Origin of the sequence: Nocardioides sp. URHA0032 (assembly GCF_000620645.1) — a bacterium.
In the GTDB taxonomy this organism is placed as follows: domain Bacteria; phylum Actinomycetota; class Actinomycetes; order Propionibacteriales; family Nocardioidaceae; genus Nocardioides.
On the sequence record NZ_KK211160.1, the window covers coordinates 227,598 to 284,683 of the forward strand.

Here is a 57,086-nt window from a genome sequence, read left to right on the forward strand (position 1 = left end):
GCGGTGTGCGAGGACATCGTGGACCACTACACGATGAAGGTCGCCCCGCTCGGGATGAAGGCCATGGTCGTCGCCTACGACCGCGAACTCGTCGTCGCCTACGAAGCCGAGATCAAGCGCATCCTCGCCGAGCGCGGACACGCCTACGGCGTCGAGGTCGTCATGTCCGTCGGGTCCGGCAAGAACGAGCCCTCTGAGTGGGGTCGGTACGCCCTGACCCGTGAGCAGGAAGCCGACGTGAAGCGCCGCTTCAACGACTTCCGCAACCCGCTCACCTTCGTGGTCGTCACCGCCAAGTTTCTCACCGGGTTCGACGCCCCCATCCTGTTCGCCCAGTACCTCGACCGGCCACTCCGGAAGGTCACCCTCTTCCAGGCGATCACCCGCCCGAACCGGAATTGGACCAATCCCGAGACCCGGCAGCGCAAGCGATATGGCCTCGTCGTCGACTACGTCGGCCTCGGCGAAGAGATCGGCAAGGCACTCACCCCGGCCGACCCCACCAAGGGCGGCAAGCGGCCCGTCGACGTCGACGAACTTGCCGACACCTTCGTCGAGAAGATCATCGAGACACTCGACAGGTTCCGCGGCATCGACCGGACCGCCACCGACTTCGAGACCCTCGCCGAAGCGCGCGACCGGCTGCCACCCGGTGACGAGCGCGACAAGTACGCCCGCGAGTTCACCGGCCTTGAAACCATGTGGGAGTTCCTGGACCCCCACCCGGTCCTCGCGGAGTACCAGGACGACTACAAGTGGCTCGCCAAGGTCTACGAAGCCGTCAAGCCCACCAAGGTCTCCAACGACATCCTCTGGGCACGCCTCGGAGCCAAGACCCTCGACCTTGTCCACGGACACATCAGCAACGTCACCATCCGAGGCACCGGACTCGAAGAGGTCGTCGTCGACCCCGAAGCCATCCAAGCCATCAAGCAACTCATCCTCGACGAACGCGCCAAGAACGGCGACGCAGACGGACAAGACGACGACGGCGAGCAGGACTCCATCACCGTCGCCGACGTCCTCGACACCATCGAAGCCCGCATCAAGCGACGCTTCGACAAGTCCGGCGCAGCCATCTACCAAACCCTCGCCGAACGCATCGACGCCCTCCGAGCCCAGGCGCTCCAAAAGGTCGGCGACTCCATCGAGTGGATCAAGAAGGCCCTCGAAGTCGCCAAGTTGACCGTCCAAGCCGAGAAGATTGAAGACGAAGGCAACCTCGCCGACGCCGAACGACTCCTCGACCCCAACATCGGAGCACTCACCCAGATCGTCGACGAGAACAAACCCGAGAACGCCCCCGTCGTCGTCGAAGACCTCGCACGCGACATCGACGCCATCGTCAAACAGGTCCGGTTCACCGGCTGGAACCAGAACAACCCTGACGGAGACAAACTCGTCCGCCGCAACATCCGCGACGTCCTCGGCTCCTACGGCCTCCCGCCCACCGGGCCGCTGTTCGACAACACCTACGCCTACGTCAGCGAGAACTACTGACGGCGACCGCCTTATGCGAGCGATGCCCGCTCGAACCGAATTGACCCTTGCAGGAAGCCTGCCCGAACTTGGAGAACGCCACAGTGACAACGGGGGACAACGCAGACGCGTCCGCTCGCGGACTAATCGGGTACGCCGTGCTGCGCGCCAATTTCAACTACGAAGCGCCCAGTTACGTCGACAACTTCGCACCCTACGTTCTCGACGCATTGGCTCGCCGCCATCCTCAAGCGATGACCGAGGCTCAGGTCGCCGAGGACGTTCGCAACAACTTCGGTTTTACCATCCCCGACCGCGTGGTCGGAACGCTTCTCAAGCGTGCGTCTAGGAAGAACCAGGTGCAGCGGTCGGACACCGGATATGTCCTCACAGCCTCCCACCTTGGCAAGGTCCCCGATGTCAGCGCCGAGGTAGCGAAGTTCGGGCGCCAGCAGCAAGAGGTCTCCTCGAAGTTCCTTGACTTCGTCAGCGGCTTCGCGCCGCAACATCTGCACCTCGTTCAAGACGAACCCGCGAGGCATCTCAGCCACTTCGTCGAGGCGCATGCGGCACCGCTGCTTTCCCATGCCCTACGTGGCAACCGTCGCAACATCGAGCACGACGACATGACCGGCCCGGACTTCTTGGTCAACGTGTTCATTCGCGAGATCGGCGACAAGGATGCCACCGCGTTCGGCTACGTCGTCGACCTGGTTAAGGGCGCAATCCTTGCAGCCGTGGTCGACTTGGGTACCGGGCAACTCAAGCGCAAACTTCGCGACCTTCATCTCGTCCTTGATACGCCAATTCTCCTCAAGGCCCTAGGGTTCCAAGGCGCAGAACACCAGCGGGCGACAACCCAAGCGATCGCCCTCGCCGCTACGCACGACGCACAAGCCGTCTGCTTTCCGCACACCATCAAGGAAGTGGACGGAGTGCTGGACTCCGTCGTGCCCGTGCTGCGAAGCCGAGGAGCACGAGCCGGAGCGCTCCGCGAGGTTGACGCCCACTTCCTCGACAAGGGCTCCATGCCTGCCGACATCGAGATCGAACGGGGCAACCTGAGGAATCGCATCCGAAGCCTCGGCATTCGCGAGGTCCAGCCGCCCGACAACCACTACACGTACGGGTTGGACGAAGGCGCGCTCGACGCATTGCTGGAGAAGCATGTGCACTACCGCAGCCCGGGCACCCGCAGATATGACGTCGACAGCCTCTCTGCCATTCACCGCCTGCGAAAGGGCAGTAGCGCTGGAGACTTCGAAAAGTGCGGCTTCGTCCTCATCACCGACAACGTCAACGTCATTCGAGCCGCCCGCCGCGTGGACGAGCGCCATGAGTGGCCCCTCGCGATGCACGATGCGGACATGGCCGCGCTCCTTTGGGTTCGCAGCCCCGCAGTCAACGAAGACCTGCCCCGGATGCAACTACTGGCTACCGTTTACTCGGGCATGCAGCCAGGCGGACACCTATGGGCGAAGTACCTCGACGAGATCGAACGCCTCCAGATCAGCGGCGAGGTCAGCGAAGACGACGCCCTGCTACTCCGAGCCCGTCCTGAGGCACGCTCCGCGCTGATGACCGAGACACTGGGCGAAGGCGTGGACATCGACCGCGAGTCCATCGCCGCCGTACTCGACCGCGTTCGCGACGACCTGCAACACCCAGTCAAGACGCAACTTGCCACTGCGGAACTCGCCCGCGAAGCCGCGCTGCATGCCGCGCAGGCAGCACAACAGTCGCAACAGAGCGAGAAGGAACAACGCGAAAGCGTCGAGCGCGAGGTGGAGGACCTGCGCCACCAAGTTGCGTCCATGCGACAGGCCCACGGTGCACAACATGAATCCATCCGGGAGCGCGCTGAGACGCATGCCCGACGGATGGTGAGCGTGCTCATCTACGGATTGGGCGCGGTTCTCGTAGCCGGGGCGGCAGTGCGAGTCGCGGCTCCTGAGTGGTCGAACAAGTTGCCGAACTGGCTTGCTCTGACGTTCCTCGCGTGCGGCCTCCTCGTGTTTGGGGTCGGAGCGTGGCGACACTTCGCAGGAGGAAGCCTTCGAGAATGGGCCAGGAAGGTCGAGAAGCCCCTCGCTCGTCGACTAGAGCGGCGCGCGCGCCGCCGGGCGGGCCTTCCCGACGCGGCTTCCTGACGGATCACCCGACTCGGCTGTCACCACAGAGACATGGTCGATGCGGTTCAGTCGCAAGACGTCTGTTCGTCTTGTTTGCTCATGTCTCGACGGTGCGCATCCGATAGATGCCCCGGAGGCGAACGGTTCGCCCTATGCACGGGGGAGTGATGGTGTTGAAGCGAGTCCTTGCCTTTGTTGCGGGAGCAGGCGCACTGGTTGGCCTGGCGATGCCCGTGGTCGTGACTGCTCCGGCAGACGCTTCTACCGGGGCTGAATCTGGCACGGCGGCGGTATCCGCCAGTGCCGCGAAGCCAGCGCTGACGGCGTCGGCGAAGGACGTTGAGGAGGGTGACCGGTACACCCTGACCGCGACCATCAAGTCAGCGTCGACCGCCACACAAGCCACATTGGAGAAGTGGCGTCCCTCCCTCTACGGCTGGGACGCGCCCGCGTGGGTCTCGGTCAAGACCGTCAACGTTGCCAAGCGGGGCAAGGTGCCGTTCAAGGTCGTCGCGACCGACGAAAACGCCGAACGCTATCGCGTGGCCGTGACCTACAAGAACACCACCAAACCTGCCGTCTCCAAGCCCGTGGCTGTGACGGTATGGCGCTGGATCCCGCTCTCCGAGTACGACCCGTACTACGAGACCGGCGGAGCCGTCTTCGGAACGACCACCATCAACGGGCACGCGTACTCCGGGTGGGGAGCCGCCTCCTACTCCCACACCGGGGCATGGGAGAGCCGGTTCACCCCCGGACGGCACTGCAAGTCCTTCCAGGCTGTCCTCGGGCTCGGTGACATCTCCGCCGACGACTCGTCCGGGTCCATCACGCTCACCGCCGACGATGAACCCATCTACACCTCGCCCGCCCTGACGCCGGGCATGAGCGTCCCGGTCACGCTCGACCTGGCGACGCCGTACCGGTTCGGCATCCAGTTGTTCGGCACCACGCCCGGCGGCACCACCGGACGGGACGAGGTCGAGGCTTGGCCTGTTCTCGGCGAGCCTGCGTTCCTGTGCACGGGCGTCTGACCTTCGCCGCTGCTTTCTTACTCTTTGTCACTTCTCGAACCCGAGACGACCCGCAACCTTCGCGTCCGGGGCGTGTTCCTTCGTCATTCCCGGAGGTGGCCCGAGCCAAATCCGTGCCCTTCCACGCTTCGCCGGAGCGCCTGTGCAGGAGCAGCCTCGGTGGTGTTCTGGGGTAGCCTCCCCGCCAGCGCAAACCGTAGGCTGCAGACGTGGTCGTCCTGATCATCGTCATCGCCGCCGCGGTTGTCTTCGGGCTCGCTGTCGGCTCGCGAATCTTCGCGGCGGAAACCACTCCGCGTGCCCCCGGTGCTCTGCTGGTCTTGCTTGGAGCGGTCGGGGCGATGGCTTGGTACGCATCCACCCATGTGTTCGGCTCCATAGACTGAGGGGACGCGCGAAGATTGCGTGGCGAAGCAGGACGAGGGCCGTTACCGAAGTTGTTCACCCTGCTCGGGCCGCGCCCGGGCACTGCGTCGCCTGACGCAATTCACCATCATCGTCGGGTGCACCTGCACACAGCGCACCCGACGACGATGCTGGTCGACAGCGTCCGGCCACACCGCCTCAGCGCGCATGCGAACCAAGCGCTGCGATCCGCACGAGGGCGCACAACCCAGCAGTCTTGAACCGCGACCCGGGTCGATGATGACGTTGCCGTCCGCGTCGGCTACGACCTGTCGAAGGCCCGATCGCCACGGGAGTTGGCCCTGTGGACCCGTTGGAGCCGCGAGCATCAAGGGCGACGAGTAGACCTCATGATGCGCGGGCTGCTGTGCGATCTCGGCACTGATCCGGTCGCCGCGATCCGCGACTGGCTCGACCAAGGCATCCGCAAGCCCCAGAGTTCACCGGGCCACCTCCGACGAAAGGCCGTCATCTTCAACGACCCGTCGCACCGACGCGGAGAGGTCATCTGGGACCCCGCCGCGAGCCAAACGTGAGGAAGGGCTGGACTGTGCGCCCAGCGCGTCGTCTAGCCCGGTTTCCGCGACTGTCGGACCCGACGTCTAACGTCCCGGGTCCGAGCCAGAAGCAGGGGTCGAGCGGCTCACCCGGGTAACCCACCTGAGCGAGAGGACCGACCCCGTTGACCATCACCGATCCCACCACCAACCCCACCAACCTCCCGAGCGTCGAGATGGTCGCCCGCGCCTGGCACGCGCTCAGCGACGAGACCCTCGACGCCATCCCGTTTGGTGGCGAGGGCTGCACGTGCCGCAAGCACGCCCCATACGCCTTGCGAGTTCTCGACCTGCTCTACGGACCCGGAGCCGCAGAGCCGGATGGTCTCGGCGCCGTCGTGATCAACCCCTTCAACGGAGGCGTCTGGGTACGCGCAGCGCACCCCTCGCTTCCGTGGTACGACTCCGCAACGGCCTCGCTACAGGACTGGTCGGACCCCACACGGGAGGACCACTTCACCTGGAACGAACTTCGCCAACTTCACGGCCCGTTGGCGGTGCAGAGCAGCGGCTGGACACCACCCGAACCGTCCGCGCCGGTCGTCGAGTCACCCACGAAAACCGGGGCTTCGCGTGATCCAGGCGAGCCGTTCGGGATCGGGGCTGTCGTTGTCGACGCCACCGATCAGACCTGGGTGCGCCTGCATGACGGCGCGCACCCTTGGCACACGGCCAACCCGGGCGCGCGGCAGGTCGCGAACTGGGAAGACCTCGTCGATCCGGTGCTCCGTAGCCACGGCTGGTACCAGTGGTGACCAGCAATCCAGACGAGCCGAACCGCATGTACGCGCTGCCGCTGGACCCCGACTCGTCGGTTCAGTACCGCACGGTCGACGACGAACCGGACCCGTCAGCGAACAGTGTCCGCATCCGGTACCTGTACGGGAGCATGTTGCTCCACCGCGAGCACGACCTCTTCGTTGCCCAGAGCGCCCAAGGTCGTCACGCGCAGGACCTCATCCGCACCCGGCTCCGAGCCGAACGGTTCAGCACCGACGACTCCGACGAGTGGGCTTTCCGGAACTGGCGCAAGTGGTGGTCGCTCAACGAGTTGGCGCAGCACTCCATCGACCAGCCCGACGAGTGGATGTGTGACCTAGTCGTGCAGGTCGCACTGGCGTACCGGGACACCGGCATCCCCAACGACGAAGCATTCGAATGGGTCATCCGCTCAGTGAGCCCCGACTACGCCCTCAGCATCCGCAACCACGGCTGGAACCCTCACGCATACGGAACCCTTTGCGCCCTCTGCATCCAGCGCGCAACACCGGACCGCAACGACGACAACGAGGCGGATAGGTGGATCGCATCTCCCATCGTCTGGTGGCGCGCCCTCCGCTACCTCCAAGCCGGATTCCGGCTCCCAGATGCCCTCGGCCAAGAACTGCGGCGCCGCGACGGCGAGGACGTCGACGCCGCCGTTGACGTTCTCATCGGACTCAGGCACTCGGACCAACCCTGACCTCGAATGAAAACGAAACCAAACAAAGCGGACGCGTCCAGAGGATCGAGTTGCACCGTCGGCAGCCCTTCGGTGCAAGTAAGGAGCCGAGACGACTGACAGGAAGTCGGGTTGGTGCGCCTGTTCACCGCGCACCAACCCGACCGTCGCGTGAGCCGACCCGCCTGTCACAACGGCTCGGACCCGCCAGCCCGGTGCGTCTGCCTACCGCGCACCGAACCCGGTGATGCTGGTCGACAGCATCCGGCCGCGAGCAGCACCGGCGCAAGGGTCGACGGTGACACCCCCACCGACGGGACGAGTACAGATCTGCCCCCGGAGCCACCTGGCGCAACTTGGTCAACGTTGTCGGTGCCCTAACCGATACTCCACAGCGTGACCGACGGACCTGCCCTCGCGAAGCGGGTTCCGCATGCCCCGGTGGCGGACCGACCAGCCTTGCTGGACCTATGGCATGCCGCTCGGAACATCGTCGATCCGGCCGACATCACCACCGGTTCCACGCGCAAGGTGTGGTGGCGCTGCCCGGACGGTCCGGATCACGAGTGGGAAGCCGCGCTCCAAAGTGTCGCCAACTCGGTCGCGGCGGGAAAGCGGGGCTGCCCGTACTGCCGGGGTCTTCGAGCGTCTGTCACGAACTCGGTCCGGTCGCTGATGCCCCTCTCCGCAGCGCAATGGCACCCGACCAAGAATGGGGACCTCACACCCGATGACCTTGCTGCCGGATCCAACAAGTTCGTGTGGTGGAAGTGTCCCGCCGGGGTGGACCACGAGTGGCAAGCCAAGCCGCAAGAACGACGGAAGCGGTCCGACGGCATCTGCCCGTTCTGCGTGAACCGTCGGGTTTCGGAGACCAACAGGTTCTCCCTGCACGCACCCGCCGAAATCGTGTCGCAGTGGGACTCAAGCCGGAACGGAGATCTGACGCCCGACCAAGTGGTACTCACGACCCAACGGTTGGTGTGGTGGAAGTGCGAGGAAGGTCCCGACCATGAGTGGGAGTCGCCCGTGCATTGGCGCACCACCCTCGGCTTCGGATGTCCGTTCTGCGCAGGACGGCGGGTTTCGGTCTCCAACAGCGTGCGCACCCTGATGCCCATTGCCGCCGCGATGTGGCACCCGTCCCGCAACGGCGACCTCGCTCCGGACGACGTGCTGGCCGGAACCTCTGACCTCGTTTGGTGGAAATGCGACCGAGGACCGGATCACGAATGGACCTGTGCACCCATCGTGCTCCGCAGAAGCCTGGGCACGAGAACCCGTGGGTGCCCGTTTTGTGCTGGACACCGCCCGTCGGTCACCAACCGCCTCCAGAATCACCCGAGGCTTGCCGCCGAGGTCCACCCGATCCGCAACGGCGACCTGGGACCAGCGGACATCCCAGCCGGATCAAGTAGGAAGATCTGGTGGCGCTGCCAGGCGAACCCCGCCCACGAGTGGCAAGCCACAGTCGTGAACCGGCTCCGAGGCCGCAACTGTCCGTTCTGCAAGATCAGCCTTCGTAGCGCTTGGGAGACCTGTCTGGCCTACGAACTCCAAACGATCTTTGACGCCATCGACCTGAGCGACGACAAGATCAACGATGAGGGGACACCCATCCACGTCGACATCCTTATCCCCGGCCCCCGCATTGCCCTAGAGGTGGACGGGCGGTACCACCACGCCGACCGTCATGACGCCGACCGGCGCAAGAGCCACCGCATCCGCAACACGGGTTGGAAACACCTTCGGGTCCGCGAGGAATCGCTCGGCGTCATCAACGACGAAGACGTCCTGGTCCCCGACGACCACGCCATCAAGCCCACCACGGACGCCTTGCTGTCCCGACTCCTGCACCTCGGGTGGGTTACCGACCAGACCGATGCCATCGACCGGTACCTCGCCGAGGCAAACCCACGACGGCTCGATGAGGCCATCGCTGATGTGACGAAGGAGCGCGACGGACGCAAGGTCCGGATCCCAGGCCGACCCAAGGGACCCAATCGGGACACCCGTTGGGAGACCGGGTACGCCCACCTTCTCACCTACGTCGAGAGGAAAGGGCACGCTCAACCGCCCTTCGACCACCGCGAAGGAGCCTACCTCCTCGGCTCCTGGGTCTCCGTCCAACGCAAGCGGTACCGCGACGGCATCCTTCAACCCGAACGCACCGACCGACTCGGATCACTCCCCGGCTGGTCATGGGACCCCGCCACCGACACCGTCGACCGCAATTTCGCTCTCTACGCCGCCTTCGTTAACCGAACCGGACACGCCTACATCGGCGTCAACCACAAGGAAGGCGGCGTCAACATCGGGTCATGGGTCCGCTGCGTTCAACGAGGCACCGTTCGACTCAACGCCGACCAACGCGCACGCTTTGAACGCCTCGCGGGATGGAACTGGAACCGCGACCGATGGGCCAAGACCCGTGCCCAAACGGAGACTGCGGACAGCACTCTCTTCTGACTCGACCTCCGAACCAAAGCAGCGCCGGTGTGCCGGTCGCGGCATGATGAGCGACATGGCAACGACAGCCACACGCTCGGCCCGGTCGAAGGTGCCTCTCACGAAACGGCACCTGTCCCGACTGTCGAAGATCGCTGCCGCCGACCACGAAGACCTTTACCAGCGGCGTCCCGCCTACCGGGGTCGACTACTCGCGGTGGTGCTTGCGCAGGGCGCTGCACTGCACTACTTGAACCGTCGCAACGGTGTGAAGGACCTGGACGTCTGGTCGTTCTTCGCGCTGCCACCCGACGAGGCTCGCTTCCCCGAAGACCGGCGCAAACGGCACGTCGACTTCGGACCCTCCGACTTAGGTCGCCAGCGCTACGACATGTCGAAGGCCCGTTCCGCCCAAGAGGCCACCACCTGGACAAAGTGGCACCGCGAGCACGAAGGTCGGCGCGTCGACCTCATGATGCGCGGGCTGCGCTGCGACCTCGACGACGACCCCGCCGAAGCGATCCGGGCATGGCTTGACCGAGGCATCCGCAAGCCGAACAGTTCACCGGGCTACCTACGACGCAAAGCCGTCATCCTCATCGACCCAGCAGACCGACGCGGCGAGGTCATCTGGAACCCCAGCGACCAAGCGGTGTAGAGCGAAAGCGCCCTGCCACCCGCCGATCGCACGGGGTTACCTTTCCCTCATGGTCGCTACCGGAGCCCGAGTGCGAGCCCTCGCCGCGCTGCTAACCGAAGCGGGCTGGACACAGGTCAGGCCGCCACGACTTCCTCGCCTCGCCGACCTCCCGGCCGCCCAACACGACCGCATCCGTAGCCTCTACGAGATCCTGGATGGCACCCCCGCCCAGTTCGACCGCATCCGGCCCGGCGGCTGGGACCTCGCCTTCATCACTCCCGAGGACCCCCACAGGCTTCTGCACGTCGAGTTGGACGAAGAACAGCACTTCAACCGCTACCGCGCCCGAATGCTCGACGCGACCGAGGAACTCGGTTTGCCGTGGACACCGGCCTACCAGTCATACAGCCGCGACCGCGAAGCGCGACTCCTGCCCGGGTGGGGCACCGGACAACGCTGGACCAACCCCTCCGCTGCCCGGTTCTTCGGTGAGGCCAGTCCGCCCGGAGACTTCACTGGCGTCGGTGCGCCCCGCTGGCGACAGCGAGCCTTCTACGACGCCGTCAAAGACACCCTCACCAGCCGCAGTCTCGCCCGCATCAGCGTCCATGACTCCCACGACGCCGACAACACCGTCGAGACCCTGCTTCGACGGCCCGAGCCGTCGGCCGCCCGCGCACTCCAATCGCTGATCACCAGCCGAGTGCACGACGCCTGACACGCCGGATGGGCAGAAGACACAAGCACGCGTGGAGCACCACATCCCCTACGACTGGACACAGTCGACCTGTTCACACAGAAGCCCGGCTGCGCAGCACGATTTGTCCAGTCCACCGCCACGTGTCGGTGCTGGCGCGTAGGTTTCCGTCGACATAGATCGAGACGACGGACGTCAGGGGAACTCGTGGCGAAGCGAGCGCGCAGCACCGGGGTCAAGCGGGAGAAGATCCCAGACTCCGTGCGAAACGCACTGTGGGCTAGGTGCGCCGGTCGCTGCACGCTGTGCAACCGCCGTCTGCTCGGCGACGCGCGCACCTACTTCCACAGTGCGCTCGCGGCCCAACTGGCGCACAACGTCGGAGCAACCGACGGGGAGGGTTCGCCGCGAGTGAGCGAGGACATCGTCGATCGTGAGGCGGAGGAGAACTTACTTCTCGTGTGCCACGACTGCCACAAGATCATCGACCACAAGGCACACATCCACCTGTACCCGCGTGAGAAGTTGCAGGCGCTCAAGCAGCAACACGAAGATCGGATCGAGAAGGTCACAGCACAGGGCGGTCTTACGCGGACCGCTGTCCTTCGCCTCGGCTCAAACATCCACAACGCCCTCGCCATCGCGTCGCGGCGCGACGTCGGTGAAGTTCTCATCGAGGACGACTGCCTCGCTCTCGTCGAGAGCCAATGGAGTGGCGACTTCACCTGCCGCGTCCACGGCGACGTCGGAGACAGTGCCTACTGGCTTGGAGCCGAGGACACCATCAACAAGACCATCAGGACGATCCACCAAGCCATCGACCAAGGCGACGTCGAACATCTCTCGGTCTTCGCGATCGCCCCTATCCCCGTACTGGTGTACGCCGGAAGCAAACTCGACGACAAGGTTCCCGTCCGCATCTACCAGCGCAGCCGCGACGCCGCGCAGGGATGGCGATGGAACCCCACGGCGCCCATCGTCGACTTCGAGCACACTGTGACCGCTGGCAGTGGCGACGACGTCGTGCTCACATGCGGCATCAGCGCCCCGATCGACCGGGCCAAACTGCCCAGCAACCTCCACGGGGCGACGATCGTCGACCTGCACCCCCGCGACGTCGCGCCCTCGCCCACGCTCATTGCGAACGAAGCATCCCTCAAGAACTTCGCCGACGCATGGCGCACCATGCTGGCAATCGCCGAGCAGACCGCGCCTCAGGCGAAGCGGTGGCACCTCGTCGCCGCCACACCGGTGTCCCTCTCAGTCGCGATGGGCCAGTCGTTCATGCGCGTCGCCCAACCACCAGTAACCGTCTACGAACGCGGCGAGACCGAATACTTCACGGCACTTGAGGTGAACGCATGACCCAGACGAGCGACTTCCGGAACTTCCTCACGAACAAGGTCAACCTCAACCAGACCCGCATCAACACCCTTAGTGCGAAGGTCGCGAGTCTTCAGACCTTCCTCACGAACGACGAGGTCTTCGGTGACCACGTCTCCGAACTCCTTCCGCAGGGATCGTTCGCACACGGCACCATCATCAAGCCTGTTGGTACGCGCGACTTCGACGCCGACGTCCTGATGCCGATGGACGATGTCCCCGGCTGGTCCGCAGCCGACTACGTCGAGAACCTCTACACGGCGTTCGGTCGGAGCAACTCCTACAAGACCATGCGGGGTCGTCACTCACGATGCGTCCGCATCGACTACTCGGGCGACTTCCACGTCGATGTCGTCCCCTTCGTCACCCGCAACGGCGCCACCTACATCACCAACCGCGTCAAGAACGAGTTCCAAGTCTCGGCACCCGACGAGTTCACCGCTTGGCTCGAAGGTCAGAACCGGATCACCGACGGGAATCTCGTCAAGGTCGTACGCCTACTCAAGTACCTGCGCGACCACAAGAGCACCTACAAGGTCCCCTCAGTCACCCTCACCGCTGCACTGGCACACCAGGTCAGTGACACTGCAACTGTCCTCGACCCCGATGCGTACAAGAACGTCGCCAACACCCTCCGCACACTCTCGTCCGCGCTGTCGGCTCAAGTCGACGGATACGAGACTGTTCCGCCTTACATCAAGGACCCCGGCACCGGACAGGACCTCACCGACCGGTGGAAGCCGGAGAACTACATAGCGTTCCGTGACCGGTTCAGGCGGCATGCAACCCTGATCGCGAACGCTTGCGACGCGCAAACCTACGCCGAAGCCCTCGCCATCTGGCGAGACCTGTTCGGCCCCGACTTCGGTGAATCCGTCACGCTCACCGCTGCTGTCGAAGCCCACTACGCGGCTGCTCCGCCCGCAACCGAGAAGTTCCTCGACAAGAACTTCGGCATCGAGGAGCGAATCAACCCCGCCTACACCGTCAAGGCGGTGGGCGAGGTTGTCCCCAAGAAGGGGTTCCGCAACAGGCCCCTGCCAGCAACGGGCGACCTGGTGGACAAGTACCGCGACATCATCGTCCGCATCAAGGACTGCAACGTCCCGGAGCCATACGACTTGTACTGGAAGGTCCGCAACCACGGCGAGGAAGCCGAACAAGCCAGCGCTCTGCGAGGCGACATCCACAAAGACGACGGGAGCAAGTCCCGCAAGGAGAGCACCCAGTACGTCGGGCGTCACTACGTGGAGGCGTACATCGTGAAGGACGGTGTCTGCGTCGCGAAGAGCCGCCAGCCGGTGATCGTGACCTCGCGCTCCGGTTCCTAGCGAGCGCTACCGGCCTGTCCAATACCAACTTCTGATCGTGGGCATGAAGCGCGTTCGCCAGTAGGCTCGATCGCATGGGCGAGTACAGCAGGTTCGTCCAAGTCCGGGACGAACCGAATCCGCTTTATGGCTCCGGCCTCAAGGGTGCCTTTGTGGGACCTCGCGTGTTCAGGTGGCGTGCCGTCAATATGTTCGGTGAGCAGCAAGTCGAGGACCACACGCCGTATGCCAGCGAAGACGAGGCCAGAGAAGCGGGCGAAGCCTTTCTCGCGAACTACTGGCGCAGCCAAGACAGCAAGTTGCCCCCGTCTGACTGGCGCTGAGTCGGCTCCCTCAAAACGAGGGCGTACTTCCGCATGTAGAGCGTGGTGCGGAGATGGGTGATGTTGACCTCGATGTCTGGCTCCCAGCCAGCGACCTCTCGGAGGTGGGAGCGCGCCGCCGCCTCGACCAGTGTGTCGAACCGCTGAGGCACTACAACTCGGCGATGCGGGCCAGGTTTCCTCCCGTTGACGTTCACCACCCGGGTGCGGCACGGGCAACCACTTGGCTCCGAGGGCGCGGTAGCACTGCCGAACCACTTTCTCGGCTTCTGCCGTCCCGTACTCGCGCTCCGGAGAGTCATCCATGGTCACGTGGTACACGGCTCGATGTTCTGCGCCGTCGTACGACCAACGCCATCGGAGCATTCCACGCGTCATCAGATGGTCGAGGGCATCACCAAGGTGCTCCTGGCGAGCGATGTGATACGGGGAGCGATCCATGAAGGAACCCTACAAACTGCCTGATGCGCCCCGCGCCAAGCGCGTCGAGCCCGCTCAGGTACGCACGAGGCGCAGCATCTAGGTAGAACGAGAGACCGGTCGATGTAGAAGGGGTTCACCGGCGTGCCAGCATCTCCGCCTGAGAACGAATAAAGTCGCCGCCCCGCCAGCGTGATGTCTCACGACATCGGAAACCCGGTGAACCGGCAGGTTCGCCGGGTTTCGTCATTGTCGGGTGGGTCGTTCGGGGGCTCCGGTGGATCACTTACGGCGTCGTGAGACGCGGCAGACTCCCAGCACGCGACGTCGTCGTTGTCGTGTCGCCGAGCGACAGGTACTGGGGGGCTTGCGCTGTCGACCGGCTCGCGGGTCGATGGCCCTGTGTCCGTGGCTTGCTGGCCGTGGGTGGTTTCGACCGACATGGCAGCTACGGGAACGGTGGGTGGGTGGTCGTCGCCGGTTCCCGGCTTGCGGGTCCGCCGTGTCCCTGGGCCTGTGGAAAGCGGCTCGGAATCGTGACCTGTTCGTTACCCAGGGCCCTGTGGAGCAAGGGGTTCTGGGCCTCTCGGTGTCGGTGGCCGGTGCTTGAGTAGCACCATGACAGCGATGGCCACACCCCGGCACCGAGTCTCGGTGGCCGTCGCCCACGCCCACGCCGAGATCGATGCGGTCGCGGACGCGTCGGTGTGGTCCATGGACCCCGCGGAGACCACCGCGACGCTCGTGGAGATCAGCAAGCTCAAGACGAAGGTCGCCGAGCTGGAGGCCCGGGTCGCCGAGCACGCCGACGACGAACAGGTCGACGCGTGGGCGCACCGGACCCGGCAGACCAAGCCCGCGGTGCTCGGCCAGGTCAGGCTCGGCCAAGCCCTGGTGACCCGGGGCCATGTCCGGGACGCGCTCGCGGCCGGTGACCTGGTGGTCGAGCAGGCCAAGGTCATCGTCACCGCGCTCGACCAGTTGCCCGGAGACCTCGACACGACTCTGGTGGACAAGGCCGAGCGGCACCTGGTGGCCGCCGGACGCGAGCACACCGCCCCGACCCTGCGGATCCTGGGCAAGCGGCTGATGGACGTGGTCGCCCCCGACCTGGCGGATGAGTACGAAGCGAAGCAGCTCGCCCGCGAAGAGGCCGACGCGCTACTGGCCACCACGTTCACGATGGTCGACGACGGCCACGGCAAGTGCCACGGCCGGTTCACCGTCCCGTCCGTCCACGGCGCCGCGCTGAAGAAGATGCTGCTCGCGATCGCCGCCCCCCAGCACCGCACCGCCACCGACGGGCCCGCCGCCGCCGGTGCCGTGCCCCGGCCCGGCCGGGAACGCCTGGGCCGCGCGTTCTGCGAGCTCCTCGAGCGCTACCCCGCCCACCAGCTCCCCCAGACCGGCGGAGTCTCCGCCACCATCGTGGTCACCATGACCCTCGAGGCCCTCGAAGGCCGCATCGAGCAGGCCGCACTCCTGGACACCGGAGAGAGGATCACCGCATCGACGGCCCGCCGGCTCGCGTGCGAGGCCGGGATCATCCCCGCCGTCCTCGGCGGCAACTCCGAGGTCCTCGACCTCGGCCGCACCCGCCGGTTCCACACCAAGGCCCAACGGACCGCGATCGCCCTCCGGGACAAGGGCTGCACCGAGCCCGGCTGCGATCGGCCCCCGGCGATGTGTCACGTCCATCACGACATCCCGTGGAGCCGCGGCGGACCCACCGACGTCGAGCACGGCAGGGTCCTCTGCCCGAAACACCACACCAGGTTCCACCGACGAACCTAGGCCGACCGGCCTACGAACCTCCACCACAGACCGGCCGATGGGCGCGGTCCCGCCTGCCAACACCCCAACGCCGTGAGCCGCGCGAAATGCGGCTGCTCCGGGCGAGTCGAGGCGGTGCGGAGTCCGCGGAAACACGGACTCGGACCCGACAGCCGGACGCGCGAGCCTCCGTCTCGGGGGGAGGCTCCAATGCCCAACTGCCGGGCCACCCCCATGGTGACCCGAACGCGGGACCGACAACCTCGCGCAGATGAGGGATCGTCCGCTCACACTCCGCTCGGATCTCGGCTGCTTGTTCCGGTGAACGGCCGGCCACCTCTGCCGCCGAACAGGGACACACCGAGAAACTGGCTCGATTCCCCGGTGGGATCGCGACCGCGGGGCTGATGCACTCGGACTCCGGACTCGTGGAGACCAGTTACTTGCGGACGACCATGGCGTCCGCGCCACGCGGCGCGCGTGCCGGCGTGGTCCCGCGCCCCTTGGCGATCGGGCCCGTCCCACGATGTCGCGGGGCGGGCCCGCCGCTTGACCCTCAGTCCAGACCGTTCGACGCTCTTCCGCGCCGGAAGCGGGGGATGTGGCGCGGAAGAGTTCCTCCAGCGTGGGCCTCCGCGGGGCGCCCCGCATCACCCGCACGAGGGAGGCCCGGGCGGTAGCCACCGGTCGGCTGGTGCATCCGGCCCGCGGGCCAGGTGACGATGGCCGGGCGAGCGGCTCCTACGGACCCCGGTTGGCGGTCCCTCGTTGTGGGTGCTGGCCGCAATGTGCGGCCCCCGTGCGCCGACGGACGCTGATGTCATGGCGCCCAGGGTCCGAGTCGTCGGCGACAGCAGTGGCCCGGGCGGGGTGCGGTCCGAGAGCCCGTGGGAGCGTCGGCGGCCGAGCGTTTCCGAGTCGCGCCTCCGTACGGCCCTCGGGCGCATGTGCTGCTGCGCCAGGATGTGGCGGGGGCCGTCCGTCACCAGTGATGCAGCAGCCAGGTCGGCGGCGGCGACCGCGCCTGCTGTCCCGCCCGGAGAGTTCTCACTCATCTCCTCGACGAAGCCTTCCGTCGCCGTGACTCGGCGGACCCTGGGCGCGCTGGCCGTCGTGCTCGTTGGCGCGTCAGCGTGCGGCTATCCCGCCGACGCCGACAAGGAGAACCGTGAACGGCGCGACAACGAGGACGAGCGTGACGAGAACGAGCGCGACGAGAACGGGCGAGACGAGATCGGGCGCGACGGGGACGGGCGCGATGAGCGCGAGCGCGATGAGGACGAGGGCGACGAGGACGAACGCGACGAGGACGAAGGCAGAGATGGTGAAGGCGAAGGTGGCGACGGGAGCGGGGGCGAAGACGACGGCGGTGGTGACGACGAAGGCGGCGAGGACGAGCCGGACGAGCCAGGCGGTTCAGGCGGGAAGTGCGCGGAGAACCCCGGCGAGTGTGAGCCCGGGAGCTGAGTCGGCGGCCGAAGTGGTTGCCTGACGGGACCGTGGGCGGTGCCCGGCTGTTCCCCAGCATTGACGTCGCGGACCGGTTGGGTGCGTGCCCATGCTGGTGGGACCTCGAGAGGTTGTGCGGTAGGAGGTCCACGATGCCGGATCGTCGGGTGCAGGCAACCGTGGGACTGCTGCTCGTGTCGGGGCTGGTCCTCGCCGGACCCGGTGCGCGGGCTGCGGTGGTCACCGGGACTCCCGGTGACGAGGTGCTGGTGGGCACCGCCGCGCACGACACGATCGACGCCAAGCCGGGTGAGGACCTGGTCTTCGCCGGCGCTGGTCCGGACGTCGTCAAGGGCGGCCGCGGCGCCGACGTCCTCCGGGGCGGGCTCGGCAGGGACACCGTGTTCGGCGACCTCGGTGCGGACCTCCTCAAGGGCCGGGCCGGCCGTGATGTCCTGGTCGGCGGCACCGGGGACGACCGTGCCTTCGGGGGGCCGGGAGGCGACCAGTTCGGCAGCCTGGCGCCGAACTTCGGGTTCCAGGGGAACGACGTCCTGGTGGGCGGACGCGGGATCGACGTCTTCCTCGAGGCCGGCGACGGCGACGACCTCCTCCGCGGCGGGCCGAACCGCCGCAACCCCGATGCGCTGTTCCCCGTCGAGACCTTGCGACCGGGCCCCGGAGCCGATCGCGTGTTCGGGGGACCCGGGCCGGACGAGGTCGTGCTCGAGGTCGACGGCAGCGCCGACACCATCCGCTGCGGCCCGGGCTCGGACGTGGTGACCTACCTGGGTGCCATCGACGACTCCGACACCCTCACCGGGTGCGAGCAGGTGCGGGCGCAGTAGCGGCGGTCGTCCCCACCCGGCTATCGGAGCGTCGGCCAGTCGATCAGCGTGCGGCCGCCGGGCGCGAACTGGATCGCGGTGGGGCCGCCCGGGAGCTTCGGCACCGGGATCAACCACCAGCCCGTCACGCACTGTCCCGGTGCGAGCACCTTCCGGAAGGGATAGGTCGGTGTCGGCAACGGGTGCGCGCCTGCCGGGCGGGCGGGGTAGACGCGGCCGTCCGTGCCCTTCGCCCGCCAGTCGTCCCAGCCGACCAGCTCGCGGTGGTGGCTTGATCGCCGTACGCAGGTGCGCACCTCCTCCGCCCAGAACTCCAGCCCGGGCTCGTCCGGGTGCAGCACCTGCCCATCGGCGTCGCGCACGTCCCGGCTCAGGAGCAGCTCCTTGACGACGAAGTCCCCGCCGCGGCGCGGCGGCAGGTTCTGGTCGGAGTACGGGCGGTGCTCCCGGTGCGCGTGCGGGAGGTCCGACCCGCCGGGCGCGGTGGTCGCGGATGACTCGCGGGCCGGACTGTGGGCACATCCGCCCAGGAGGATGCAGACCGTCGCGAACCACAGGAGGCCGCGCACGCGCGCCGGCATCGCCATGGGAGCTCCTCTCGACATGCGTGCGACGCGCGGTCGGGGGCGAAGGTTGCGACCGGGATGGACCGGCCGGTCCGGCGGTCAGGTTGCTGGCAGGTGCGGTCACGGACCTTGGTCGCATGGACTCTCGTACGTTCGCCGGCCCGAAGGTGCCCGCGGTCTTCCTCACCTTCTGGGTCATCAAGCTGCTCACCACGGGCATCGGGGAGACCGGGGCCGACTTCATGGGCACCCACAGCATCCCGGTCGCCGGCGTGGTCGGCGTCGGTGGCTTCTTCGCCGCGCTGTGGTGGCAGCTGCGTGCCTCGGCGTACCAGCCGGTGCGCTACTGGGTGACGGTGCTGATGGTGGCCGTCTTCGGCACGATGATCGCCGACGGGCCGCACGTGGCGCTCGGTACGCCGTACTGGTTCGACGCCATCGTCTACTTCGTGCTGCTGTGCGGGCTGCTGACGTGGTGGCTGCGCAGCGAGGGGACGCTGTCGGTGCACTCGATCGTGACCTCCCGCCGGGAGCGGTTCTACTGGGGGACGGTGCTGCTGACGTTCGGGCTGGGCACCGCGCTCGGTGACGCCGTCGCCATCAACGCAGGCCTCGGGTTCGGTTGGTCGATCGTGATCTTCGGTGTCGCGATCCTGATCCCGCTCGGGCTGTGGCGGGCGGGCCTTCCCGCGGTCGCGTGCTTCTGGGCGTCGTACGCGCTGACCCGTCCGCTCGGCGCGAGTGTCGCCGACTACCTCGCGGCCAAGCCCTCGAGCGGCGGGCTGGGCTGGGGGACCGGGCCGGTGACCGCGGTCGGCCTGGTGCTGTTCGCCGTCCTCGTCGCGTACGTCGCCGTCACGCACTCCGACGAGGAGGGTGCGCACGGCACGGCACCGGAGGAGGACCACGAGGCGGAGCCGGTGCTCGACTGAGCAGAATGGCCCCATGGTCAGCATCGAGTTCGAGGGCAAGCGCCCGGCCGTCCACCCCGACGCGTTCGTCGCGGCGACCGCGACCCTGATCGGCGACGTGACCGTCGAGAAGGGCGCGAGCATCTGGTACGGCGCGGTGCTGCGCGCCGACATCTGCACCATCGTGGTGCGCGAGGGCGCGAACGTGCAGGACAACTCGGTGCTGCACGCGGCTCCCGGCGAGACGCTGGTCGTCGGTCGCGACGCGACCGTCGGCCACGGCTGCGTGGTGCACTGCAAGGAGGTCGGCGAGCAGGCCCTGGTCGGCAACGGCTCGACGCTCCTCGACCACGCGGTGGTGGGCCCGCGCACCCTGGTCGCCGCCGGATCCGTCGTCACCCCCGGCACCGTGCTGCCGGGCGACGTGGTCGCAGCGGGCATCCCGTGCAAGCCGACCAAGCCGATCGAGGGCACGTCGTCGGAGTTCTGGGTCGAGCAGAACCCGCCGTACTACCAGGAGCTCGCGCAGCGCCACCGCGAAGGCGCCGTCCTGCTCGACAGCGAGGTCCGATGAGCGTCCGCGTCGAGGTCGACGGCGCCGTCACCACCGTCGTGCTCGACCGCCCCGAGGCCCGCAACGCCGTCGACGGCCCGACCGCGAAGGCGCTCGCCGACGCGTTCCGCGCCTTCGACGCCGACGAGGGCCAGGCCGTCGCGGTCCTGTACGGCGACGGCGGCACGTTCTGCGCCGGCGCGGACCTCAAGGCGATCGGCACCGAGCGCGGCAACCAGGTCACGGACTTCGACGAGGGCGGCGACGGCCCGATGGGGCCGACCCGGATGCGACTGTCCAAGCCGGTCGTCGCCGCCATCGAGGGGTACGCCGTCGCCGGCGGCCTCGAGCTCGCGCTGTGGTGCGACCTGCGGGTGGCCGCCGGCGATGCGGTGCTCGGCGTGTTCTGCCGGCGCTGGGGTGTGCCGCTCATCGACGGCGGCACGGTCCGGCTGCCGCGGCTGATCGGCGCCGGTCGCGCCCTGGACCTGGTCCTCACCGGCCGCCCGGTCGACGCCTGGGAGGCCGAGCGGATGGGCCTGGTCAACCGCGTCGTACCCGTCGGCACCGCGCGCGCCGAGGCCGAGGCGCTCGCCCACCAGCTGGCGGCGCTGCCGCAGGCCTGCCTGCGCGAGGACCGCCTGTCGCTGCTGGAGCAGGAGGGACTCACCGAGGACGAGGCGATGGCGAACGAGCTGCGGCACGGGCTCGTCTCGCTCGAGAACGGCGCGCTCGAGGGAGCCGCGCGGTTCGCGTCAGGCGACGGGCGTCACGGAGCCTGACGCGTCGGAGCCTCGTCCAGGCACACCGCCACCAGCCGCGCGGCACCGTGCGCGGTGAACACCCGCCAGCCGGTCTCGAACGGCACGAACCGCATCTGCCCGGACGCCGAGCGCACGATCGCGGAGACCGGCTGGGCGCCGCCGTCGAAGCCGGTGACCGAGCAGTGGTGCCGGTCGAGCAGGTGGTCGACGCGCGTGGGCTGGTCGTCGACCGCGTAGCCGGCGTACCCGTTGTCCGGCCTGTCCGCGACGGTCTGGGTAGCCCAGCCGGTCACGGCGATCGACCCGACGACGGTCACCTTGACCGCGAAGAGCGCGAGTCGGGCAGAGCGCGGGAGCCGGTGCGGCATGGGTCCTCCTGGGCCGGTGCTGCGCACGCGTCCCCCTCGGTCGGCGTGCGTCCCTCTCCGGGCGTTCCAACGAGCGGAGGTACGCCGAGGTGACGCCGCGGGTAGGCGAGGATGGGTGACATGCCGCACCCCAGCTCCTGGTTCGCCTCGCCCGACGACGCCGTCGCCCGCCTCGGGGAGCGTGGCTACCTCGCTGATCCGGCGACCGCCACGACGGCGTACCTCGCGGGTGCCCTCGAGAAGCCGCTGCTGGTCGAGGGGCCGGCCGGGGTGGGCAAGACCGAGCTCGCGAAGGCGGTCGCGCGCGCCACCGGCGCGGACCTGGTCCGGCTCCAGTGCTACGAGGGCCTCGACGAGGCCCGGGCGCTGTACGAGTGGAACTACAAGAAGCAGCTGCTGCGCATCCAGGCGACCGGTGAGCAGTCGTGGGAGGAGACCCACGACGACATCTTCACGGAGGAGTTCCTGCTGACCCGCCCGCTGCTGACCGCGATCCGGCGCGAGCAGCCGACCGTGCTCCTGGTCGACGAGGTCGACAAGACCGACGTCGAGGTCGAGGGACTGCTGCTCGAGGTGCTGTCCGACTTCCAGGTCACCATCCCCGAGCTCGGCACCGTCGCGGCGGTGCGCCGGCCCTACGTCGTGCTCACCTCGAACGCGACCCGCGAGCTGTCGGAGGCGGTGAAGCGGCGCTGCCTGTACCTGCATCTGGAGTACCCCGACGCCGCGCGCGAGCGGGAGATCGTCACCAGCCAGGTGCCCGACCTCGACCAGCGCGTCGCCGAGCAGCTGGTCGCGACCATCGGCCGGCTGCGCGACCTGGAGCTCAAGAAGGCGCCGTCGATCGCGGAGTCCGTCGACTGGGCGCGCACCCTGGTCGCCCTCGAGATCGGCGAGCTCGACGAGAAGGCGATCGCGGACACGCTCGGCGTCGTCCTCAAGCACGCCTCCGACCAGGACAAGGCCGTGCGGGAGCTCCGGCTGCGGTCATGAGGTGCTCATGAGCGGGCTCGTCGACCGCCACATCAGCTTCCTGGAGGCGCTCCGCGCCGCCGGGATGCCGGTGTCGCTCGCGGAGGACCTGGACGCGGTGGCCGCGCTGCGCGCCCTCGACTGGGACAGCCGCGAGGTGGTGCGGGCGGGGTACGCCGCCACGCTGGTCAAGAAGCAGTCCCAACGGCCCACCTTCGACGTGCTGTTCGACGTCTACTTCCCCCGCATGGTGGGCGACGGCGCGGCGGCGGCCGGTCGCGAGCCGGAGGTCGACAACGGTGGCGCGCTGGCCGACTTCCGGGACGAGCTCGCCGACGCGCTGACCGAGCTGGGCGGGGACGGGGACGAGCAGGCGCTGCTCGACCTGGCCGCCGAGATGGTGGCCCGCTTCGGTGCGATGCCGGGCCGGGGCCCGGGCCTGTCGTCCTGGTCGGCGTACACCGCGCTGCAGCGGGTCGCGCCGTCCGAGCTCGTGGACCGGATCGTCCAGGCCCTGCTGGCCGGCGGGCGCACCGACGACGAGGCCCGGCGTGAGGCGGGGCGCCGGATCGGCAGCTTCACCGGCATGGTCGAGGCCGACGCCCGGCGGCGGATCGCCGAGGAGAAGGGGCCCGAGCACGTGGCGAACGTCGCGGTCCGCCCGACGATCGACCGGCTCGACTTCACCTCCGCCCGCAGGGCCGACCTCGAGCAGATGCGGCGGGAGATCTACCCGCTCGCGCGGCGGCTCGCGACCCGGCTCACCCAGGAGCACCACGCGAGGCGGCGCGGCCCGCTGGACTTCCGGCGCACCGTCCGCGCGTCCGTCTCCACCGGTGGCGTCCCCCTGGTCACCCACCACCGCCCGAAGCGGCCGCACCGCACCGAGCTGGTCGTGCTCTGCGACGTCAGCGGGTCGGTGGCGAACTTCGCGCAGTTCACGCTGCTGCTCGTCTACGCGCTGCGCGACCAGTTCGACAAGGTCCGCGCCTTCACGTTCATCGACCACGTGCACGAGGTGACGCAGCACTTCCGGCCCGGCGCGGACCCGGCCGACGTGCTGGCGGACCTCGCGGCCAGCACCTCGCACGCCGCGCTGTGGGGCCGCACCAACTACGGCCGGGCGCTGACGAAGTTCGAGGAGTCGTACGCCGACGCGCTCGGCCCGAGGTCGTCGCTGCTGATCCTCGGCGACGCGCGCTCGAACTACGCCGACCTGCACCTCGACGTGCTGAAGCGGCTGGCCGGCTCGGCGCGGCATGCCTGGTGGCTCAACCCGGAACACCGCCGGCACTGGGACACCGGCGACTCCGCGGCGACGAGGTACGGCGAGGTCGTGCCGATGGTCGAGTGCCGCAACCTCACCCAGCTCGGTGAGTTCGTGCACGACATCCTCTGAGCCGGCCCGACGGACGAGCTCGCGACCGGGGAATGGAGATCAGGAGAGATATCCCAGCCCACGCAGGCGATCCAGCTCCTGACGGATCCCGGGATGCTGCGCCGAGTCGACCGCGCGACCGCCCGCCACGTAGTCCGCGCCGTCGAAGACGACCGTCAGCCGGTTCGCGGCGTCGGCGTTGACCAGCGCGCCGAGCTGGGCGACCGGGTCGGCGCGGTCCTCGAGCGAGAGCACCCGCACGCCGTCGGGCAGTCGCGGCACCAGCGCGGCCGGGGAGCCGGCGGTGATGACCTGGTCGACGACGTACGGCGCGGGCCGGGTCGCGACCTCGACCGCGGTGGCCCCGCCCTGGGCGCACCCGACCAGCAGCACGTGCGCATCGGCGGGCACCGCATCCCGGAGGGCGTCGTGGGCGTGGTCGGCGTACGCCGCGTGGTCGCCCGCGACGACCCGCTGCCGTCCCTCCCCGGCATACGGTCCGCGCAGGAAGGCGACGTACCGCTGCGGCGATACCTCGTGCACGGAGACGGGGGCGGGTGCGCGGGCCAGCGCGGCCATCAGGTCCTCCAGCCCGGAGAGCCGTGGGTCGCCGCCGGTGGTCGTGCGGTCGGGCGGGTCCTCTCCGAGCACCGGGGCGGCGACGTCGCGCAGCGCGGCGCCGAGGTCGGCGTGGAAGGGCTCGGCGCCGATCGCGCGCAGCCCGGCGCGGGCGGCGCCGGCGGTGGTCTCGCCCGTGGTGAGGAGGGACCGCAGCTGCAGCCCGTCGAGCAGTCCGCCGCCCCCGGCCGCGTGCTCGCGCAGGTCCGGGTTGTCGCCGATCAGCTCCTCGAGGTACGCCGCGACGCCGTCGCGGTCGAGCGCGTCCGTCTCGATGAGGCCAGCGGCGACGACCGCGCCGCCGAGGGCGACCTCGGGGGCGAGGTAGCCGATCGCGCGGCCGGCGATCGAGCCGAGGGTGCGGAACGCGGCGGCCTGGAGGTCGTCGATCCATTGGTAGGTGAGCACCGTCGCGCGCACCACGAGTGCGTCGGCGTCGAGCTCGACCGACCGCGCGAGCAGGCCGTGCCGGCCGGTGGTGGCGGCGCGCACGTCGTCGTCGAACCGCTCGAACGACGCCGGCGCCAGCTCGGCGGACTCCTCGATGGCGGGGTCGCGGAGCAGCTGTTCGCCGAGCCCGGCGCGGCTGCGCATCTCGGCGCCGGTGCCGTCGAACAGGTCGGCCAGGCGCATCAGCTGGTCGTACCTCTCGGCGATCCTCATGGGCGCACCTCCGCGAGCACCGGGGCGAGCTCCGTGGCGAGGTCGCCGGGCCGGACCCGGCGCACCTCGACGAGGTCCGCGCCGTGGGGTCGCAGCGCCCGCCAGCCGTCGGCCAGCAGCACCCACGAGAGCACGCCGATGACACTGGTCCGCTCGCCCGACACGTCGGCGACCAGCGCCCGGAGCCGGCCGCGCGGTTCGGTGGCGAGCGCGGTCAGCACCGGCACCGCCTCGAGGTCGACGCCGTGCTGCCCGGCCAGCACCGAGAGCAGGTCGGTGCGGTGGCTGCACACCGCCTCGGCGGCGGCGTCGAGGAGGTCGTACGGCAGGTCGAGGCGGTCGGGAGCGCCGGACTCGCCGGTCCGCAGGTCCTCGGGGACGACCGCGACGCGGGCCAGCTCGTCGGCCCAGGCACTGGTGGGGAACCACGCCAGCTCGAACACGATGCCGTCCGCGGTCGCGAGCGACGCGACGGCGTCCCCGCGCTGCCGGTGCCAGGCGCGGACCCGGCCCGGACCTGCCGTCACGTCGAGGTCGACGGCGACGGTCGGTGTGGCGAGCAGCCCGACGGCGCCGACCAGGCCCTCGTCGACGACCGTGTCGACGAGCAGCCCCCGGCGGGCCAGGGAGGCATGCGGGTCGTGGAGACCCTCGAGCGCGGCGGCCAGCTCTTCGGCGTCCGCGGCACCGGGCGTCGGCCCGAGCCGGCCGTCGAGCTCGGCGTCGGGCTCCTCCGCCGCGCGGACGAAGGGCAGCGGGGCGCCGCCGGCCTGCTCGGCCACGAACAGCAGCTCCGGGAGGGTCAGCGAGAGCCGGCGAGGGAGTGCGTCGAGGAGGCCGGTCGCCGCCGGAGGGGCGGCGCCGAGGTCGATGGTCGCCACGTCAGAGTCCCGGCAGGTCGAGGGCGAGCCAGTCCTTGTGACCGGGTGGCGGTGGTGAGAACGGGACGCCGTCCTCCGCGAGGTGCCGGGCCCGGTGCTCGGCATCGTCGATGGCGTCCTTGAGCCGCTCCACCTCGAGCAGGTGCGCCTCGAGGGACTCCGCCGCGGCGTCGTGCCGCGCGGCGACGTCATGGAGCCTGCTCGCGCGGTCGCGGATCCGGATCGCGAGCGCGTCCGCCGCGCGCCCGGTCCAGCCGACGGCCTCGGTCCGGGCGACCAGCCGGTCGGCCATCCTGCGGATCTCGATCCCCTGCTCGCGCAGCTGGGCGGCGCGCTTGCGCATCACGTCGGTCTCGCCGTACATCGATGAGGCACCTTCTTCCGAGATAGCCGGGTGCGTCGGTGACCGCATTCCCCGATTCGACCGGGTGAAACGCGTCTCAGGGCTGGCGGACGATCTGGAACACCTGGCTCGTGACGGTGCTCCGTGGGCCGTCGCCGGAGGCCAGGAATCCGGCGTCGTGCAGGCTCGCGAGCTGCTCCTGCACGGAGGGGTCGGAGGACGCGTCCGCCGCGGCGGCGCCGTTCAGGTAGTGCCAGTAGTCGTGGTTGCCGACGACGCCCGACGCCCCGCCGTGGTCGGCGAAGGACACGGTGGCCTGCTCGACGGACTCGTGGTTGGGCGCGCCGTCGGTCAGGGGCACGACATCGCCCCGGTGCTCGAGCGACAGCACGTGCGTGCCCGACGGGAACGACGGCACCTGCGCGGTCGGCGAGCCCGCGGTGACGACGTGGGTGACGTCGTAGTTGCTGCCGTGGCCGAGGATCGCGGCCGCCTCCATGCCGCCCATGGAGTGCCCGACGAGGAGCACCGGGTCGTGGGGGCCGATCCCGGCCTGTCCCATCGCGTCGAGGATGCCCTGCTGGTAGCTGTTGCCGTGCCCGGACATCAGCAGCAGGTCGGTGGGCAGGTCGCGGACGTCGTCGTCCTGGGTCCACGGCAGCGTCGTCATGTCGTCGGTCCCGGGCAGGTACACGATGTGCCGGACGCCGTCGGGTCCGTGGATCGTCTGGATCTCGATGGTGCCGTTGAGCGCCGAGTCCGACCCCTGCGAGAGCGCGGCGACGTGCTGGAGCTGGCCGACCAGTCCGGTCAGGTTCGCCGGCTGCTCGCCGGAGTACGGCACGTCCGCGTCGATCGGCCGGACTACGGCGTGCCCGTCGCCGCCGTACGTCAGGGCGAGCGGGCCGGCGCGGAGCTCGGGCTCGGTGAGGGCGAAGGCGCGCTCGGTCAGCGGCTGGAACCACGAGCGCACCTCGTCGTCGCAGACGTCGAACGTGGTGACCACCGCGCGGACCACGACCGCGTCGGCCTCCCAGCCGAACGACTCGACCAGCACGCCGTCGGGCCCGGTCGTCGCCGCGAGCACCGCCCGCTCGGCGCGCGCGAAGCTGACCGGCGAGATCGGGGCGGACGCGGCGAGGCCGGGGTCGAGCATGGTGCGGGCCCCGAGGCCGGCCCAGTCGCGCAGCTCGCTCCCGGCGGTGTCGAACCGGTCGGCGAGGCCGCGCATCGCGACGTAGGTCGCGGCCAGGCCGTGGGCACCGCCGGTCACCTGGGTGATGTGGGTGTCGCTCACAGCAGCTCCTTCAGCTTCCCGATGGTCCCCTCGACGGCGTCCACGGCGAGGTCCTCCAGCAGGTCGACCTCGCGGGCGTGCCGGTCGAGCGCGTCGGCGGCGTCCTCGTGCAGCCGGGCGGTGCGGTGGAGGGCGGAGACGCGGGTCGCCACGTGGACGCGCATGGTGTCCGCGGCGACGCCCTGCCAGGCGACGTCCCGCGCCGCGGCGCTGAGCCCGGTCGCGAGGTCGCGGATCTCGTCGGCCCGTTCGCGCAGCCGCCGGGCCAGGGCCCGGATGGTGGTCGTGTCTCCGTACATGCCCGGAAGCGTCACCGGGCGGGACTTGTGGAGAAACGTCAGGTGGCGGTGACTGTGGAGAGCCGGTCCAGGGCCTCCTCGATGCCGGCCCCCGGGCCGGCGAAGCTGAGCCGCACGAAGCGGCCGCCGTCGACGGTGTCGAAGTCGATCCCGGGCGCCATCGCGACGCCGGTCCGGGCCAGCACGTCGTGGCAGAACGCCATCGTGTCGTCGGTCAGGTGCCCGACGTCGGCGTACACGTAGAACGCGCCGTCCGCGGGTGCGAGCCGCGTGACGCCGAGCCGCGGCAGGCCGTCGAGCAGGAGGGCGCGATTCCCGGCGTACCGCCGTACGTGGCCGTCGAGCTCGTCGTACGACGCGTCGCTGAACGCCGCGAGGCTCGCCCACTGCGCCAGCACCGGCGGGCAGATCGTGAAGTTGCCGGTGAGCACGTCGGCCGCGCGGCGGAGCCGGTCCGGGACCAGCATCCAGCCGATCCTCCAGCCGGTCATCGAGAAGTACTTGGAGAAGCTCGAGAACACGACGGCCTCGCGGCTGGTCTCCCAGGCGCTGCGGGCCAGTTGGTCGCCGCCGTCCAGCGGGGCGTACTCGATGCCGTGGTAGATCTCGTCCGAGATCAGCTGGATGCGCTGCTCCTCGCAGTACGCCGCCAGCGCGGCGAGCTCGCTGGGGACCAGCATCGTGCCGGTGGGGTTCGCCGGGCTGGCGACCACGAGGCCCTTGATGCCCCCGGCGGACTCCTGGAGCGCGGCGACCTGCTCGACCGTCGGCTGGAACCGGGTCTCCGGACCCGTGGGGATCTCGACGACCTCGCAGCCGAGCGCGGCGAGCACGTTGCGGTAGCAGGGGTAGCCGGGGCGAGCCATCGCGACCCGGTCACCCACCTCGAACGCCGCGAGGAACGCCAGCAGGAAGCCGCCGCTGCTCCCGGTCGTCACGACCACCTCGTCCGGATGCACGTCGATGCCGTGCGCGCGCTTGTGGTGCCCGGCGATCGCCTCGCGCAGCTCCAGCACGCCCGCGGCCGGTGTGTAGCCGAGCGGGTCGCCGGAGTCGAGCAGCCGCTTGGCCTCCTCGCGCACCGGGGCCGGCGCGCCCGTGCTCGGCTGTCCGGCCAGCAGGTTGAGCAGGTCGCCGTGCGTGCGCTGCCGGGTGGTCGCCGCCGCCAGCAGGTCCATCACGTGGAACGGCGGCACGTTCGCCCGGCTGGCGACCTCGAACCGGTCGGTCATGGGGCGACTGTACGGCGGGGCGGGATACCCGGTGAGCCGGGTATCACCACGCTTATCGGGTGTTGCAATGCCCGTGAAGCGACGGGATACCCGGTTAGCCGGGTATCCCGGCAGCGTGCCGCCCGGCCCGCCGACCGAAGAACGACCCCTCACCGAGCTGGGTGCCGGAGCAGTAGCCCTTGCCGTCCTGGGCGATGTTGGACGCGCAGGCACCGGCGGCGTACAGGCCCGGGATGACCGAGCCGTCGGGGCGCTGGGCCTGGCCGTCGACGGACACCCGGATGCCGCCGAGGGTGAAGCCGGCGTACATCGCGTGCCCGAGCCGCAGGTCGAAGACCGCCCACGGACCGGTGTCCTGGGGGGCCAGCCACTCGGCAGCCTTGTGGAAGTCGAGGTCCTCTCCGGCGGCCGCCATCTTGTTGTAGCGCTCGAGCGTCGCGGCGACCGACCCGGCCGGCAGGTCGAGCGCCGACTCCAGCTCCGCGATCGTCTCGTAGCCGTCGATGAGCGGGACCAGGGGGAACTTCGGGTACTCGACGTGCTCGCTGTCGACGACGAGGTACGCCGTGTGGTCGGCCTGCTCCATCACGAACTGCGAGGTCCGCGAGTGGTAGCCGTCCTCGCCGCAGAAGCGCTCGCCGTCCTTGTTCACGATGACGCCGGTCATCAGCGACGACGGCGGGTAGAACGGCGCGGTGATGAACGGCTCCTCCATGTGCCGGAGCTCGGCGCCGGCGGAGGCGCCGAGGCGGATGCCGAGGCCGTCGTCGTACGTCGAGCCCAGCGTGAACGGCTTCTCGGCGAGGGACGGGGTGTACGACGCGACCATGTCGGGGTTCATCACGAAGCCGCCCGCGGCGACGACCACCGCGCCGGCGGCGATGACGCCCGTGTCCTCGAACGACCGCCAGGCGAGGCCGACGACGGTGTCGCCGTCCACCACGAGGTTGGTCGCGCCGGTCTCGTAGCGGACCTCGACCCCGGCCTCCTCGATCCGGGCGCGCAGCAGGTCCATCACCATCCTGGTGCCCTCGGTGTCGCCCGGCACCGGCACCTTGTGCCCGCGTGGCGCCGGCGTCGCCTGCTCCTTGAACGGCCAGACCTTCTCGTTGCCGGTGAACATCAGCCCCTCGGTGCCGGGCTGGATGACGGCCTTCTCCGGGTAGTAGGAGCGCTCGAACTCGAACCCGAGCGACTCGAGCCAGTCGAAGTGCTCGACCGAGCCGTCGCAGTACGCGCGGATCTTGTCGGGCTCGGGATCCTTGGAGGCCGCGACGAGGTACGCGTACATCTCGTCGGCGGAGTCCGCCCACCCGGTCGCCTGCTGCACGGCCGTCCCGCCGCCGAGGTAGAAGTGGCCACCGGACATCGCGGACGTGCCCCCGTGGACCGCGGCCTTCTCCAGCAGCAGCACCCGGGCGCCCGCTCGTGCGGCCTCCAGCGCCGCGCAAGCCCCGGCGATGCCGAAGCCGACCACGACGACGTCGTACCGCTCGGCGCCCTCGCCGCTGTCGGGGACCAGGACGGAGGCGGGGAGGACGTCGGGGATGGCGGTGCCGCTGCTCATGGGTCAAATCTAGAACAAGTTTCAGTTCTGCGGAACGTCGGCCCGCCCGGCCGCACCTATACACTCGGGCCCCGCCCCGACGATCGCCGAGGTGACCTGTGTCGTTCGACGTCCATCAGCTCGACACGTTCGTCCTGGTGGGCTCCGCGGTGACCCTGCTGGCGATCCTCGCGGTCCGGGTCTCCTCGCGGGCCGGCCTGCCGAGCCTGCTGATCTACCTGCTCATGGGTGTCGCGCTCGGTGAGTCCGGCGCTGGCATCCAGTTCGAGAACGCCGAGGTCGCGCACTCGCTCGGCTTCGCGGCGCTGGCGGTGATCCTCGCCGAGGGCGGCCTGACGACCAGCTGGCGCGAGATCCGCCCGGTCGCCCGGATGGGGCTCTCGCTCGCGACGATCGGGGTCGCGGTCTCGGTCGCGGTCGTGGCCGTGGGCGCCCACTACGTGCTCGGGCTGCCGTGGCAGCTCGCGGTGCTGCTCGGGGCCGTCACCTCACCCACCGACGCGGCCGCGGTGTTCTCGGTGCTGCGCGTGGTGCCGCTGCCGCGGCGGCTGACCGGCACGCTCGAGGCCGAGTCCGGCCTCAACGACGCGCCGACGGTCGTGCTCGTGACGCTCGTGTCGTCGGGCGCCGCGCAGGAGCACGGCGTGCTGGCGGTGCTCGGGATCGTCGGGTACGAGCTCGTCGTCGGCACGGGGTTCGGCCTGGCTGCCGGGTTCGGCGGCGCCTGGGTCATGCGCCGCGCGGCGCTGCCCTCCTCCGGCCTGTACCCGCTCGCGGTGCTGACCCTGGCCTTCCTGGCGTACGGCGCGGCGGCGTTCGTGCACGGGTCCGGCTTCGCCGCCGTGTACGTCGCCGCGCTGGTGCTCGGCAACACCGAGCTGCCGCACCGCACCGCCACCAGGTCGTTCGCCGAGGGTGTCGCCTGGCTGGCCCAGATCGGGCTCTTCGTGATGCTCGGCCTGCTGCTCTCACCGGGCCGGATCACCCTCGACTCGGTCGGCCTGGCGGTCGCGGCTGGGCTGATCCTCACGCTGGCGGCCCGGCCCCTCTCGGTGCTCGTGAGCGCCGTCGTGCAACCGATGTCCCGGCGAGAGCTGGGCTTCATCTCCTGGGCCGGGCTGCGTGGGGCCGTGCCGATCGTGCTGACGACCATCCCGCTGGCCGAAGGGGTCGACGGGGCGGCCCGGCTGTTCGACATCGTGTTCGTGATGGTCGTCATCTACACCCTGCTCACCGGGCCGACGCTGCCCGCGGCAGCCCGGCTGCTGAAGGTCGCCCGCCGCTCCGAGCCGCGGGGGCTCGACGTCGAGGCCGCGCCCCTCGAGCGGATCGCGGCCGACCTGCTGCAGGTGACGATCAGCCCGGTGTCGCAGATGCACGGCGTCGAGGTGGGTGAGCTGCGGCTGCCGCGCGGCTCGTCGGTCGCGATGGTGATCCGGGAGGGGGAGACGATCGTGCCCGAGCGCCGTACCGTGCTCCGGCACGGCGACGACCTGCTCGTCGTGGCGCCCCGGAAGCTGCGCGAGCAGACCGAGGAGCGGCTGCGGCAGGTCAGCGAGCACGGGCGGCTGGCGCAGTGGCTGGGGACCCGGCGGCGCTAGACCGGCGGGCTGCAGATCTGGGCGTCGTCCGCAGCGACCTCGCGGCGGTCGCCCTTGACGAGCGCGGTGAAGTCGTCGCCCACGACGACGGTGACCCCCGCCCCGAGGCCGTCGCGGCGCTCGATGTCGACCCGGCCGCCGAGCTGGCTCGCGACCAGCAGCACGGCGGGGTTGGTGGGCTCGGTCGTCCAGATCGCGACGTCGTCGACCTTCCCCGCAGAGGTGTTGCCGCTGTTGCCCTCGGCGAACCCGTCGTCGATGAACGACTGCATCACCCGGCCGGCCAGGCCCTCCCGGGTGCCGGCGTTGTAGACGCTGACCGTGACGTCCTGGGGGAACACCTTGTCGCCCTTGGCGATCGACCGCGTGCTGCACAGCGGGGTGTCGACCTTGGCGGGCAGCGGCTCGGTCGCGGCGCTCCAACCCCACACGGCGGCGAGCACGAGGAGCAGGGCCAGCGCGGTGATGGTGATCGCCGACCGGGCCCCCTGCGTCATCAGCCCTCCAGCGTGTGGACGCGGGCGTGCAGCACGTTGCGCTGCTGGAGCGCGGCCCGGAGCGCGCGGTGCAGGCCGTCCTCGAGGTAGAGGTCACCCCGCCACTCGACGACGTGTGCGAACAGGTCGCCGTAGAAGGTGGAGTCCTCGTCGAGGAGCGCCGCGAGCTGGAGGGTGTCCTTGGTGGTGACGAGCTGGTCGAGCCGGACCTGGCGCGGCGGGACGGCGGCCCAGGCCCGGGAGGAGAGCCCGTGGTCGGGGTAGGGCCTCCCGACACCGACGCGCTTGAAGATCACCGCGCGATTGTAACGAGGCCCTCCCCGGCCGGGGCTCACCCGTGAAGGGCGGTCACGCGGTCCAGCGGACCGCCTCGTCGAAGTGATCGGCGAGCGCGTGCACGCCGCGCAGGTCCGCGCGCTCCTCCATCAGCGAGGTGAGCGCCTGGGCGTGCCGGAGCCGCAGCGCGGCCCGCTGCTCGCGGAGCTGGGCGAGCTCGGTCTCGGGGGTGACGGGGTTCTCCATCAGGGCCTCCTGGGTCGTGCGTCGAACGGTCGGTGACCCGAGTGTGGATCGTTCACGTCGCCGGGAGGTTGACCATGCGTTACGAGCAGGTAAGCGATGACGCGCGAGCAGAACTGGAATACGTTCTACTTTCGTGGACGACATCACGGCGATCAGCCAGCTCAAGTACCGCTACCTGCGCTCCCTCGACACCAAGGCCTGGGACGAGTTCGCCGACTGCTTCGTGCCGGAGGCGACCGGCGACTACAACGGCCTGGTCTTCGACGACCGCGCCGCGCTGGTCTCGTACATGAAGGAGAACCTCCCCGAGGGGTTCCTCACCATGCACCAGGTCCACCACCCCGAGGTGAGCGTCGACGGTGACGCCGCCTCCGGGCGCTGGTACCTCCAGGACAAGGTGATCGTCCCGGCCGTCCAGTTCATGCTCGAGGGCGCTGCGTTCTACGACGACCGCTACGTGCGGACGCCTGCCGGCTGGCGGGTCGCGCACACCGGCTACCGGCGTACCTTCGAGATCACCTACGACCTCGCCGACCTGCCCGGCACCAGGATCAACGGGCCGGGCGAGCACACGCACGTGTGACTCCCTCGCCTCCCTGGTCGCAGCTTCACCAGGGGATCGTGCCGAGCCTGCACTCCCCGTGGAACCGCAGCAGCGGCAAGCGACGGCGAGCGGCAGCCGCGCACCAGCTCACAGGCTGGGCTCGCACCACGCCATCTGCACGACCTCGACCCCGCGATCGCGGGAGACCAGCCGGCCCCGGCCCGGCGGGCCGGGCTGCGGCTTCTGGTTGCCCAGCAGCGGGCCCTCGTCCGCGCTGCCGGCGAGCAGCAGGCCGGGCATGGCCAGGTCGCGCAGCGACTGGACGATCGGCTCGTACAGCGCCCGCGACGCGCCACCGGACCGGCGGGCGACGGCGAGGTGCAGGCCGACGTCGCGAGCCTGCGCGAGCAGCGGCTGGAGGGCGGCGACCGGTGAGCTCTGCTGGGTGGCGACCAGGTCGTAGTCGTCGACGATCACGAACACCTCGGCGCCGGTCCACCAGGAGCGGCTGCGGAGCTGGTCGGGGGTGACGTCCGGGCCCGCGATCCGGCCCTCGAGGTACGACGCGAGGTCGTGCAGCGCGGGCTGCGCCTGTGCGGCGGAGGTCAGGTAGTTGAGCAGGTACTCGTCGGGCACCTCGCCGAGCAGCGAGCGCCGGTAGTCGACGATGACGAGCTGCGCCTCCTTCGGCGACCGGGTCCGCATCACCTCGTGCGCGTACGCGCGCAGCACGCCGCTCTTCCCGGACTGGCCGTCGCCGAACATCAACAGGTGCGGCTCGGCGTCCACGTCGAGGCCGACCGCGGCCAGCTCGCGCTCGTCGACCGCGAGCAGGAGCCGGCGGTCCTCCGCCGGCACCATGGCGCGCACCTCGTCGAGGCCGATCCGCTCCGGGAGTAGCCGCAGCTTCGGTCCGGGTGGTCCGTCCCACGCGGCCGCGACCCGCTTGATCACGTCCTCGACCCCCTCGCCGAGGCTCTCGACGTCCGCAGTGCCGTCGACGCGGGGCAGCGCGGCGAGGAAGTGCAGCTTGCCCTGCACCAGACCGCGGCCCGGCCGGCCGGCCGGGACCAGCGCCGCGATCTTGCGATCGATCTCGGAGTCCATCGGGTCACCGAGCCGCAGCTCGAGCCGGGTGCCGAACAGGTCCCGCATCGCGGCGCGGAAGTCGGCCCACCGCGCCGCACCGACGACCAGGTGCAGGCCGAACGTCAGGCCGCGGGCCGCGAGCTGCTGCAGCTCCACCTCCAGGTCGTCGAAGTCCGCACGCAGCGTCGACCAGCCGTCGACGACCAGGAACAGGTCGCCGTACCCGTCGTCGGCCCGGCCGTCGCGACGCCGCGAGCGGTAGGTCTCGATGGAGTCGATGCCGTGGGCACGGAAGTAGGCCTCGCGGCGGTCCACGACGTTGGCCACCTCGGCCACGACCCGGCGTACGACGTCGGGCTCGGACCGGGTGCCGACCCCGGCGACGTGCGGCAGCTCGGTGAACGGCGCGAACGTGCCGCCGCCGAAGTCGAGCACGTAGAAGTGCGACTCCTGCGGGGTGGTCGTCAACGACATGCTCGTCACGATCGTGCGGAGCAGCGTGCTCTTGCCGCTGCGCGGCCCGCCGACGACCGCCACGTGGCCGCCCGAGCCGGAGAGGTCGATGGTGAGCGTGTCCCGGCGCTGCTCGCGCGGCCGGTCCACGGTGCCCAGCGGTACGACGAGGCCGCCGGCCCCACGCCAGCGCGGCGAGACGAGGCCGAGGTCCGGGTGCTCGCCGAGGTCCGGCATCAGCGCGTCGACCGTGTCCGGGACGTCGAGCGGCGGCAGCCACACCTGGTGCGCCGCCGGACCCTGGCCGGTCATGTGCCGGACCGCGATGTCGAGCAACGACTCCTGGTCGCCGGGCTCCTGCACCACGACCGGCTCCGGCTCCGGTTCGGCCACGTCGAGCTTCAGCACCTCCGAGATCGTGAACGGGAGGATCCCCTGGACGTGGCCGCCCTCGTCGCGCCGGACCCGCGCCCGGCCCGACGGCGGCCCGGAGACGTACGCCGCCTTGAACCTCAGCATCGTCGTCGGGTCCGGCTTGAGGTAGCCGAGACCGGGGTCCGCGGGCAGCTCGTAGGCGTCGGGCACGCCGAGGACGGTGCGCGACTCGCCGGCACTGAAGGTCCGGAGCCCGACCCGGTAGGAGAGGTGGGACTCGAGCCCGCGCAGCCGGCCCTCCTCGAGCCGCTGGGAGGCGAGCAGCAGGTGCAGGCCGAGCGAGCGCCCGAGCCGGCCGATGGCGACGAAGAGGTCGATGAACTCCGGCTTCGCGGACAGCATCTCGGAGAACTCGTCGACGACGACGAACAGCGACGGCAGCGGTGCGAGGACCTCCCCGGAGGCCCGCGCCTTCTCGTAGTCACGGATCGAGGCGAAGTTGCCCGCGTCGCGGAGCAGCTCCTGGCGGCGCACCATCTCACCCGACAGCGCGTCCTGCATGCGGTCGACCAGCGTGAGCTCCTGGGCCAGGTTCGTGATGACCGCGGAGACGTGCGGCAGGTCGGTCATGCCGGCGAAGGTCGCGCCGCCCTTGAAGTCGACGAGCACCATGTTCAGCTGCTCGGGGGAGTGCGTGAGCGCGAGGCCGAGCACCAGGGTGCGCAGGAACTCGGACTTGCCGGACCCGGTCGCGCCGATCACCAGGCCGTGCGGGCCCATGCCCTGCTGGGCGGACTCCTTGATGTCGAGGTGCACGACCGAGCCGCCCTCGCCGAGGCCGATCGGCACTCGCAGCCGGTCCCGGGCGGGGCGCGGGCGCCACGCCGTGCCCGGGTCGAAGGAGTGCACGTCGCCGAGCGCCAGCAGCTCCATGAAGTCGGCCGGGCCGGCGATCTCGCCGGTGCCCTGGTCGACGACGCCGGTCGACCTCGTGTGCAACGGCGTGAGCCGGCGGGCGAACGCCTCCGCGGTCGGCAGCGAGCACTGGTCGGCGGTGGCCCGGATCGGGTCCTCGCGCAGCCGGAGCGCGAGCACCGGGCAGCGGCCGTGCTCGTCCGGCTCGCCCTCGATCTGGATGCGCAGCCGGCTCGCGTCGTCGAGCTCGTCCCAGCGCGACGGGAGGTCGAGCAAGGTGACGCCGTGCAGTCCGTCGGGGGGTACGACGTGGTTGCCGGGCGGCAGCTCGCCGCCGTCGATCACCAGCAGCACGTGCGGGGTCGCGGGCCGCTCGTCGGCGCCGAACCGGGGCCGCTCGCCGAGGTCGGCGGGCAGCAGGTTGGCGAGGTCGGCCAGCGACGTCGAGACCATCCGCATCGGCCCGACCGCGTCGGACTGGCGGGTCGACTGGGCGTGCGGCAGCCACTTCACCCAGTCCCAGTGGGCCAGGTGGCGCTCCGAGGTGAGCACGGCGACCACGAGGTGGTCAGGGGAGTGGAACGCGGTCGCCGAGCAGATGAGCGAGCGGGCGAGCGACCGGGCGTGCTCCTCGGGACCGCACACCTCGACCCGGTCGAACGCGCGCAGGTCCACCGACGCGGGCAGGTCCGGCTGGAGGCGGTGCACGACGAGCAGCCGGTGCAGCGCCGAGGCGGACGCCGGGTCGACCTGGTCGATCGGCGTGCTCTCCGGCGGGACCAGCTCCAGCGACAGCGGCTGCGCACACAGGCCGTAGCGGACGTGGAGGAAGTGCGGGTCGGACGTCCCGTGCTCCCACACCCGCGACCGCTCGTCGGCGAGCGCGGGCAGCGAGGACGGGTCGGGGTGGTGCCAGGTGAGCGCCTGGCGCTGCTGGTCGGCGGCGTCCCGGGCGACCTTCCGCACGTTGGCCAGGTAGCGCAGGTACTCCGTGCGCGACCCGGTCACCTGCTGGGTGCGCTGCTTCCGCTGCCGGTCGAGCTGCACGACGATGAAGCCGAGGGTGGCGAACAGGAACATGCCGGCCGCGATGAAGCCCCGGCCACCTGTCGACCGCCCCATGGTCGCCACGAGCACGATCGAGCCGAGGCTGCCGAGCATCGGGATCGCGTTCATGAGCACGCCGCTCGCGCCCTCGTTGGGCTCGAGCTGGGGCGGCGGCTGCAGCACGATCTGCCCGGTCGGCACCTCGGGTGCCTCCAGGCGGGTGCCGCGGAGCGTCGTACTCACGTGCTGTGCCTACCCTTCGGAAGCGGGGTTGACGCCTCTGAAATGGGGGGAGGGTGACGGCGTGGCCGACACCGTCGCGAACTCCGCCCTGCTCGCGGTGACCGTGCACGGCCCGGCGGGCGTCGTGGACCTCGTGGTGCCGGCGGGCGCCGTCGCGGCCGACGTGGCGGCGGAGTACGCCCAGCAGACCCACGCCGGCGTCGTCCCCGACCTGCACACGCGCATCGGTACGCCGCTGGCAGGCGACGTGCCCCTGTCCCGAGCGGGTGTCACGACCGGGGACCTGCTGGTGGCGACGACGGGAGCGCCGCGGCCGGCGAGCCGCCGGCGCGCGGCGACACACCGCTCCGCGGCCGGCACCGATCCGGCCGTGGGCCTGGCCGGCCTCTGGTTCCTGGTCGCCGCGCTGGCCGCCGGCCTCGCCGGCTGGTGTGCGACGGTGTCCGACGGCGGGCTGCGTACGGCGGCCCTGCTGACCCTGGTCGCGGGGGCGGTGATCGGCGTGCTGCCGGTGGGCCGGCTCGTGGAGCTCCGCGCGGTCGCAGCCCCTGCCTTCGGCGCGGCCGCGGCGTTCGCGCTGCTGTGGGACCCGCACCCCGTGCGGCTGCCGATGCTGCTCGGCGTCGCCGGCCTCGCGGCCGCCCTGGTGGCGGCCGTCGGCCGCGCCCTGGACGAGCGGTCGGAGGAGGCGCTCCGGGTCTGGATCGTCGGCGGCGCCGGGCTGTTCCTCCTCGCCGGCCTCTGCACACTGGCCGGTGCCCCGCCCCGGCTCGCCTGGGCCCTGGTGCTGATGGCCGCGGTGCTGGCCGCCCGGTTCGTGCCCGGGCTGGCGGTCGACGTCCCGGACCAGTACCTCATCGACCTCGAGCGGCTCGCGGTCACCGCGTGGTCCGCACGCGCGCAGCCGCCGGGCAAGCGGGGGCGCTCGGTCGTCCCGCTCGGGGCCGTCGCGGTCGTCGCGGGCCGGGCCACGCGGGTCGTCACCGCGGCGGCCGCCGCCGTGCTGGTGCTGGCCCTGGGCGCCGCGCCGCTGCTGCTGACGACCGCGACGTTGCCCGTGGACCGGGTCGGCGCGCGGCTGATGGTCTTCTTCGCCGGTGCCGCGCTGCTGCTCGCGGGACGGAGCTATCGCCACCGCGCGGCCCGCGCCGAGCTGCGGGCCGCGGGCATCGGCTGCTGGGTCGCGCTGGCCGTCCTGCTGGTGCGGCTGCTGGAGCCGAACGCCCTGCTGTGGATGGCGATCGGGTCGACCGCGCTGGCGATCCTGATGGTGGTCGTGGCGGTCGCGGTGGGTCGCGGCTGGCGGTCGGCGTGGTGGTCGCGGAGGGCCGAGGTGGCCGAAGGGCTGGCGGGTGCGTTCGCCCTCGCGTCGCTGGTCGTCGCGACCGGATGGTTCCGCCAGCTGTGGGAGATCGCGAGCCTGTGGGAACTGAGCTCTTGAGGTTTAGGTCACAGGGCCCCGGGTAATCGCAGGTGGTCCGGCTCGGGGGACACCTTGCCGGATCGCCATACAGCACACGAGATTCTCGAGCGGCGACAGGCCGCCACGGGGGAAGGAGTTGGCGACATGTCGCAAGGCGCACCGGAGATGGGACAGGGCGAACGCACACTCACCCGAGCCGCAGGGCTCGTGGCGGATGCCAAGTCCGACTTCGACTCGATGAGCCGCACCCTCGATGGCCAGATCCAGGGCCTCCAGGGCAAGTGGGCCGGAGCCGGCGGGAGCGCGTTCTTCGCGCTGCACCAGGCCTGGACCGAGAAGCAGACCGTGATCACGAACGCGCTCAACGAGTTCGAGGCGTCGCTGACGTCCACCGAGCGGGACAACATGAGCACCGACGAGACCCAGTCCTCGTCCTACAACCGCTTTGCCGGCCGGCTCGGCTGACGCGAAGCGTCACGACCTACTCGGGAACAAGGAGTGACAGAGATGAGCCTCGACGGACTTCGCGTCAACCACGCGGGCCTGGACACGGCGGCCGAGGACCTCGGCCGCACCGTCAAGCAGATCGATGACCGCCTCAACCGTCTGGAGTCCGAGCTGGCGCCGCTGCGCAGCGACTGGACCGGTAACGCCCAGCAGGCGTACCAGACCGCGAAGGCGAAGTGGGACGCCGCGATGCAGGAGATGAAGACGCTCCTCGCGGAGACGGGCACCACGGTCTCGCAGTCGAACCAGGAGTACATGGCCGCCGACCAGCGCGGCGCCGCGTCGTTCGACATCTGACGCAGCCAGGCATCCGGGGGGTCGGCGCGCGGGCGCCGGCCCCTTTCGTGATCGGTGGAGCGCGACCTGAAGGGGGATGGCATGACCCAGGCGCCGGTGCAGTCGGGGCTGATCCGGCTGACCGTGGCATCCGGCACCCGCCGGGTCGACCTGGTCCTGCCCGGAGCCGTGCCCGTCGCCGAGCTCGTGCCCGAGCTGGCTCGCAGCGTCGGGCTCCTGGACCCGGGCACGGTGTACGGCGGCTACCGGCTCGTCACCGCCGAGGGCCGCCAGCTCGCGACCGATGCCGGCCTGATCCTCCAGGGAGTCGAGGACGGCAGCCTGATCACCGTCGCCGCCCGCGTCGACGACCGGCCGCCGCGCGTGTACGACGACGTCGTCGAGGCGATGACCGACGTGGTCGAGCACGACCTCACGCCGTGGCAGCCGGCCAGCGGTCGCCGTACCGCCCTCACCGCCGCGGGCATGCTGATGGCGCTCGGCGCCGTCGCCCTGCTCATCCAGCGCGGCTCGCTGCTCGCCGGGGTGGCCGCCGCGGTGGTCGCCGCGGCCCTCGTCACCGGCGCGATCGTGCTGTCCCGCGCGCAGCGCGACGCCGAGGCGGCGGTCGCCGTCGCGTGGATGGCGTCGTTGTACGCCGCGGTCGCCGGGCTGATGCTGGTGACCGACGAGCCGTTCTTCGGACTGCCGGTCGCCGTCGCGGGCGGCGGTGCCATGGTGGCCGGGTTCGCGTGCCTGCTCGGGCTCGGCGAGGGTCGCGCCCTGGTCATCCCGCCGGTCGTCGTGGGCGCGATCTTCCTCGCCACCGGACTCGTCATGCAGGCCGCGGAGTTCGACCCGGCCGTGGTCCTCACCATCGTGCTGGTGCTCGTGGTGATCGCGGGGAGCCTGCTGCCGTGGCTGGCACTCGGCGCGACCAGCACGTCGGTCGACCAGCTCTACAGCACCGCCGACATCACCGCCGAGCCCCGGCCGGTCGACCCGGACCGGGTGAGCGCCGACGCGAAGGTGGCCCACGAGATCCTGGTCTCGGTCTCAGGGACCGTCGGCCTCCTGCTCGCGCTGATCGCCCCGCTCGCCGTCTCGCTCGGCCTCGCCGGCGCCGTCCTAGGCGTCCTCTGCTGCCTGGTGGTGATGCTGCGGACCCGCCAGTACCGCACCCGCTCCGAGGTCCTCGTCGGCCTGGTCTCCGGCATCGTCGGGCTGCTCTCGGTCGGCGTCTCGACACTCTGGCTGCACCCGGACTGGCGACCGACCGTGGCGGTCGTGCTCGCCGCGAGCGGCGCCGTGCTGCTCGCCGTGACCATGCTCCCGAGCGCACCGTCCGTGCGTCGCGGCCGGCTCGGCGACGTCGCCGAGTCCCTGGCACTGCTGCTCCTGCTGCCGACCCTGGTCATCGCGGTCGGCGTGTTCGCCGCCATCCGGGGCTGAGCGCCGTGGCCACGAAGAAGGACCTGGTCGAGGCGTACTCGTTCAGCCGGCGCCGGCTGGTCACGGCCTTCGTCTCCGGCGCCCCCGGCGGCCGGGAGGTCGAGCCCGCGCGACCCGGCCGGACCATCGTCGGCGGCATCGCGCTCGCCGTCCTGGTCGCCGCCGGCGCCGCGATCGCCGGCGTCTTCGCGCCCCGCACCCCCGACGACTGGAACCAGCCGGGGCTGGTCATCTCCAAGGAGACCGGCGCGGCGTACGTCATCCTCGAGTCCGACCCGGACGAGCTGCGGCCCGTCATCAACACCACCTCCGCGAAGCTGATCCTCGGCGAGGACTCGGAGCCGACGCTGATCTCCCAGGACACCATCGACGACCAGCGGATCGGCGACGACATCGGCATCTTCGGGGCGCCGGCGAGCGTGCCGACCGCCTCGCTCCTCATCAGCAGCGGCTGGACCGCCTGCACCGGTGACGACCGCGGCATCGCCGTACGCGTCGCCGACCAGCCCGACGTCACCGCAGCCACCGGGCAGGGGGTCACGGTCACCAGCCACGGACAGCTGTTCGTCGTCGCGACCGGGGCGGACGGCAGCGGCCACCTCTTCCCGGTCCCGCGGCAGAGGGCGCCGGGCATCGACCAGACCGACGTGCTGCTGTCGCAGGTGCAGATGCCCGACCACACGAACGCCGTGCACGTGCCGCGCCAGTGGCTGACCCTCTTCCCGGTCGCTGCGCCGCTGGACTGGAGCTCGTTCGACCTCGACCGCTTCGGCGAGGCCCCGGAGGAGCGGCTGCCCGGTGACGCGGCGGCCGCGAACGTCGGCGACCTGCTGGAGACCAGCGACGGCGACCGCCTCCTCGTCGCCTACGACGGGCCGGTCCCGCTGACCGACTTCGCGGCCTACGTCTACGCCAACATCGTCCTCCCGGACCAGCGGCTCGCGAAGGTGGTCGACGTCGACCGGGCGCCCAGCGTCGGGTTCGGCGACGACGGGTTCCTGCGCGACACGGGCTGGCCCGCCGAGCCCCCCGAGCCGCTCAGCACCGACCCCTGCGTGCAGCTGACCGCGGCCCACGGCCAGGCACCGGTCGCGCAGCTGGTCGGCCCCGGCGAGGACTCGGCCGTGTCCGCCGACGTCCCCGAGGGAGTGCCCGACCCGCTCGTCGACCCGGGACGCGGCGCCTACGTGCTCTCGGGTGGCTGGTCCGGCCAGGCCGCCGGCGCGACGCCGTACCTCATCGACGCGAAGGGCCGCGCCGACCCGCTGGTCGGGGCCGGTGCCGCCACGCAGCTGGGGTACGCCGGCGTCGAGGCCCCGGTCGTGCCGGACAGCTGGGTCGAGCTGTTCCGGTGCGGCGTGCAGCTCTCGCAGGAGCGGGCGCTCCAGGAGCCGAGCGACAAGGACTCGACGTGCGCCTGACCGTCGTCGTACTCGGCGCAGCCACCGGCCTCAGCCTGCTGGTGGCGGCACCCGCGGTCGCCGACGACAACCCGCTCTGCTCCTCGGTGCAGGCCACCAGCCCGCCCGGCACCGTCACCCTGGAGAACGCGCCGTTCGGGCAGCTGGGGATCCACCGGACGCAGGTGCTCGTGGCCCACGACGCGCCGAAGGACCGGCCGGTCCGGGTGGCGGTGCTCGACTCGGGCGTCGACGACGCGAGGATCCCGGTGGCGGAGCGCCACTCGGTCACCGGTCGGACCGCGGTCACCTACTACCACGGCACCGCCGTGGCCGGGCTGATCGCGGGGCCGCTGGGCATCGCGCCGGACGCGGACGTCGTGGACGTGCGGGTCTACGACGACGAGGACGGGGACCGAGGCGCGCAGGTCGAGCCCGATGCGCTCGCGGACGGCCTGGACTGGGTCGCGGCGAACGCCGGCCGCCTGAACATCAAGGTCGCGAACGTCTCGCTCGCGGTCGACCCCTCGGACCGACTGGAGCGCGCGGTCCGCAGGGTCCGCGCCGCCGGGGTGGTGCTGGTCGCGGCCTCGGGCAACCGGCCGCAACAGGGCGAGGCCTTCGACGACCGGTTCTCCGACGACCAGGCCTCGCCCGACGAGGACGCGGCCGGCGTCCTGTACCCGACCAGCTACCCGGGCGTCGTCAGCGCCTCCTCGACGGCCGACGGCGCGGTCGGGACAGACGTGACGCAATACGTCCTGCAGAACAGCCACACCACCGTCGCCGTACCGACGTACGACGCGGTGTCCGTAGGCCTCGACCACCGGCCGTGCGTGCTCGAGCCGCCGGCGACGTCCTGGGCCGCCGCCGAGGTGAGCGGCGTGCTGGCGCTGGTGGCGCAGCTGTACCCGCACGACACCGACCAGCAGCTCGTCGCCCGGCTGGTCGAGACAGCGAACGGCACCCCCGACGACCCCACGCCGCTGATCGGCGCCGGCGTGGTGCAGCCCTACGAGGCGCTCACGCGCCCGCTCGACCCGTCGCGGTCGGGGAAGGTCGAGCGGCCGCTCGCCGAGGATCCGGAGTCCGCCCCGGCCGCGGCGCCCCAGCCGGCGACGGACCTGCTCGCGGACACCCGCGACGACGCGGTCTGGTGGGGGCTGATCGGCGGCGGCGTGCTGGTGGTGGCGCTGCTGCTGCGCCCGGTCATCGCGCGTAGGCGCCCGTAGCCCAGGTCCGCCGGCAGCGTGGCCGAGCTCCGCCCGGCGGTCGCCGGGCGCCGCACGACACGTGCGGCGCCGGGTGAGTGGCGGAGGTAGGGGGATTCGAACCCCCGAGGGCGTTAACCCAACCCGCTTTCCAAGCGAGCGCCATAGGCCACTAGGCGATACCTCCGCGGAGGAGGCTACCGGTCCGGCTTCGGGGCCGCGAAATCGGCCGGCGCCGCTTTGGAGCGTGGAACGCGGCTCACCTACACTCGTCCGCAACCCCCCGTGTGGCGGCACCTCGCCCAACTCCCCCAGGGCCGGAAGGCAGCAAGGGCAAGCGAGCTCTGTCGGGTGCGCGGGGGGCCTTTTCATGTCCGGCCCACGCCCACCCGCTGCCGCGCTACCGGCTGTCGGAGCAGGTGGTTAGGGTTCATGCGTGGAGTCACCCCTCGCGCTGTACCGCCGCTACCGGCCGGAGACGTTCGCCGAGGTCATCGGCCAGGACCACGTCACCTCGCCGCTGCGCGCCGCGCTCGCGAACAACCGGGTCAACCACGCCTACCTCTTCTCGGGGCCGCGCGGCTGCGGCAAGACCACCAGTGCCCGGATCCTGGCCCGCGCGCTGAACTGCGAGCAGGCGCCGATCGCGGACCCCTGCGGCGAGTGCGACAGCTGCCACGACCTGGCCCGCGGCGGGCCGGGCTCGATCGACGTGATCGAGATCGACGCGGCCTCGCACGGTGGCGTCGACGACGCGCGGGACCTGCGCGAGAAGGCGTTCTTCGCGCCGGTGCGCAGCAAGTACAAGGTCTACATCATCGACGAGGCCCACATGGTCACCACGCAGGGCTTCAACGCCCTGCTCAAGCTCGTCGAGGAGCCGCCCCCGCACCTGCGGTTCATCTTCGCCACCACCGAGCCCGACAAGGTGCTGCCGACCATCCGGTCCCGCACGCACCACTACCCGTTCCGGCTGATCCCGCCGCGGCTGCTGTCGTCGTACCTCTCCGAGCTGTGCGAGAAGGAGGGCGTCGCGATCGAGCCGGCCGCGGTGCCGCTGGTCGTGCGCGCCGGCGCCGGCTCGGCCCGCGACACCCTCTCCGTGCTCGACCAGCTGCTCGGCGGCGCCGGTCCCGACGGGGTGACGCACGAGCTGGCGACGGGCCTGCTCGGCTACACGCCGGACACCCTCCTGGACGAGGTCGTGGACGCGTTCGCGGCCGGTGACGGCGCGGCCGTCTTCGGGGTCGTCGACAAGGTGATCGAGACCGGCCAGGACCCGCGGCGCTTCACCGAGGACCTGCTGCGCCGGCTGCGCGACCTGGTCATCGTCGCCGCCGTCCCCGACGCGCCCGCCACCGGGCTGATCGACGTGTCCGAGGACCAGGGCGAGCGGCTCGTCGCCCAGGCCGCCCGGTTCGGTGCCGCCGAGCTCAGCCGCGCCGCCGACATCGCCGCCACCGGCCTGACCGAGATGCGCGGTGCCACCGCACCCCGGATGCTGCTCGAGCTGCTGTGCGCACGGATCCTGCTCCCGGGAGCGGACCACGCCACCGACGGCGTGCTCGCTCGGCTGGACCGGCTCGAGAAGCGGCTGACGATCACTGGTACGCCGACCCCCGCAGCCGCCACGCCGCCGGCGCCGCCCGCGCAGGACCGACCGGCCCCGCCGCCGGCCCGGCCGCCCGCACCGGAGCCGGAGCCCGAGCCCGTGGTGCCGGCGCAGGCAGCCGTCCCGGCGCCCGACCCCGAGCCTGAGCCTGAGCCCGCCCCGGAGCCCACACCCGCCCCCGAACCGGAGCCCGCCGCGCGGGCGGGCAGCCTCAGTCTGGTCGACGTACGCCGGCTCTGGCCCGACATCGTCGACGCGACCAAGATGCGCCGCCGGCTGGCCTGGATGCACCTCACCCAGAACTGCCAGGTCGTCGCGGTCGACGCCACCACGCTCACGCTCGGTTTCGCGAACGCCGGCGCCCGCGACTCGTTCGTGAGCGGCGGCTGCGACGAGGTGCTGCACCAGGCCGCGATCGACGTGGTCGGCGCCGCCTGGAAGATCGAGACGATCGTCGACCCGGGCGCCCAGCCCGAGGGCACGCCGACGGTCACCCGGTCCGCCGTGCCCGAGCCGGAGGCGGAGTCCGCCCCGCAGCCCGCACCCGTGAAGGAGCAGCCGTCGCCCGACGCGAGCGCGGCCGCCCGCGACGCGATCCAGCAGACCCGGACGGCCGACGAGCAGAAGGCCGAGGCCGGCCCCGACTGGGCGGCGGCGGACGCCGACGCCCACCCCGACGACCTCGACGCCGAGCACCAGGGCATGAGCACGGCGGAGCTCCTCCAACGCGAGCTCGGCGCCCAGGTGATCGAGGAGATCCGCAACCCGTGAAAGGTGTGACCACCCCATGAGCCAGAACCCCTTCGAGGCCCTCGGCGGCGGAGGCTTCGACATGAACGCCCTGCTCCAGCAGGCCCAGCAGATGCAGGAGCAGCTCCAGGCCGCGCAGGAGCGGCTGGCCGACACGGTCGTCGACGGCACCGTCGCGGGTGGCGCGGTCACCGTGAAGGTCAGCGGCGTCGGCGAGCTGGTCGGCGTCGAGATCAGGGCGGGCGGCTTCGACGGCAGCGACCCCGACGACCTCGCGGACCTCGGCGACATGATCGTGGCGGCGTACCGCGACGCGAAGGCCCAGGCCGACGCACTCGCCGGTGAGGCGCTCGGCCCGCTGGCCGGTGGCGCAGAGGGGCTGCCCGGCATGCCCGGCCAGCTGGGCTTCTAGGACCGCCTTGTACGAAGGAATCGTCCAGGACCTCATCGACGAGCTCGGCAGGCTGCCGGGCGTCGGTCCCAAGAGCGCGCAGCGGATCGCGTTCCACCTGCTGCAGTCCGACCCGGTCGACGTACGCCGGCTCGCGGACGTGCTGCTCGAGGTCAAGGCCAAGGTCAAGTTCTGCAGCATCTGCTTCAACGTCTCCGAGGACGAGCAGTGCCGCATCTGCCGCGACCCGCGACGCGACCCGTCGGTGCTGTGCGTCGTCGAGGAGTACAAGGACGTCGTCGCGATCGAGCGGACCCGCGAGTTCCGGGGCCGCTACCACGTGCTCGGCGGCGCGATCTCGCCGATCGACGGCATCGGGCCGGACCAGCTGCGGATCCGCGAGCTGATGGTCCGGCTGTCCGACGGCACCATCACCGAGACCATCCTGGCCACCGACCCGAACCTCGAGGGCGAGGCCACCGCGACGTACCTCACGCGGATGTTGAAGCCACTCGGGTTGCGCGTGACGCGTCTGGCGAGTGGACTGCCGGTAGGTGGCGACCTGGAGTACGCCGACGAGGTGACGCTGGGCCGCGCGTTCGCAGGGAGGCGATCCGCAGATGACTGAGACCACGATCGACAACGAGACCGAGGACTTCGCGCAGCAGATCGCCGACCAGGTCGCGAGCTTCCTGGTCGCGCTGCGGGAGATCGCGCGCGAGAACGACGGCGGGCGGGCCATCTCGCTGCTGCTGCTCGAGATCAGCCAGGTGCTGCTCGCGGGCGCCCGGCTGGGGGCGCAGCGCGACTTCACGCCGATCGGTGACTACCAGCCGGACGTCGGCCCGGAGGCCGACCTGGACGCGATGCGGCTCCGGCTGGCCGAGATGCTCGGCCCGGTCGACCCCTACGCCTACGTGTTCGACCCCTACGTCCCGGAGCTCGTCGTCGGCCGGCTCTCTGACGACCTCACCAGCATCGCCACGGACCTCGAGAACGGCCTGCGCCACTACCGGCTCGGCAACGTCGAGGAGGCGCTGTGGTGGTGGCAGTTCTCCTACGTCTCCTCGTGGGGCAACCTGGCCGGCGTCGCGCTCAACGCGCTGCTGTCCGTCGTCGCCCACGACCGCCTCGACACCGAGGTCGCGGACGAGGACGAGCTCCTCGAGGTCGTCGATGAGATGCTCGACGGAGACGCCGCGCCCCCTCGGTAGACTCGACGACTGGCAGGAGCGTCGATCCAGTAGGGACCAACCGTGGGCATTGTCGTCCAGAAGTACGGCGGATCGTCGGTCGCCGACCCCAGCGCGATCAAGCGGGTCGCCCGCCGGATCGTGGACGCCAAGAAGGCCGGCCACGATGTGGTCGTCGCGGTATCGGCGATGGGCGACACGACCGATGAGCTCATCGACAAGGCGCAGGCGGTCAGCCCGGCGCCGCCCGCCCGCGAGCTCGACATGCTGCTCACCGCGGGCGAGCGGATCTCGATGGCGCTGGTCGCGATGGCGATCTCCGACCTGGGCTACAGCGCCCGATCGTTCACCGGCTCCCAGGCCGGCGTGATCACCGACTCGGTGCACGGCAGGGCCAAGATCATCGACGTGACGCCCGGCCGGATCGAGTCGGCGATCGCCGAGGGCCACATCGTGATCGTCGCCGGCTTCCAGGGCGTCTCCCAGGACACCAAGGAGATCACCACGCTCGGCCGCGGCGGCACGGACACGACCGCGGTCGCGCTGGCCGCGGCCCTCGGCGCCGAGGTCTGCGAGATCTACACCGACGTCGACGGCGTCTTCACCGCCGACCCGCGGATCGTGCCGGCGGCGCGCAAGCTCGACCGCGTGGCGACCGAGGAGATGCTGGAGATGGCGGCCTCCGGCGCGAAGATCCTGCACCTGCGGTGCGTCGAGTACGCCCGCCGTTACGACATCCCGATCCACGTGCGGTCCTCGTTCTCCCACAAGGAGGGGACCTGGGTCATCCCGGACAGCCAGGCAGGAGAGGTCCAGATGGAGCAGGCGATCATCGCCGGCGTCGCCCACGACCGGAGCGAGGCCAAGATCACCGTCGTCGGGGTGCCCGACAAGGTGGGTGAGGCGGCCCGCATCTTCGAGGCGCTCGCCGCGACCGAGGTCAACATCGACATGGTCGTCCAGAACGTGTCGGCCGCTGCCACCGGGCTGACCGACATCTCGTTCACGCTGCCGCGTGCCGACGGTCAGGCAGCCATGGGCGCACTGGCGCGGATCCAGGACGAGGTCGGCTACGACAAGCTCCTGTACGACGACCAGATCGGGAAGGTGTCGCTGATCGGCGCCGGCATGAGGTCGCACCCGGGCATCACCGCGAAGTTCTTCGCCTCCCTGGCGTCCGCGGGCGTGAACATCGAGATGATCTCCACCTCCGAGATCCGGATCTCGGTGATCGTCGACGAGGCGCAGGTCGACGACGCGGTCCGCGCGACGCACACGGCCTTCGACCTGGACGCCGCCGAGGTCGAGGCGGTCGTGTACGGCGGGACCGGACGATGAGCGGCCGGACCCTCGACGTCGGCGTCGTCGGCGCCACCGGCCAGGTCGGCGTCGCGATGCGCCAGATCCTCGAGGAGCGTGGATTCCCGGTCGGCCAGGTGCGCTTCTTCGCCTCCGCCAGGTCTGCCGGCACCGTCCTGCCGTTCGCGGGCCGGGAGATCACCGTCGAGGACGCGTCGATCGCCGACCCGAGCGGGCTGGACGTCGCGCTGTTCTCCGCCGGCGCCAGCACCTCCAGGGCCCTGGTGCCGAGGTTCGTCGACGCCGGCGTGGTCGTGGTGGACAACTCCAGCGCGTTCCGCAAGGACCCCGCGATCCCGCTGGTGGTCGCCGAGGTCAACCCGGAGGCCGCGCGGGCCGTGCTCGATGCCGGCCGGGGCATCATCGCCAACCCGAACTGCACCACGATGGCCGCGATGCCGGTGCTCAAGCCGCTGCACGACGAGGCGGGCCTGGTCCGCCTGATCGCCTCGACCTACCAGGCCGTGTCGGGCTCCGGGGTCGCCGGCGTCGAGGAGCTGGCCACCCAGGTCGCTGCGGCCGGCGACAAGGCGCGGGAGCTCGCCTACGACGGCGAGGCGGTCGCCTTCCCCGAGCCGGTCATCTACGCGCGGAACATCGCCTACAACGTGCTCCCGTTCGCGGGCTCGATCGTCGACGACGGCCAGTTCGAGACCGATGAGGAGCAAAAGCTCCGCAACGAGTCCCGCAAGATCCTCGGCATCCCCGACCTGCGGGTCTCCGGCACCTGTGTCCGGGTCCCCGTGTTCACCGGCCACTCGCTGTCGCTGAACGTCGAGTTCGCGCGCCCGCTCTCAGTGGCGCGCGCGCTCGAGCTGCTCGGCGACGCCCCGGGGGTGGAGGTCACCGACATCCCGAACCCCCTGCTCGCCGCGGGCAAGGACCCGTCGTACGTCGGTCGGGTCCGCCAGGACGGCGATCGCGGGCTCGCGCTGTTCGTCTCGAACGACAACCTGCGCAAGGGCGCCGCTCTCAACACCGTGCAGATCGCGGAGCTGCTGGCCGGGCGGTAGGCGCCCGTCAGTCCCGGGGTGGCTCGACGAAGGTGCGCGTCACCCAGTGCGCGACGCCGAAGGTGAGCGCGCAGATCAACGGCACGACCACGACCATGGAGCGGTCCAGCAGGTGGTCGACGAGCACGAGCAGGGCGATCACGACCGCGAGGCCGAGGCCGAGGAAGCTGGTGCTCGCCGGATCGGGCACGCGCAGCAGCCTCAGCAGCAGCCAGCCCACCAGCACCAGGACGACGAGGATCAGGCCGAGCATGGGGTAGCCGACGTCCCCGCACGACGAGGTGCCCTGGACGCGCTCGCAGGAGCGCAGCGAGGCCCACGTCAGGCCGACGATGCCCAGGCCGACCACGAGGCCGGTGAGCACGGCGGCGGCCATGCCACCGGGCTCGCGCTCCCGTCGTGCCTTGCGGCGGGGCTCGGGCTCCGGGGCGGGCTCGATCCCCGGGTACGGCTCCGGCCTCGGATCGTCGACGACGACCGGCCGGGTCTCCTCGACGGGCGGCACCGGGACCGGCTCCGGCGCGGGTGCTGGTTCCGCGGGTGGACGCTTGCGCCGCCGCAGGCTGAGCTTCGGCAGCTCCAGCGACGGCTGGTCCTTATCGGGGTCCGCCATGTCCGGCAGTCTCCCACGGAGGACGCCTCCGGAAACGGGACAGGGCCCGGGTCCGCGATGCGGATCCGGGCCCTGCACATGGTCGGGCTGACAGGATTTGAACCTGCGGCCTCCTCGTCCCGAACGAGGCGCGCTACCAAGCTGCGCCACAGCCCGATCGGCTCACCGGAGCGAGCCGGGGGCAACCATACCCGAGCACGTCCGGCCTCCTGAAATCGGTTCAGCCCGTGGCGTCGACGAGTGTCAGGAGGGTCGCCTCGGGGCGACACGCGACGCGGATCCGGGCGTACGGGCTGGTGCCGAGCCCGGCCGACACGTGCAGCCACGAGGAGCCGGCGTCGCCGGGCCGCGACGCCGCCGGGTGCCGGTGCAGGCCCTTCGCGCGCGCCGGCTCGAGGTCGCAGTTCGTGGTCAGCGCGCCGATGCGCGGCAGGCACACCTGGCCGCCGTGGGTGTGCCCGGCCAGCACCGCGTCGTACCCGTCGGCGGCGAACCGGTCCAGCACCCGCACGTACGGCGCGTGCGCGATCCCGAGGCGGACGTCGGCGTCCGGGTCGGCCGGTCCCGCGACGTCCTCGAGGCGGTCGTAGCCGAGGTGCGGGTCGTCCACGCCCGCGAACGCGATCCGCAGGCCGCGGACCTCGAGCGTCGTGCGGGTGTTGGTGAGGTCGGTCCAGCCGGCGTCGGTGAAGGCGCTGCGCAGCTCGCGCCAGGGGAGCTGGGGGACGTCGGTGTGCCGCCTGCCGTCGTCGGGCAGCAGGTACCGCGCCGGGTTGCGCAACGTCGGGGAGTAGTAGTCGTTCGAGCCGAGGACGAAGGCGCCGGGTGCCTGGAGCAGCTCGCCGAGCGACTCCACCACCACCGGCACCGCGTCCCGGTGGGCGAGGTTGTCGCCGGTGTCCACGACCAGGTCCGGGCGCAGCCCGGCCAGGTCCCGGAGCCATGCCTGCTTGCGCCGCTGCCCGGGGGTCATGTGCACGTCGCTGAGGTGCAGCACCCGCAGCGACGGACTGCCCGCCGGCAGCACCGGCACGGTCACCCGGCGCAGCGTGTAGGCGCGTGACTCGGCCGCGGCGTACGCCGTCAGGCCGGCACCGGCGACGAGGCCGCCGAGGGCGATGCGACGGGCGACGGCCAGGGAGCTCACCCGGGCAAGGCTAGGTCACCGGGCACAATGGCGGTCATGAGCGAGCGAAGCGAGCGAGTCATCCAGCAGGGCGGGACCTGTGCCTCAGGCGCGCACGAAGCGAAGCGAGTACGCGCATGAGTGCGCTCAAGGACCGACTCCGCGCCGACCTCACTGCCGCCATCAAGTCCCGCGACGAGGTCCGCTCCTCGACGATCCGGATGGTGCTGACCGCGATCACGAACGCCGAGGTCGCCGGCAAGGAGGCTCGCGAGCTCACCGACGACGACATCATCGGCGTGCTCTCGACCGAGGCGAAGAAGCGCCGGGAGGCGGCGACCGCGTTCGCCGACGGCGGCCGCGCCGAGATGGCCGAGAAGGAGACCGCCGAGGCCGGGGTGATCGCCGACTACCTGCCCGCGCAGCTGAGCGAGCAGGAGATCGCCGACCTCGTCACCTCCGCGATCGCCCAGACCGGCGCGGCCGGTGAGGGCATGAAGGCGATGGGCAAGGTGATGGGGATGATCCAGCCCCAGACCAAGGGCCGGGCCGACGGTGGCGCGGTCGCCGCGGAGGTACGCCGCCAGCTGGGCTGATCAGTGGCGGTGGCCGCCGCCGTTCCCGCCGCCGTTCCCGTGGCCGCCCCCGTTGCCGCCGCCGTTGCCGCCGCCCTGGTCACCGCCACCACCGCCACCACCGCTGTGCGTGGGCGGCGGCGGGACTCCGGTCGACTCGTAGACGGTGACGACCGAGCCGGACGGCGCCGAGGAGCCGCCGGCCGGTGAGGTGTAGGCGACGGTGCCGGCCGGGTTGCTCGACGCGGCGGTGCCCGCGTCGATCGGCGTGAATCCGGCGTTCTTGAGGGCGCTCAGGGCCTCGGACATGGTCATCCCGGAGACCGACGGCACCGTGGTCGGCACGCCCTGGACCGCGGTGAGGTCCGGCGGTGTGAAGTCCTGGTAGTCGAGGTTGTCGTCGACGACGTGCATCGCCTGGGCCCACATCGGGCCCGCGAAGCCGGAGCCGGACACCTCGTAGATGTAGTTGCCGTGGATGGTCTGGCCGGCCAGCTCGATCGGCTTCTGGCCGTCCTTGCTCGCGCCGGCGATCATCGCGGCGGTCGCGATCTGGGGCGTGTAGCCGACGAACCACACGGACTTGCCGTCCTGGGTCGTGCCGGTCTTGCCGGCGGACGGGACGGAGAGGTTCGTGCCACCGAGGTCGTAGCCGAAGCCACCCGGCTCCTGGACGCCGCGCAGCACGTCGTTGACCGCGTCGGCGGTCGCCGGCGGCAGCGCCTGGGTGCAGTGGCCGTCGTACGTCTGGAGCTCGGTGCCGGCCGAGTCGTCGATCGAGGTGACCGGGTGGGAGTCGCAGTGCAGGCCGCGGGCGGCGAACGTCGCGTACGCCTCGGCCATCTCCAGCGGGCTGGCGTTGGCGATGCCGAGGGTGAACGTCGGCACGCGCTCGGCGCCGTACCCGTGCGAGTCGCCCTTCGGGTCGGTCAGCTCGACGCCGAGCTTCTTGGCGATCTCGAAGGGCTTGCACACGCCGGTGACCCGCTCGAGCATCGCGTAGAACGTGTTCACCGATTCGCGGGTGCCGCGGTAGATGTCCATCGGGCCCGAGGAGGTCGACGTCGACACGTGCCACTCGCCGGCGAAGGAAGGCTGGCCGGGACAGTTCTGGAACTCGTCCTGCGGGATGGTCATCGTGATCGGCGCGTTGAAGGTGGTGCTCAGGGGCACGCCCTGGTTCACCGCTGCCGCGAGCACGAACGGCTTGAACGTCGACCCCGCCTGGAAGCCCGCGGAGTCGCCGTACTTCGTGGGGACGGTGTAGTTCAGGAACGTCTCGCCGGCCTTCTCGTCGCGACCCATCGGGCGGGACTGGGCGAGCGCCTCGACCTTGCCGGTGCCGGGCTCGACCATCGCCATCGCGCCGACGGCCTGGTCCTCCTTGGCGACGTGGTCCCGCACGGCGTTGTCCGCCGCGACCTGGTCGTCCATGTTCAACGTGGTGTGGATGACGAGGCCGCCGGACTTGAGCAGCTTCTTGCGCTCCTCGACGGTCTTCCCCAGGCTCGGGTCGGCGAGCAGCCAGTTCACGGCGTAGTCGCAGAAGAACGGCGCCCGGGAGTTGAGGCACCCGTTCTTGGCCGGCTGCACGTGGAGACCGAGGTCCATCTTCTTGGTCTTCTCGGCCTTGGCGTGGCTGATGACGTTCAGCTCCGCCATCCGGTCGAGGACGACGTTGCGGCGCTCGAGCGCGGCGTCCGGCGAGTTCGTCGGGTCGTAGCCGGTGGGGTTCTTCACCAAGCCGGCGAGCATCGCCGACTGGCGCAGGTCGAGGTTCTTCGCGTTGACATTGAAGTAGTGGCGCGCCGCCGACTGGACGCCGTACGTGCCGTCGCCGAAGTAGGCGATGTTGAGGTAGCGCTCCAGGATCCAGTCCTTGGAGTAGTGCTGCTCGAACGCGATCGCGTAGCGGAGCTCGCGGAGCTTGCGGGCGTAGGTGTCGTCGGTCGCGGCCTTCTGCTCGGCCTTGGTGTTGGCCTGCGTCAGCAGCGTCATCTTCACCATCTGCTGGGTGATCGAGGAGCCACCCTGGACGACCCCGCTGTTGGCCTGGTTGGTGATCAGCGCGCGCAGCGTGCCCTTCAGGTCCAGGGCACCGTGCTGGTAGAAGCGGTAGTCCTCGATCGCGACGATCGACTTGACCATGGTCCGCGAGATCTGGTCCAGCGAGACGTTGACCCGGTTCTCGTCGTACAGCGTCGCGATGGTGTCGCCGTCCGCGTCCAGGATCTTGGTCTTCTGCGGCAGCGGGTCGGTCTCGAGCGACGCGGGCAGGTTGTCCATGGTGTCGGCCACCTGCCGGGCACCGATGCCCAGCACCCCGGCGAACGGGATGGCCAGACCGGCGACGACGACGCCCATGACGGCGGCGACGGCGACCATCACCCCGAGATGGGAGGCGATACGGCCGGCGGTCAGACGGTCGCTGGACGGCTCGGACATGGCGCCAAGGGTACGGGAGCGCCCACACCCCTACCTATTCCTAGCACAAGGTAACTAGTCAATTCGGACTATGCGGATTGGGCCGGATGTGTCTGCCCCGATGCTGAACAATTCCTTAACTTCTTTACCGAGGGGATTCATCCCGGGTAGACGTCATGGGGACGCCGCCTATCTCGGACTGATGTGGGGACATCACATGTGGGTTGAAGATTGGGCGCCTGCGGCCGCGTGCCGCGAGTCGCAGCCGGACCAGCTGTTCGTGCGTGGAGCCGAGCAGAACAAGGCCAAGCAGCTGTGCTCGGGTTGTCCCGTGCGCACCGAGTGCCTGGCCGAGGCTCTCGACAACCAGATCGAGTGGGGGGTGTGGGGCGGCATGACGGAGCGGGAGCGGCGTGCGCTCCTGCGCCGCCGCCCGGGCGCCTCCTGGCGCACGGTGCTCGAGACGGCGCGCGAGCAGGGCGCGGTCAGCGGCAAGACCGTCGCCGTCTGACCGCTCTCACGCCCCGGCGAGGAGCTGACCGATCCGGCGCAGGCCGGCCAGGTCGTGCACGTCGCCGGCCAGCGCGGGAACGACCGCCGTGGGCACCTCCGGGTGCGCCGCGGCGAACCGCTCGCGGAGGAGGGCCTCGCGCTCGACCATGCGGGTCTGGTCGGCGTGCAGCCGGAGCAGGCCGGCGGTCAGCGACCCCGGCTCGCGCTTGCGCAGCCGGGCCGACGCGGCCATCGCCTCGTCGGCCGAGAGCGTGCCCTGGGGGATCGGGCTGGCCCGGTTGACGATGAGTCCGGCGAGCGGCATCCGGTCCTCGCCGAGCCGCTCCACGAAGTACGCCGCCTCGCGGAGCGCGTCCGGCTCGGGCGCGGCCACGACGAGGAACGCCGTGCCGTCGGCCTGGAGCAGCTCGAAGGTCTTCTGCGCACGCTGCCGGAACCCGCCGAACAGCGTGTCGAACGCCGCGACGAACGTCTGCATGTCCCGGAGCACCTGGGCGCCGAGCACCTTGTTGAGCGCACCGGTGATCAGCCCGAAGCCCGCCGACATCATCCGCGCCGGCCCCTTCGCGGGCGCCAGCAGCAGCCGGATGAACCGCCCGTCGAGGAAGCTCGAGAGCCGCTCCGGTGCGTCCAGGAAGTCCAGGGCCGACCGCGACGGCGGCGTGTCCACCACGATCAGGTCGTAGCTCCCGTCGGCCTGCGCGTCGGCGTGGATCTGGCCGAGCTTCTCCATCGCCATGTACTCCTGCGTGCCCGCGAACGAGCTCGACAACGCGATGTAGAAGGGGTTCTCGAGGATCTGCTTCGCCTTCTCCGGGGTGGCCTGGCTCTCGACCACCTCGTCGAAGGTGCGCTTCATGTCGAGCATCATCGCGTCGAGGCCGCCACCCTGGCGGTTGCCCTTCGCGTTCGTGCGCAGCCCGTCGACCGGACGGGGGGTGTTGTCGAGGCGCTCGATGCCCATCGACTGCGCGAGCCGGCGTGCCGGGTCGATCGTGAGCACGACGACCTTGCGGCCGCGCTCGGCGGCGCGCAGCGCCAGCGCGGCGGACGTGGTGGTCTTGCCGACGCCGCCCGAGCCGCAGCACACGATGATCCCGGTGCCGCGGTCGTCGAGGAGCGCATCGACGTCGAGGTCGGGGACGGGACCGGGGCTGGTCGCGAGCGGGCCGAAGCGGGGGCGGGACCTC

Annotated in this window: 54 protein-coding genes, 2 tRNA genes and 1 other RNA gene (2 of these 57 cut by a window edge); 38 read left to right on the top strand and 19 right to left on the bottom strand. The window is 70.8% G+C overall.

The genetic code is table 11. The annotated features are described in order from the left end of the window. From N538_RS0119145 to N538_RS26295, 16 genes are all read left to right on the top strand, one after another. Window positions 1–1,500: the 3' end of a type I restriction endonuclease subunit R gene (locus N538_RS0119145; protein ID WP_028638638.1), read on the top strand. The gene continues 1,581 nt to the left of window position 1, outside the view; the window shows 1,500 of its 3,081 coding nt (coding positions 1,582–3,081); its start codon lies beyond the left edge, outside the window; the stop codon is at window positions 1,498–1,500. A 137-nt stretch (window positions 1,501–1,637) separates the two neighbouring features. Then, entirely contained in the window at window positions 1,638–3,629 is a 1,992-nt protein-coding gene (locus N538_RS0119150) for a hypothetical protein (protein ID WP_155992256.1), read from the top strand. Window positions 3,630–3,775: 146 nt separating this feature from the next. After that, entirely contained in the window at window positions 3,776–4,645 is an 870-nt protein-coding gene (locus N538_RS0119155; protein ID WP_155992258.1) for a hypothetical protein, read from the top strand. A gap of 209 nt (window positions 4,646–4,854) precedes the next feature. After that, entirely contained in the window at window positions 4,855–5,031 is a 177-nt protein-coding gene (locus N538_RS28655) for a hypothetical protein (protein WP_155992260.1), read from the top strand. A 369-nt stretch (window positions 5,032–5,400) separates the two neighbouring features. Then, window positions 5,401–5,586 (top strand): hypothetical protein, encoded by a 186-nt coding sequence (locus N538_RS0119165; RefSeq protein ID WP_028638641.1) that lies wholly within the window; start codon window positions 5,401–5,403, stop codon window positions 5,584–5,586. Between the two features lie 146 nt (window positions 5,587–5,732). After that, window positions 5,733–6,362 (top strand): hypothetical protein, encoded by a 630-nt coding sequence (locus N538_RS0119170; RefSeq protein ID WP_028638642.1) that lies wholly within the window; start codon window positions 5,733–5,735, stop codon window positions 6,360–6,362. Between the two features lie 26 nt (window positions 6,363–6,388). Beyond that, complete coding sequence (locus N538_RS0119175; protein ID WP_028638643.1) at window positions 6,389–7,069, top strand: hypothetical protein; 681 nt, start codon at window positions 6,389–6,391, stop codon at window positions 7,067–7,069. A 375-nt stretch (window positions 7,070–7,444) separates the two neighbouring features. Continuing rightward, on the top strand, window positions 7,445–9,517 hold the full coding sequence (locus N538_RS28100; RefSeq protein ID WP_081790588.1) for a zinc-ribbon domain-containing protein: 2,073 nt from the start codon (window positions 7,445–7,447) through the stop codon (window positions 9,515–9,517). 55 nt (window positions 9,518–9,572) lie between these two features. Continuing rightward, on the top strand, window positions 9,573–10,154 hold the full coding sequence (locus tag N538_RS26265; protein WP_155992262.1) for a hypothetical protein: 582 nt from the start codon (window positions 9,573–9,575) through the stop codon (window positions 10,152–10,154). Window positions 10,155–10,224: 70 nt separating this feature from the next. Continuing rightward, window positions 10,225–10,854: a DUF7255 family protein gene (locus tag N538_RS26270; protein ID WP_051549447.1), complete on the top strand. Its 630-nt coding sequence runs from the start codon at window positions 10,225–10,227 to the stop codon at window positions 10,852–10,854. A gap of 186 nt (window positions 10,855–11,040) precedes the next feature. After that, window positions 11,041–12,198 carry an SAVED domain-containing protein gene (locus N538_RS26275; protein WP_051549448.1) on the top strand — a complete coding sequence of 386 codons (1,158 nt, stop codon included), beginning with the start codon at window positions 11,041–11,043 and terminating at the stop codon, window positions 12,196–12,198. Continuing rightward, window positions 12,195–13,547, top strand: coding sequence for an SMODS domain-containing nucleotidyltransferase (locus tag N538_RS27610; RefSeq protein WP_051549449.1), 1,353 nt, complete (start codon window positions 12,195–12,197; stop codon window positions 13,545–13,547). Before N538_RS26275 ends, N538_RS27610 begins: the two co-directional genes overlap by 4 nt. 74 nt (window positions 13,548–13,621) lie before the next feature. Beyond that, window positions 13,622–13,870 carry a hypothetical protein gene (locus N538_RS28660; protein WP_155992264.1) on the top strand — a complete coding sequence of 83 codons (249 nt, stop codon included), beginning with the start codon at window positions 13,622–13,624 and terminating at the stop codon, window positions 13,868–13,870. Window positions 13,871–14,917: 1,047 nt separating this feature from the next. Then, window positions 14,918–16,084 carry an HNH endonuclease signature motif containing protein gene (locus N538_RS27615; RefSeq protein WP_197025402.1) on the top strand — a complete coding sequence of 389 codons (1,167 nt, stop codon included), beginning with the start codon at window positions 14,918–14,920 and terminating at the stop codon, window positions 16,082–16,084. Window positions 16,085–17,143: 1,059 nt separating this feature from the next. Then, the gene (locus N538_RS27620) at window positions 17,144–17,530 is read left to right on the top strand and encodes a hypothetical protein (protein ID WP_051549450.1); all 387 of its coding nucleotides are present in this window, start codon (window positions 17,144–17,146) and stop codon (window positions 17,528–17,530) included. Between the two features lie 134 nt (window positions 17,531–17,664). Further along, window positions 17,665–18,360, top strand: a complete 696-nt coding sequence (locus tag N538_RS26295) for a calcium-binding protein (RefSeq protein WP_155992266.1) — start codon at window positions 17,665–17,667, stop codon at window positions 18,358–18,360. Window positions 18,361–18,380: 20 nt separating this feature from the next. On the opposite strand, the gene N538_RS0119225 is transcribed toward N538_RS26295, so the two are convergent. Next, window positions 18,381–18,947, bottom strand: a complete 567-nt coding sequence (locus N538_RS0119225; RefSeq protein ID WP_028638647.1) for a hypothetical protein — start codon at window positions 18,945–18,947, stop codon at window positions 18,381–18,383. A 116-nt stretch (window positions 18,948–19,063) separates the two neighbouring features. Here N538_RS0119225 and N538_RS26300 point away from each other — a divergent pair, with 116 nt between their 5' ends. From N538_RS26300 to N538_RS0119240, 3 genes are read left to right on the top strand one after another with little or no spacing between them, the layout of a single operon-like run. Beyond that, entirely contained in the window at window positions 19,064–19,858 is a 795-nt protein-coding gene (locus tag N538_RS26300; protein ID WP_081790590.1) for a COG4705 family protein, read from the top strand. A 13-nt stretch (window positions 19,859–19,871) separates the two neighbouring features. Continuing rightward, window positions 19,872–20,411, top strand: a complete 540-nt coding sequence (locus N538_RS0119235; protein WP_028638648.1) for a gamma carbonic anhydrase family protein — start codon at window positions 19,872–19,874, stop codon at window positions 20,409–20,411. Beyond that, complete coding sequence (locus N538_RS0119240; RefSeq protein ID WP_028638649.1) at window positions 20,408–21,172, top strand: crotonase/enoyl-CoA hydratase family protein; 765 nt, start codon at window positions 20,408–20,410, stop codon at window positions 21,170–21,172. Before N538_RS0119235 ends, N538_RS0119240 begins: the two co-directional genes overlap by 4 nt. Here N538_RS0119240 and N538_RS0119245 read toward each other — a convergent pair. Next, a complete protein-coding gene (locus N538_RS0119245) occupies window positions 21,160–21,522 on the bottom strand; it encodes a hypothetical protein (RefSeq protein ID WP_028638650.1) in 363 nt (120 codons plus the stop codon). The two genes, N538_RS0119240 and N538_RS0119245, sit on opposite strands and share 13 nt — an antisense overlap. A gap of 120 nt (window positions 21,523–21,642) precedes the next feature. Here N538_RS0119245 and N538_RS0119250 point away from each other — a divergent pair, with 120 nt between their 5' ends. Next, window positions 21,643–22,515, top strand: coding sequence for an AAA family ATPase (locus N538_RS0119250; RefSeq protein WP_028638651.1), 873 nt, complete (start codon window positions 21,643–21,645; stop codon window positions 22,513–22,515). A gap of 7 nt (window positions 22,516–22,522) precedes the next feature. Then, window positions 22,523–23,893 carry a vWA domain-containing protein gene (locus N538_RS0119255; protein WP_028638652.1) on the top strand — a complete coding sequence of 457 codons (1,371 nt, stop codon included), beginning with the start codon at window positions 22,523–22,525 and terminating at the stop codon, window positions 23,891–23,893. A 39-nt stretch (window positions 23,894–23,932) separates the two neighbouring features. On the opposite strand, the gene N538_RS0119260 is transcribed toward N538_RS0119255, so the two are convergent. The 7 genes from N538_RS0119260 to N538_RS0119290 all read right to left on the bottom strand — a co-directional run bounded on the left by N538_RS0119260 (window position 23,933) and on the right by N538_RS0119290 (window position 30,772). Continuing rightward, on the bottom strand, window positions 23,933–25,153 hold the full coding sequence (locus tag N538_RS0119260) for a hypothetical protein (RefSeq protein WP_028638653.1): 1,221 nt from the start codon (window positions 25,151–25,153) through the stop codon (window positions 23,933–23,935). After that, window positions 25,150–26,034: a hypothetical protein gene (locus N538_RS0119265; protein ID WP_028638654.1), complete on the bottom strand. Its 885-nt coding sequence runs from the start codon at window positions 26,032–26,034 to the stop codon at window positions 25,150–25,152. Before N538_RS0119265 ends, N538_RS0119260 begins: the two co-directional genes overlap by 4 nt. A 1-nt stretch (window position 26,035) precedes the next feature. Next, on the bottom strand, window positions 26,036–26,398 hold the full coding sequence (locus tag N538_RS0119270) for a hypothetical protein (RefSeq protein ID WP_028638655.1): 363 nt from the start codon (window positions 26,396–26,398) through the stop codon (window positions 26,036–26,038). Between the two features lie 76 nt (window positions 26,399–26,474). Beyond that, the gene (locus tag N538_RS0119275) at window positions 26,475–27,674 is read right to left on the bottom strand and encodes a PGAP1-like alpha/beta domain-containing protein (RefSeq protein WP_028638656.1); all 1,200 of its coding nucleotides are present in this window, start codon (window positions 27,672–27,674) and stop codon (window positions 26,475–26,477) included. Further along, window positions 27,671–27,973 (bottom strand): putative T7SS-secreted protein, encoded by a 303-nt coding sequence (locus tag N538_RS26305; protein ID WP_051549452.1) that lies wholly within the window; start codon window positions 27,971–27,973, stop codon window positions 27,671–27,673. The genes N538_RS0119275 and N538_RS26305 overlap by 4 nt, the downstream gene beginning before the upstream one ends. A 38-nt stretch (window positions 27,974–28,011) precedes the next feature. Continuing rightward, window positions 28,012–29,205 carry a pyridoxal phosphate-dependent aminotransferase gene (locus N538_RS0119285; protein WP_028638657.1) on the bottom strand — a complete coding sequence of 398 codons (1,194 nt, stop codon included), beginning with the start codon at window positions 29,203–29,205 and terminating at the stop codon, window positions 28,012–28,014. A gap of 94 nt (window positions 29,206–29,299) precedes the next feature. Further along, the gene (locus N538_RS0119290) at window positions 29,300–30,772 is read right to left on the bottom strand and encodes an FAD-binding protein (protein WP_028638658.1); all 1,473 of its coding nucleotides are present in this window, start codon (window positions 30,770–30,772) and stop codon (window positions 29,300–29,302) included. 98 nt (window positions 30,773–30,870) lie between these two features. Between N538_RS0119290 and N538_RS0119295 the strand changes: the two genes are divergently transcribed. After that, window positions 30,871–32,373 carry a potassium/proton antiporter gene (locus N538_RS0119295; protein WP_028638659.1) on the top strand — a complete coding sequence of 501 codons (1,503 nt, stop codon included), beginning with the start codon at window positions 30,871–30,873 and terminating at the stop codon, window positions 32,371–32,373. Here the strand turns inward: N538_RS0119295 and N538_RS0119300 are convergent. From N538_RS0119300 to N538_RS29125, 3 genes are read right to left on the bottom strand one after another with little or no spacing between them, the layout of a single operon-like run. Then, complete coding sequence (locus tag N538_RS0119300) at window positions 32,370–32,870, bottom strand: LytR C-terminal domain-containing protein (RefSeq protein ID WP_028638660.1); 501 nt, start codon at window positions 32,868–32,870, stop codon at window positions 32,370–32,372. The genes N538_RS0119295 and N538_RS0119300 overlap by 4 nt on opposite strands. Continuing rightward, the gene (locus N538_RS0119305; protein WP_028638661.1) at window positions 32,870–33,166 is read right to left on the bottom strand and encodes a type II toxin-antitoxin system VapB family antitoxin; all 297 of its coding nucleotides are present in this window, start codon (window positions 33,164–33,166) and stop codon (window positions 32,870–32,872) included. The genes N538_RS0119300 and N538_RS0119305 overlap by 1 nt, the downstream gene beginning before the upstream one ends. A 52-nt stretch (window positions 33,167–33,218) precedes the next feature. After that, a complete protein-coding gene (locus tag N538_RS29125; RefSeq protein WP_197025403.1) occupies window positions 33,219–33,392 on the bottom strand; it encodes a hypothetical protein in 174 nt (57 codons plus the stop codon). A 133-nt stretch (window positions 33,393–33,525) separates the two neighbouring features. On the opposite strand from N538_RS29125, the gene N538_RS0119315 reads away from it, so the two are divergent. After that, on the top strand, window positions 33,526–33,975 hold the full coding sequence (locus N538_RS0119315) for a nuclear transport factor 2 family protein (RefSeq protein ID WP_028638662.1): 450 nt from the start codon (window positions 33,526–33,528) through the stop codon (window positions 33,973–33,975). A 108-nt stretch (window positions 33,976–34,083) separates the two neighbouring features. Here the strand turns inward: N538_RS0119315 and N538_RS0119320 are convergent, their stop codons facing one another. Then, a complete protein-coding gene (locus N538_RS0119320) occupies window positions 34,084–38,058 on the bottom strand; it encodes a type VII secretion protein EccC (RefSeq protein WP_028638663.1) in 3,975 nt (1,324 codons plus the stop codon). Window positions 38,059–38,119: 61 nt separating this feature from the next. Between N538_RS0119320 and N538_RS0119325 the strand changes: the two genes are divergently transcribed. The 6 genes from N538_RS0119325 (at window position 38,120) to N538_RS0119350 (ending at window position 44,348) form a co-directional block, all read left to right on the top strand. Next, window positions 38,120–39,499 (top strand): hypothetical protein, encoded by a 1,380-nt coding sequence (locus N538_RS0119325; protein WP_028638664.1) that lies wholly within the window; start codon window positions 38,120–38,122, stop codon window positions 39,497–39,499. 126 nt (window positions 39,500–39,625) lie between these two features. Beyond that, the gene (locus tag N538_RS26310) at window positions 39,626–39,946 is read left to right on the top strand and encodes a WXG100 family type VII secretion target (protein ID WP_081790591.1); all 321 of its coding nucleotides are present in this window, start codon (window positions 39,626–39,628) and stop codon (window positions 39,944–39,946) included. A 42-nt stretch (window positions 39,947–39,988) separates the two neighbouring features. Further along, the gene (locus N538_RS0119335) at window positions 39,989–40,285 is read left to right on the top strand and encodes a WXG100 family type VII secretion target (protein WP_028638665.1); all 297 of its coding nucleotides are present in this window, start codon (window positions 39,989–39,991) and stop codon (window positions 40,283–40,285) included. Window positions 40,286–40,366: 81 nt separating this feature from the next. Further along, window positions 40,367–41,716, top strand: a complete 1,350-nt coding sequence (gene eccD, locus N538_RS0119340; RefSeq protein ID WP_028638666.1) for a type VII secretion integral membrane protein EccD — start codon at window positions 40,367–40,369, stop codon at window positions 41,714–41,716. A gap of 5 nt (window positions 41,717–41,721) precedes the next feature. Continuing rightward, the gene (locus tag N538_RS27625) at window positions 41,722–43,137 is read left to right on the top strand and encodes a type VII secretion protein EccB (protein ID WP_028638667.1); all 1,416 of its coding nucleotides are present in this window, start codon (window positions 41,722–41,724) and stop codon (window positions 43,135–43,137) included. Further along, the gene (locus tag N538_RS0119350; RefSeq protein WP_028638668.1) at window positions 43,128–44,348 is read left to right on the top strand and encodes a S8 family serine peptidase; all 1,221 of its coding nucleotides are present in this window, start codon (window positions 43,128–43,130) and stop codon (window positions 44,346–44,348) included. Before N538_RS27625 ends, N538_RS0119350 begins: the two co-directional genes overlap by 10 nt. 78 nt (window positions 44,349–44,426) lie before the next feature. Here the strand turns inward: N538_RS0119350 and N538_RS0119355 are convergent. Next, window positions 44,427–44,514 (bottom strand) — tRNA-Ser (locus N538_RS0119355). A gap of 90 nt (window positions 44,515–44,604) precedes the next feature. Between N538_RS0119355 and ffs the strand changes: the two genes are divergently transcribed. The 7 genes from ffs (at window position 44,605) to N538_RS0119385 (ending at window position 50,645) form a co-directional block, all read left to right on the top strand. Continuing rightward, window positions 44,605–44,695, top strand: an RNA gene (ffs, locus tag N538_RS28105) — signal recognition particle sRNA small type. A 68-nt stretch (window positions 44,696–44,763) separates the two neighbouring features. Then, window positions 44,764–46,710 (top strand): DNA polymerase III subunit gamma and tau, encoded by a 1,947-nt coding sequence (locus N538_RS0119360; RefSeq protein ID WP_028638669.1) that lies wholly within the window; start codon window positions 44,764–44,766, stop codon window positions 46,708–46,710. Between the two features lie 16 nt (window positions 46,711–46,726). Beyond that, on the top strand, window positions 46,727–47,101 hold the full coding sequence (locus N538_RS0119365; protein WP_028638670.1) for a YbaB/EbfC family nucleoid-associated protein: 375 nt from the start codon (window positions 46,727–46,729) through the stop codon (window positions 47,099–47,101). Window positions 47,102–47,108: 7 nt separating this feature from the next. Beyond that, on the top strand, window positions 47,109–47,708 hold the full coding sequence (gene recR / locus N538_RS0119370) for a recombination mediator RecR (protein ID WP_028638671.1): 600 nt from the start codon (window positions 47,109–47,111) through the stop codon (window positions 47,706–47,708). After that, window positions 47,701–48,294, top strand: coding sequence for a DUF5063 domain-containing protein (locus N538_RS0119375; protein WP_028638672.1), 594 nt, complete (start codon window positions 47,701–47,703; stop codon window positions 48,292–48,294). The genes recR and N538_RS0119375 overlap by 8 nt, the downstream gene beginning before the upstream one ends. A 42-nt stretch (window positions 48,295–48,336) precedes the next feature. After that, window positions 48,337–49,611, top strand: coding sequence for an aspartate kinase (locus tag N538_RS0119380; RefSeq protein WP_028638673.1), 1,275 nt, complete (start codon window positions 48,337–48,339; stop codon window positions 49,609–49,611). Then, window positions 49,608–50,645, top strand: coding sequence for an aspartate-semialdehyde dehydrogenase (locus N538_RS0119385; RefSeq protein WP_028638674.1), 1,038 nt, complete (start codon window positions 49,608–49,610; stop codon window positions 50,643–50,645). The genes N538_RS0119380 and N538_RS0119385 overlap by 4 nt, the downstream gene beginning before the upstream one ends. Window positions 50,646–50,652: 7 nt before the next feature. Here N538_RS0119385 and N538_RS0119390 read toward each other — a convergent pair whose 3' ends face one another. The 3 genes from N538_RS0119390 to N538_RS0119400 form a co-directional block, all read right to left on the bottom strand. Next, entirely contained in the window at window positions 50,653–51,258 is a 606-nt protein-coding gene (locus N538_RS0119390) for a hypothetical protein (protein WP_028638675.1), read from the bottom strand. A gap of 79 nt (window positions 51,259–51,337) precedes the next feature. Continuing rightward, a tRNA-Pro gene (locus N538_RS0119395) sits at window positions 51,338–51,414 on the bottom strand. A 64-nt stretch (window positions 51,415–51,478) separates the two neighbouring features. After that, window positions 51,479–52,405: a metallophosphoesterase gene (locus N538_RS0119400; RefSeq protein WP_036571334.1), complete on the bottom strand. Its 927-nt coding sequence runs from the start codon at window positions 52,403–52,405 to the stop codon at window positions 51,479–51,481. Between the two features lie 116 nt (window positions 52,406–52,521). On the opposite strand from N538_RS0119400, the gene N538_RS0119405 reads away from it, so the two are divergent. Beyond that, the gene (locus N538_RS0119405; protein WP_028638677.1) at window positions 52,522–52,980 is read left to right on the top strand and encodes a GatB/YqeY domain-containing protein; all 459 of its coding nucleotides are present in this window, start codon (window positions 52,522–52,524) and stop codon (window positions 52,978–52,980) included. Here the strand turns inward: N538_RS0119405 and N538_RS0119410 are convergent, their stop codons facing one another. Continuing rightward, window positions 52,981–55,404, bottom strand: coding sequence for a penicillin-binding protein (locus N538_RS0119410; RefSeq protein WP_028638678.1), 2,424 nt, complete (start codon window positions 55,402–55,404; stop codon window positions 52,981–52,983). 196 nt (window positions 55,405–55,600) lie between these two features. Here N538_RS0119410 and N538_RS28110 point away from each other — a divergent pair, with 196 nt between their 5' ends. Further along, entirely contained in the window at window positions 55,601–55,894 is a 294-nt protein-coding gene (locus tag N538_RS28110) for a WhiB family transcriptional regulator (protein WP_028638679.1), read from the top strand. Window positions 55,895–55,900: 6 nt separating this feature from the next. Here N538_RS28110 and N538_RS0119420 read toward each other — a convergent pair whose 3' ends face one another. Continuing rightward, on the bottom strand, window positions 55,901–57,086 hold the 3' portion of the coding sequence (locus tag N538_RS0119420; RefSeq protein ID WP_028638680.1) for an ArsA family ATPase. The gene runs 17 nt beyond the window's last position; the window shows 1,186 of its 1,203 coding nt (coding positions 18–1,203); its start codon lies off the right edge, out of view; it ends in the stop codon at window positions 55,901–55,903.

Excerpts from the sequence above, each read along its gene's own strand:
- N538_RS0119165 (WP_028638641.1), top strand. The coding sequence starts at position 5,401 with ATGATGCGCGGGCTGCTGTGCGATCTCGGCACTGATCCGGTCGCCGCG.
- N538_RS0119175 (WP_028638643.1), top strand. The coding sequence starts at position 6,389 with ATGTACGCGCTGCCGCTGGACCCCGACTCGTCGGTTCAGTACCGCACG.
- N538_RS26265 (WP_155992262.1), top strand. The coding sequence starts at position 9,573 with ATGGCAACGACAGCCACACGCTCGGCCCGGTCGAAGGTGCCTCTCACG.
- N538_RS27610 (WP_051549449.1), top strand. The coding sequence starts at position 12,195 with ATGACCCAGACGAGCGACTTCCGGAACTTCCTCACGAACAAGGTCAAC.
- N538_RS28660 (WP_155992264.1), top strand. The coding sequence starts at position 13,622 with ATGGGCGAGTACAGCAGGTTCGTCCAAGTCCGGGACGAACCGAATCCG.
- N538_RS27615 (WP_197025402.1), top strand. The coding sequence starts at position 14,918 with ATGGCCACACCCCGGCACCGAGTCTCGGTGGCCGTCGCCCACGCCCAC.
- N538_RS26295 (WP_155992266.1), top strand. The coding sequence starts at position 17,665 with ATGCCGGATCGTCGGGTGCAGGCAACCGTGGGACTGCTGCTCGTGTCG.
- N538_RS0119225 (WP_028638647.1), bottom strand. The coding sequence starts at position 18,947 with ATGGCGATGCCGGCGCGCGTGCGCGGCCTCCTGTGGTTCGCGACGGTC.
- N538_RS26300 (WP_081790590.1), top strand. The coding sequence starts at position 19,064 with ATGGACTCTCGTACGTTCGCCGGCCCGAAGGTGCCCGCGGTCTTCCTC.
- N538_RS0119235 (WP_028638648.1), top strand. The coding sequence starts at position 19,872 with ATGGTCAGCATCGAGTTCGAGGGCAAGCGCCCGGCCGTCCACCCCGAC.
- N538_RS0119240 (WP_028638649.1), top strand. The coding sequence starts at position 20,408 with ATGAGCGTCCGCGTCGAGGTCGACGGCGCCGTCACCACCGTCGTGCTC.
- N538_RS0119245 (WP_028638650.1), bottom strand. The coding sequence starts at position 21,522 with ATGCCGCACCGGCTCCCGCGCTCTGCCCGACTCGCGCTCTTCGCGGTC.
- N538_RS0119250 (WP_028638651.1), top strand. The coding sequence starts at position 21,643 with ATGCCGCACCCCAGCTCCTGGTTCGCCTCGCCCGACGACGCCGTCGCC.
- N538_RS0119255 (WP_028638652.1), top strand. The coding sequence starts at position 22,523 with ATGAGCGGGCTCGTCGACCGCCACATCAGCTTCCTGGAGGCGCTCCGC.
- N538_RS0119260 (WP_028638653.1), bottom strand. The coding sequence starts at position 25,153 with ATGAGGATCGCCGAGAGGTACGACCAGCTGATGCGCCTGGCCGACCTG.
- N538_RS0119270 (WP_028638655.1), bottom strand. The coding sequence starts at position 26,398 with ATGTACGGCGAGACCGACGTGATGCGCAAGCGCGCCGCCCAGCTGCGC.
- N538_RS26305 (WP_051549452.1), bottom strand. The coding sequence starts at position 27,973 with ATGTACGGAGACACGACCACCATCCGGGCCCTGGCCCGGCGGCTGCGC.
- N538_RS0119285 (WP_028638657.1), bottom strand. The coding sequence starts at position 29,205 with ATGACCGACCGGTTCGAGGTCGCCAGCCGGGCGAACGTGCCGCCGTTC.
- N538_RS0119290 (WP_028638658.1), bottom strand. The coding sequence starts at position 30,772 with ATGAGCAGCGGCACCGCCATCCCCGACGTCCTCCCCGCCTCCGTCCTG.
- N538_RS0119300 (WP_028638660.1), bottom strand. The coding sequence starts at position 32,870 with ATGACGCAGGGGGCCCGGTCGGCGATCACCATCACCGCGCTGGCCCTG.
- N538_RS29125 (WP_197025403.1), bottom strand. The coding sequence starts at position 33,392 with ATGGAGAACCCCGTCACCCCCGAGACCGAGCTCGCCCAGCTCCGCGAG.
- N538_RS26310 (WP_081790591.1), top strand. The coding sequence starts at position 39,626 with ATGTCGCAAGGCGCACCGGAGATGGGACAGGGCGAACGCACACTCACC.
- N538_RS0119335 (WP_028638665.1), top strand. The coding sequence starts at position 39,989 with ATGAGCCTCGACGGACTTCGCGTCAACCACGCGGGCCTGGACACGGCG.
- eccD (WP_028638666.1), top strand. The coding sequence starts at position 40,367 with ATGACCCAGGCGCCGGTGCAGTCGGGGCTGATCCGGCTGACCGTGGCA.
- N538_RS0119365 (WP_028638670.1), top strand. The coding sequence starts at position 46,727 with ATGAGCCAGAACCCCTTCGAGGCCCTCGGCGGCGGAGGCTTCGACATG.
- N538_RS0119375 (WP_028638672.1), top strand. The coding sequence starts at position 47,701 with ATGACTGAGACCACGATCGACAACGAGACCGAGGACTTCGCGCAGCAG.
- N538_RS0119385 (WP_028638674.1), top strand. The coding sequence starts at position 49,608 with ATGAGCGGCCGGACCCTCGACGTCGGCGTCGTCGGCGCCACCGGCCAG.
- N538_RS0119390 (WP_028638675.1), bottom strand. The coding sequence starts at position 51,258 with ATGGCGGACCCCGATAAGGACCAGCCGTCGCTGGAGCTGCCGAAGCTC.
- N538_RS0119405 (WP_028638677.1), top strand. The coding sequence starts at position 52,522 with ATGAGTGCGCTCAAGGACCGACTCCGCGCCGACCTCACTGCCGCCATC.
- N538_RS0119410 (WP_028638678.1), bottom strand. The coding sequence starts at position 55,404 with ATGTCCGAGCCGTCCAGCGACCGTCTGACCGCCGGCCGTATCGCCTCC.
- N538_RS28110 (WP_028638679.1), top strand. The coding sequence starts at position 55,601 with ATGTGGGTTGAAGATTGGGCGCCTGCGGCCGCGTGCCGCGAGTCGCAG.